39 protein-coding genes (1 of these 39 cut by a window edge) are annotated in these 48,669 nt (G+C 70.4%); 18 read left to right on the top strand and 21 right to left on the bottom strand.

The features are described from left to right. Positions 1-115: 115 nt before the first annotated feature. The 5 genes from F8A92_RS00795 to F8A92_RS00775 form a co-directional block, all read right to left on the bottom strand. Positions 116-3,385 (bottom strand): S41 family peptidase, encoded by a 3,270-nt coding sequence (locus F8A92_RS00795; protein ID WP_153502680.1) that lies wholly within the window; start codon positions 3,383-3,385, stop codon positions 116-118. A gap of 93 nt (positions 3,386-3,478) precedes the next feature. Continuing rightward, positions 3,479-4,087: an ArsR/SmtB family transcription factor gene (locus F8A92_RS00790; protein ID WP_194291305.1), complete on the bottom strand. Its 609-nt coding sequence runs from the start codon at positions 4,085-4,087 to the stop codon at positions 3,479-3,481. Between the two features lie 290 nt (positions 4,088-4,377). Beyond that, on the bottom strand, positions 4,378-5,151 hold the full coding sequence (locus tag F8A92_RS00785) for an SDR family oxidoreductase (protein ID WP_153502678.1): 774 nt from the start codon (positions 5,149-5,151) through the stop codon (positions 4,378-4,380). Positions 5,152-5,376: 225 nt separating this feature from the next. Beyond that, positions 5,377-5,859: a hypothetical protein gene (locus F8A92_RS00780; RefSeq protein ID WP_153502677.1), complete on the bottom strand. Its 483-nt coding sequence runs from the start codon at positions 5,857-5,859 to the stop codon at positions 5,377-5,379. Between the two features lie 262 nt (positions 5,860-6,121). After that, positions 6,122-6,433, bottom strand: a complete 312-nt coding sequence (locus F8A92_RS00775) for a hypothetical protein (protein ID WP_153502676.1) — start codon at positions 6,431-6,433, stop codon at positions 6,122-6,124. 223 nt (positions 6,434-6,656) lie between these two features. Between F8A92_RS00775 and F8A92_RS00770 the strand changes: the two genes are divergently transcribed. The 3 genes from F8A92_RS00770 (at position 6,657) to F8A92_RS00760 (ending at position 8,538) form a co-directional block, all read left to right on the top strand. Next, the gene (locus F8A92_RS00770; protein WP_153502675.1) at positions 6,657-7,136 is read left to right on the top strand and encodes a Pycsar system effector family protein; all 480 of its coding nucleotides are present in this window, start codon (positions 6,657-6,659) and stop codon (positions 7,134-7,136) included. Between the two features lie 26 nt (positions 7,137-7,162). Further along, positions 7,163-7,600 carry a hypothetical protein gene (locus F8A92_RS00765; RefSeq protein WP_153502674.1) on the top strand — a complete coding sequence of 146 codons (438 nt, stop codon included), beginning with the start codon at positions 7,163-7,165 and terminating at the stop codon, positions 7,598-7,600. 782 nt (positions 7,601-8,382) lie between these two features. Next, complete coding sequence (locus tag F8A92_RS00760) at positions 8,383-8,538, top strand: RusA family crossover junction endodeoxyribonuclease (RefSeq protein ID WP_153502673.1); 156 nt, start codon at positions 8,383-8,385, stop codon at positions 8,536-8,538. Between the two features lie 503 nt (positions 8,539-9,041). Here the strand turns inward: F8A92_RS00760 and F8A92_RS00755 are convergent. The 4 genes from F8A92_RS00755 to F8A92_RS00740 all read right to left on the bottom strand — a co-directional run bounded on the left by F8A92_RS00755 (position 9,042) and on the right by F8A92_RS00740 (position 13,525). Continuing rightward, on the bottom strand, positions 9,042-10,226 hold the full coding sequence (locus tag F8A92_RS00755; RefSeq protein ID WP_153502672.1) for a pyridoxal phosphate-dependent aminotransferase: 1,185 nt from the start codon (positions 10,224-10,226) through the stop codon (positions 9,042-9,044). A gap of 204 nt (positions 10,227-10,430) precedes the next feature. Then, the gene (locus F8A92_RS00750; RefSeq protein ID WP_153502671.1) at positions 10,431-11,882 is read right to left on the bottom strand and encodes a sensor histidine kinase; all 1,452 of its coding nucleotides are present in this window, start codon (positions 11,880-11,882) and stop codon (positions 10,431-10,433) included. Between the two features lie 18 nt (positions 11,883-11,900). After that, the gene (locus F8A92_RS00745) at positions 11,901-12,632 is read right to left on the bottom strand and encodes a response regulator transcription factor (RefSeq protein WP_153502670.1); all 732 of its coding nucleotides are present in this window, start codon (positions 12,630-12,632) and stop codon (positions 11,901-11,903) included. Positions 12,633-12,709: 77 nt separating this feature from the next. Further along, positions 12,710-13,525 carry an HpcH/HpaI aldolase/citrate lyase family protein gene (locus F8A92_RS00740; RefSeq protein WP_153502669.1) on the bottom strand — a complete coding sequence of 272 codons (816 nt, stop codon included), beginning with the start codon at positions 13,523-13,525 and terminating at the stop codon, positions 12,710-12,712. A gap of 85 nt (positions 13,526-13,610) precedes the next feature. Between F8A92_RS00740 and F8A92_RS00735 the strand changes: the two genes are divergently transcribed. Then, complete coding sequence (locus F8A92_RS00735; RefSeq protein WP_153502668.1) at positions 13,611-14,843, top strand: MFS transporter; 1,233 nt, start codon at positions 13,611-13,613, stop codon at positions 14,841-14,843. Positions 14,844-15,274: 431 nt separating this feature from the next. Here the strand turns inward: F8A92_RS00735 and F8A92_RS00730 are convergent, their stop codons facing one another. The 3 genes from F8A92_RS00730 to F8A92_RS00720 all read right to left on the bottom strand — a co-directional run bounded on the left by F8A92_RS00730 (position 15,275) and on the right by F8A92_RS00720 (position 20,072). Then, positions 15,275-16,750 carry a diacylglycerol kinase family protein gene (locus F8A92_RS00730; RefSeq protein ID WP_194291304.1) on the bottom strand — a complete coding sequence of 492 codons (1,476 nt, stop codon included), beginning with the start codon at positions 16,748-16,750 and terminating at the stop codon, positions 15,275-15,277. Positions 16,751-16,777: 27 nt separating this feature from the next. Continuing rightward, positions 16,778-18,409, bottom strand: coding sequence for a long-chain fatty acid--CoA ligase (locus tag F8A92_RS00725; RefSeq protein WP_153502666.1), 1,632 nt, complete (start codon positions 18,407-18,409; stop codon positions 16,778-16,780). Between the two features lie 85 nt (positions 18,410-18,494). Then, positions 18,495-20,072, bottom strand: coding sequence for a long-chain-fatty-acid--CoA ligase (locus F8A92_RS00720; protein ID WP_228389087.1), 1,578 nt, complete (start codon positions 20,070-20,072; stop codon positions 18,495-18,497). Between the two features lie 115 nt (positions 20,073-20,187). On the opposite strand from F8A92_RS00720, the gene F8A92_RS00715 reads away from it, so the two are divergent. The 3 genes from F8A92_RS00715 to panC are packed head-to-tail and all read left to right on the top strand — an operon-like array spanning position 20,188 to position 22,735. Beyond that, the gene (locus tag F8A92_RS00715; RefSeq protein WP_153502665.1) at positions 20,188-20,997 is read left to right on the top strand and encodes a Rossmann-like and DUF2520 domain-containing protein; all 810 of its coding nucleotides are present in this window, start codon (positions 20,188-20,190) and stop codon (positions 20,995-20,997) included. A gap of 50 nt (positions 20,998-21,047) precedes the next feature. Beyond that, positions 21,048-21,896 (top strand): 3-methyl-2-oxobutanoate hydroxymethyltransferase, encoded by an 849-nt coding sequence (gene panB, locus F8A92_RS00710; protein WP_153502664.1) that lies wholly within the window; start codon positions 21,048-21,050, stop codon positions 21,894-21,896. A gap of 5 nt (positions 21,897-21,901) precedes the next feature. After that, positions 21,902-22,735 (top strand): pantoate--beta-alanine ligase, encoded by an 834-nt coding sequence (gene panC, locus F8A92_RS00705; RefSeq protein WP_267130029.1) that lies wholly within the window; start codon positions 21,902-21,904, stop codon positions 22,733-22,735. Between the two features lie 169 nt (positions 22,736-22,904). On the opposite strand, the gene F8A92_RS00700 is transcribed toward panC, so the two are convergent. Both F8A92_RS00700 and F8A92_RS00695 read right to left on the bottom strand, forming a co-directional pair. Next, on the bottom strand, positions 22,905-24,800 hold the full coding sequence (locus tag F8A92_RS00700; protein ID WP_153502662.1) for an ABC transporter ATP-binding protein: 1,896 nt from the start codon (positions 24,798-24,800) through the stop codon (positions 22,905-22,907). 100 nt (positions 24,801-24,900) lie between these two features. Next, entirely contained in the window at positions 24,901-26,631 is a 1,731-nt protein-coding gene (locus F8A92_RS00695; RefSeq protein ID WP_153502661.1) for an ABC transporter ATP-binding protein, read from the bottom strand. A gap of 378 nt (positions 26,632-27,009) precedes the next feature. Between F8A92_RS00695 and F8A92_RS00690 the strand changes: the two genes are divergently transcribed. From F8A92_RS00690 to F8A92_RS00665, 6 genes are all read left to right on the top strand, one after another. Beyond that, a complete protein-coding gene (locus F8A92_RS00690; RefSeq protein WP_323368406.1) occupies positions 27,010-28,089 on the top strand; it encodes an IS110 family RNA-guided transposase in 1,080 nt (359 codons plus the stop codon). A 14-nt stretch (positions 28,090-28,103) separates the two neighbouring features. Beyond that, a complete protein-coding gene (locus F8A92_RS00685; protein WP_153502659.1) occupies positions 28,104-30,011 on the top strand; it encodes a M3 family metallopeptidase in 1,908 nt (635 codons plus the stop codon). A gap of 200 nt (positions 30,012-30,211) precedes the next feature. Then, a complete protein-coding gene (locus F8A92_RS00680) occupies positions 30,212-31,711 on the top strand; it encodes a class I adenylate-forming enzyme family protein (RefSeq protein WP_194291303.1) in 1,500 nt (499 codons plus the stop codon). 69 nt (positions 31,712-31,780) lie between these two features. After that, complete coding sequence (locus F8A92_RS00675) at positions 31,781-32,359, top strand: class I SAM-dependent methyltransferase (RefSeq protein WP_153502657.1); 579 nt, start codon at positions 31,781-31,783, stop codon at positions 32,357-32,359. A 204-nt stretch (positions 32,360-32,563) separates the two neighbouring features. Next, positions 32,564-33,394, top strand: coding sequence for a class II glutamine amidotransferase (locus tag F8A92_RS00670; protein WP_194291302.1), 831 nt, complete (start codon positions 32,564-32,566; stop codon positions 33,392-33,394). A gap of 53 nt (positions 33,395-33,447) precedes the next feature. Beyond that, entirely contained in the window at positions 33,448-34,017 is a 570-nt protein-coding gene (locus tag F8A92_RS00665) for an NADPH-dependent FMN reductase (RefSeq protein WP_153502655.1), read from the top strand. Here the strand turns inward: F8A92_RS00665 and hrpB are convergent. Together hrpB and F8A92_RS00655 are read right to left on the bottom strand one after the other, a co-directional pair. Beyond that, the gene (gene hrpB / locus F8A92_RS00660) at positions 33,998-36,607 is read right to left on the bottom strand and encodes an ATP-dependent helicase HrpB (protein WP_153502654.1); all 2,610 of its coding nucleotides are present in this window, start codon (positions 36,605-36,607) and stop codon (positions 33,998-34,000) included. The two genes, F8A92_RS00665 and hrpB, sit on opposite strands and share 20 nt — an antisense overlap. A 200-nt stretch (positions 36,608-36,807) precedes the next feature. Continuing rightward, positions 36,808-37,590: a Pr6Pr family membrane protein gene (locus F8A92_RS00655; RefSeq protein WP_153502653.1), complete on the bottom strand. Its 783-nt coding sequence runs from the start codon at positions 37,588-37,590 to the stop codon at positions 36,808-36,810. Between the two features lie 445 nt (positions 37,591-38,035). Between F8A92_RS00655 and F8A92_RS00650 the strand changes: the two genes are divergently transcribed. Further along, a complete protein-coding gene (locus tag F8A92_RS00650) occupies positions 38,036-39,007 on the top strand; it encodes an NADPH:quinone oxidoreductase family protein (protein WP_153502652.1) in 972 nt (323 codons plus the stop codon). A gap of 13 nt (positions 39,008-39,020) precedes the next feature. Beyond that, entirely contained in the window at positions 39,021-39,992 is a 972-nt protein-coding gene (locus F8A92_RS00645; protein ID WP_153502651.1) for an aldo/keto reductase, read from the top strand. Here F8A92_RS00645 and F8A92_RS00640 read toward each other — a convergent pair. From F8A92_RS00640 to F8A92_RS00630, 3 genes are all read right to left on the bottom strand, one after another. Next, a complete protein-coding gene (locus F8A92_RS00640; RefSeq protein WP_228389086.1) occupies positions 39,989-41,602 on the bottom strand; it encodes a chloride channel protein in 1,614 nt (537 codons plus the stop codon). The two genes, F8A92_RS00645 and F8A92_RS00640, sit on opposite strands and share 4 nt — an antisense overlap. A 5-nt stretch (positions 41,603-41,607) precedes the next feature. After that, on the bottom strand, positions 41,608-42,057 hold the full coding sequence (locus F8A92_RS00635; RefSeq protein WP_153502650.1) for a MarR family winged helix-turn-helix transcriptional regulator: 450 nt from the start codon (positions 42,055-42,057) through the stop codon (positions 41,608-41,610). Positions 42,058-42,215: 158 nt separating this feature from the next. Continuing rightward, positions 42,216-42,893 carry a FadR/GntR family transcriptional regulator gene (locus tag F8A92_RS00630; protein ID WP_153502649.1) on the bottom strand — a complete coding sequence of 226 codons (678 nt, stop codon included), beginning with the start codon at positions 42,891-42,893 and terminating at the stop codon, positions 42,216-42,218. 166 nt (positions 42,894-43,059) lie between these two features. Between F8A92_RS00630 and F8A92_RS00625 the strand changes: the two genes are divergently transcribed. From F8A92_RS00625 to mhpA, 3 genes are all read left to right on the top strand, one after another. After that, positions 43,060-43,908, top strand: a complete 849-nt coding sequence (locus tag F8A92_RS00625; protein WP_153502648.1) for a fumarylacetoacetate hydrolase family protein — start codon at positions 43,060-43,062, stop codon at positions 43,906-43,908. Positions 43,909-43,923: 15 nt separating this feature from the next. Then, a complete protein-coding gene (locus F8A92_RS00620; RefSeq protein WP_153502647.1) occupies positions 43,924-44,847 on the top strand; it encodes a VOC family protein in 924 nt (307 codons plus the stop codon). 106 nt (positions 44,848-44,953) lie between these two features. Beyond that, positions 44,954-46,555 carry a bifunctional 3-(3-hydroxy-phenyl)propionate/3-hydroxycinnamic acid hydroxylase MhpA gene (gene mhpA, locus F8A92_RS00615; protein WP_153502646.1) on the top strand — a complete coding sequence of 534 codons (1,602 nt, stop codon included), beginning with the start codon at positions 44,954-44,956 and terminating at the stop codon, positions 46,553-46,555. A gap of 92 nt (positions 46,556-46,647) precedes the next feature. Here mhpA and F8A92_RS00610 read toward each other — a convergent pair whose 3' ends face one another. Further along, positions 46,648-47,172, bottom strand: coding sequence for a DinB family protein (locus F8A92_RS00610; protein ID WP_153502645.1), 525 nt, complete (start codon positions 47,170-47,172; stop codon positions 46,648-46,650). Positions 47,173-47,780: 608 nt separating this feature from the next. Continuing rightward, positions 47,781-48,669 carry the 3' portion of a CaiB/BaiF CoA transferase family protein gene (locus F8A92_RS00605; protein ID WP_153502644.1) on the bottom strand. The gene runs 224 nt beyond the window's last position, so only the last 889 of its 1,113 coding nucleotides appear in the window; the start codon falls outside the window, past its right edge — the gene reads right to left on this strand; the stop codon is at positions 47,781-47,783.

Below are 48,669 nucleotides of genomic sequence, written 5' to 3'. Positions count from 1 at the left end.
ACCAGCCGAAGTCCTCAACGAGGTACTCTCAACGCCGCCAAAAACAACAGGCGTTGCGACGACCGCGTGAATCCGCCGCCGGTTCCGGTACCGAAGTACGCCGCCGGTGCGCGGGTCAGCTCGGGAGGGCCGGCGGCTGCTTGGCCGGGGTCCGCGCAAGCTGCTCGAGGATCAGCGCGAGCGCGCGGTCGAGCTGGACGTCGTTGCCGGCGGCGCGGTCCTGCGGCGTCACCTCGACCTCGATGTCCGGATCGACACCGTAGTTCTCCACGCTCCAGCCGAAGCGCTCGAACCAGAACGCGTACCGCGGCTGCGTGACGCTGGTGCCGTCGACGAGCTGGTAGCGCCCGTCGATCCCGACCACGCCGCCCCAGGTGCGGGTCCCGACGACCGGGCCCAGCCCGAGCTCGCGGATCGCGGCCGTGACGATGTCGCCGTCCGACCCGGCATGCATGTCGGTCACGGCCACCATCGGGCCGCGCCGCGCGTCCATCGGGTAGGTGTAGGGCTGGTAGCCGCGGCTGACGTCCCAGCCGACGACGGTGCGGGCGAGCTTCTCGATCACCAGCTGCGACGTGTGCCCGCCCCGGTTGCCGCGAACGTCGACGATCACGCCCTCGCGGCCGATCTCGGTGCGCAGGTCGCGATGCAGCTGGGCCCAGCCGCCGGAGACCATGTCCGGGACGTGCAGGTAGCCGACCCGGCCGTCGGTGCGCTCGTGCACGTACCGGCGGCGATCGTTGACCCAGGCCTGGTAGCGCAGGCTGAACTCCTCCGCCAGCGGCGTGACGACGACCCGCCGCGGCTGCGACCCGCGCGCCGCCGGCCGGACGACGATCTCGGTCGGCTTGCCCGCCGTCCCCACGAGCAGCTGCGCCGGCGGCACGGTCTGGCTCACCGGGCGGCCGGCCACGGCGAGGATCGCGTCGCCGGGCCGGACGCCCACGCCCGGGCCGAGCAACGGCGAGCGGGCCGCGCGGGCCGAGGACTCGCCGGGCACGATGTCCTCGACGACCCACCGGCCGTCGGTCCAGGCGAGCCGGGCGCCGAGCATGCCCTGCCGGCGAACACTGTCGCCGCGCGGCGGTACCGGGTCGACGTACGCGTGCGAGGAGCCGAGGTCCCCCTGCAGCTCCCACAGCAGGTCGACGAGGTCGTCGTGCGAGCCGAGCCGGTCGAGCAGCGGCAGGTACCGGTCGTACGAGCCCTGCCAGTCGACGCCGTTCATGTCGGCGCGCCAGAAGTTGTCGCGCATCAGCCGCCATGCCTCGGCGTACATCTGCCGCCACTGCGCGACCGGGTCGATCGTGACGGTGGCCCGCGTCAGGTCGACCTCGATCCGCTCGGGCGCGTCGTCCTCGACCTTGCGTGCCGCGGGAACGACCGCGAGCACGCCGTCGGTGAAGGTGACGAGCCGGGAGCCGTCACCGGTGACCTCGACGCTGTCGACCGCGTCGACGATGACGTCGGTCTTGGCGGTGCCGAAGTCCAGGTGGGTCACGTGGGCGCGCGGCGCCTCACCGGTGAGGTCCTCGCCGAGCTCGCCGCGGGCCGGGTGGGTGACCCACACGCAGCCGCCCTGCACCGCGCGCAGCGACGACAGCCGGCCCGCGTCGACCGGGAACGCGACGATCCGCTGCTCGAGGCCGTCGACGTCCACCGTCGTCACCGGCGTCGGGTGCTCGTCCTTCTTCTCCTTGGCCGTGTCGTCGGGATTCTCCGGCCCGGGCACGCCCTCCTCGCCGTCCAGCGGCCGACCGTCGACGGAGGCGTCGAACGGCGACGGCGTGTCTGCGGCGAGCGGCACCAGGTAGGGGCGGCAGCCACCGGGGAAGGAGAGGTCGAAGACGTAGGAGTCGTAGACGGGGTCGAACGAGCGGTAGGACAGGAACGCCAGATGCTTGCCGTCGGTGGTGAACGTCGGGCTGAAGTCGTTGAACCGGGCCGAGGTCACGTCGAACGGCTTCGCGCCGGTCTTGGCCACGTTCGCCATCCGGATGCGGGCCATGGACTCGCGCTCGGGCAGCGACCAGGCCAGCCACGCCGAGTCCGGCGAGAACGCGAAGTCGCCCAGATCGCCGTTCTGCGAGCGATCCAGCTCCTTCGGCGAGACGGCCCTCCCGAGCGACTTGGGGACGTCGACCGTCAGCAGCCGACCGTCGTGGCTGGCGATCGCGAGCTTCGACCCGTCGGGTGCCGCGACCAGCTCGAGCACCCGCCCGAGCCGGCCTGCGCGCACCAGCACCTTCGGGGTCGCGGCGATGTCGGCCATGTCGAGGATCTCGATCGCGTCGTCCCCGTGCTCATCGGTCACCCAGGCGACCCGTCGCGTGTCGCCGAGCAGCACCGGCTCGCGGCGCCGTACGGCGGCGCCGTCGGCCAGCACCCGGGCGGCCCCCTGCCGGTGCGGCAGGTAGTGCACCGAGCCACGCGCGCCGACGACGGACGCGCGGCCGGTGCGGTCCGGCCCGATGAAGTCGATCGTCGAGGCGAGATCGTGGATCGTCGGGCTGAGCGCGGCGCGCGAGCCGGCCAGCTGCACCGCGACCTCGCGCGGTCGCTCGTCGGGATCGAGGCGATCGAGCGCGTACAGCGACCCGCCGGCGACGTACACGACGCGTTCACCGTCGGTGCCGGCGTGCCGGGCGAAGAACTCCCCGTCGCTGTGCCGCACGAGGTCGGCTTCCACGACCTTCCCGCGCCGCACCGGTGCGGAGTAGAGCTGTGCCGCCCCGCCTTCGTGGTCGGACAGGAAGCCGACGCGCTGCTTGCCACCGGCGTCCCGCACCAGCAACGGGCTGACCAGGCTCGAGCCGAGCTGGCGGAACAACCGGATGAACCGGCCCGGGGCGCCGTTCGCCACCGAGGCGTCGAACCACAGCTGCGCGGCCGCTCCGCCCCGGTAGCCCTTCCAGTAGGCCGGCTCGACCGTCGTCGTGGTCGACAGCAACGCGCCCCTGCCCGCCAGCGCCAGATCGGCGACCCAGCCGTACGGCAGCCGCCGCGCCGGGGTGCCGTCGATCGGTACGGCGTACGCGAAGGACCGCGAGCGCTCGGCTTCCCCGAGCGTGCTGACCGCGAGGATCTCGGTCTCGCTCAGCCAGCCGCGCACGAACGTGCGGTCCTGGCCCCAGTAGGTCAGCCGTCGGGTCGGTCCGCCGTCGACGTCCTTGACGTAGATCTCGGCCGCGCCCTCGCGCACCGACGTCCACGCCACCTGCAGGCCGCTCGGCGAGAGCCGCGGCGACCGCGGGCGGCCGGCGTCGGAGGTGAGGCGGTGCGCACGTCCCCCGTCGAGGCCACAGAGCCAGAGGTCGTCCTCGGCGACGAACACCACGCGTTCGCCGGCGACGGTGGGATAGCGCAGATACGAATCAGTGCTCACGCCGGACGACTCTAGACGGCCGCGGTCGTCGGTTCTGCGGGACAGCCAGTGACGCTAACGGTCCAATAGCGTCACTGGCTGCCCCGCAGGTGGTTACTTCTTCTTGGACTTCTTGGTCTTCTTGTCCTTCTTGTCCTTCTTCTTCGGCTTCGCGTCGTCGGACTTCACGGGCTTCTTGCCCGCCTTCGGCTCGGCGACCGGTGTGCGCTCACTGCGGGCTGTGGAGGTCGTGGCGGCGGCCGGCGTGGACGTCGTGGCGGCGGCCGGCGTGGACGCCGCGACGGTGGTGGCTGCACGGCTCTGGGCGGCGGAAGCGGTGGTCCGCGAGGATCGCTTGCTCGTGCTGCGCGCGGTCCCGGAAGGCGCGCGGCGGACGGGGTTCGTCACGGCGGGCGGCTCGGCCGCTGCGGAGCCGGGCAGCACCGCGGCTACCGTCTCGCGCAGCTGCGGGGCGAAGCGGTAGTACACGAACGTGGAGGTCTTGTACGTGGTCAGCACGCCCGCCTCGCGAAGAACCCGCAGGTGGTGGCTGATGGTCGGCTGCGAGAGCGAGAACCGATCGACGATCTCGCCCGCGCTGACCTGGCCCTCGGGCGCGGCCGCCACGAGCGACACGATCTGCAGCCGGACCGGGTTGGCCAGCGCCTTGAAGACGACGACGTCCTTCGCCGCCTGCGCGGCGCCTCGTACACCTTGGGTCATGCCTGCCATTCCAGCACACGGCGGACGGCGGTCGCAGAAGGATCAGCGATACCAAGCAGATCCATCAATATTGACGCTCACCGCCGCGACCCGCCGTCCGGGCCTCCCGGAAAACGTCACCTAGGAAGCCCGCTATCCATCCCGGATGAATAGCGAGCCGCCAGGACGACGATTTCCGGAGCCGCGGCGCGAGCACCGGTGCCGGCCGCGCACCGGACGCGGACAAACGGAGACCGCGGGCAGGCGGGGGCGGTGCGGAAGGGGGCGGTGCGGGCGGGGCGAAGCAGGCGCTACAGGGTTCCGTGCGCGCCGCCGTCACAGCGGATCGCGCTGCCGGTGACGTAGGAGGCCTGCTCGCTGCAGAGGAACGCCCCGACCGCGCCGAACTCGTCCGGGTCGCCGTAGCGACCGGCGGGGATCGACTTCACGCCCGCCGCCGAGATCTCCTCGATCGACTTGCCCGTCGACTTGGCGGTGTTCGCGTCGAGGGACTTCATCCGGTCGGTGGCGATCCGGCCCGGCAGGAGCATGTTGACCGTCACCCCGTCGCCGGAGATCTCGTTGGCGAGCGCCTTGAGGTAACCGCCGAGGGCCATCCGGCCCACGCTGGAGAGGGCGAGGTTGGTGATCGGCGCGATGACGCCGCTGGAGGCGATGGACAGGATCCGGCCCCAGCCCTGCTGGCGCATGTGCGGCAGGCACACGTCGACGAGCGCGTGCTGGACCACCATCAGCGACTCGAAGGCGGCGTGCAGGTCCTCGCCGGTCACCGTCGTAGCGGTCCCCGGACGGGGACCGGGACCGTTGAGCACCAGGATGTCGATGTCCCCGACGGCTTCGCGCGCCTTCTCCAGCAGGTCCATGGCGCCTTCGACGGTGGAGATGTCGGCCTCGATGGCAACGCCCTCGGGGTACGCCGACGCCTGCTGCTCGGCCAGCTCGAGGCGGCGGCCGCTGAAGACGACCTTCACGCCCTCGGCGGCGAGGGCGCGTGCGGTCGCCGCGCCGAGGCCGGCCGTCGAGGCGCAGACGAGCGCCGACTTTCCAGCAATACCGAGGTCCATGGCTGCTCCTTCGTCGTCGGGTCTACTCCCGACCCTAACGGGCACCCGCCGCGGCGGCATGTCGGAGTCGAGCGCGCCCAGGTTCAACACTGAAGGATCATCAGTTCGAGCACTAAGCGATACACGATATTCAAATTAGCGGCCTTCCTGCCGCCAACTTGCGGGATTTCTGCGGTGAGGTCTAGTTTGTATTGATCGCGTGCCGTATATATATGGGTTGTAATACTAACGGCCAATTGCGCGAAGCCGTCGCCTGCGCTTCTCCGACTTCAGTAGTGCGCCGTCCATTGCCGCGTAGAACTCTTTCAGGTTATCCGACAATGGCTTCGTGTCGACAAAATCCGACACAGGCGTCGCGGTACCATAATTAAAGACTTCGTAATGGAACGAGTCTTCGCTTTCTACGAGCTTTTCCCACGCCTTAAAGAGCGCCTTCGGGCTTAGTAGCCGCATCCGAGCGGTAACTATTTCCAGTGGAGGCAGGGAATCGGGCCGGGAGTACTTGGGCGGGTATTGCGGATCGTCCGCGCCCTTCAAGTAGGTGTCGATCGACTGAGCGTGCGCCATGGCGTCTAGGTAAGCAGCCAACCGCTGATCCCGGATCCAGACTTCGCTCTCCCGTCGTGCCGTGGTCAACGAGCCGATCCAGGGAACCATCACGGCAGTCGCCAAGCCACCGGCCGCGATGACAAATGAGAGCACGTCCATGGCCACAGCCTGCCAGAGCTGTCGTTTAAGCCTGCACGCGGGAATTGTCGGCACACCCCACAATGGTGACGTGAGGCGAATCATTAGGGAGCCAGATGACACTGAAGGAAGATGTTGAGCGCGGGATCGACGCGTACTAGCGCCGGAATGGAAAACGGTCAATGGGCGCGTGGTACCTGAGACGGAGGACATTGCGCTCTCCGACGGAGCAGTCCTCTTGGATGCTGCGTACCTGTATGCCGATATGGCGAGGTCAACCGAACTAGCGCAGAAACACAAGAACTGGGCCGTAGCCAAAGTCATTCGATGCTACTTGAACGCCGCGAGTCGCCTCATTAGGCATCGCGGTGGCAAGATCCGCGGTTTCGATGGTGACCGCGTAATGGGCATCTTCATTGGTGAGGGCAAAGAGACAAATGCTGCGTTGGCTGCATTGGAGATCAGTTGGGCAGTAGGGGAGATCATTCAACCCCGGCTTCAGGCGAAGTGGAGCGACTTCAAATGGAAGATGGGCCACGGGGTAGGAATCGATACCGGCGAGGCGATGCTTGTGCGGGGTGGCGTACACGGACATAACGACATCATCAGCATCGGCAAGGCCTCGAATATTGCTGCAGTGAGGTGCGCGACGCCGGACCGATCAATATTTCAAGCGGGGCTTATAACTCGCTCGGCCCGATCGCCAAGAAGGGCGATGATCGTGAGGACATCTGGTTAAAGCGCCCACCTCTTGAGCTCGGAGGCCGCCAGATCGTTTCGTACACCACGCGCTACCGGAGGAGCATTTGAGTGACGCAGTGAACAACGCCTGGCAGATTCACAGCGCGCTTCAAACGTGGACCTCGAACGTCGACTCCAAGGCCAGCTTTGTGCTCGGCATCGAAACGATCGTTGCCACGGCAGTGATCACGACGACGACTGACGATGGGCCTCTGGCAACGTTTCATGGGTGGCGCATGCAGGGCCTGTTCGTTGCCTCGATCGTTCTGCTGTTCGTAGCAGCGGTGCTGTGTGTCCTTGTAGTGGCTCCCAAGCTGCGGGTGAAGTCGATGGACTCAGAGAAGTCGGACAACTTCGTATACTTCGGACACGTACGGCACTGGAAACAAGAGGAGTTGGAGTCAGCCCTGGAGCAGCGAGCCTTCCTGCCCGTGTTGTCCCGCCAGTTGGTTGAGATGAGCAAGATTGCCTGGATAAAGCACCGACACCTGGCATTTTCGATCTGGATCGGGCTAGTTGGCGCTGTGCTCGGTGGGCTCGCAGTGATCATCAACTAAAAGTTGTCGCACACCTAGGGGGACGCATGGCAGATAACGAGGCAATATCCGTACACATCGTCTTTGATGAAACAAGGCAGCTTAGAGAGGTCGCCGCGATCTTCGAGGGCCTATCGTCGATTATCGACATGGCTGCCGCCGAGGCACGCCCGCCAAGTGTAGAGGTCACGCGGATCCGCAAAGAGAGCCCGTTGGAAGTCACCATGTGGATCACGGGCGTGGGCGGGAGTTTGACCTATCTCGCGAACCGGCTATTGGGGGTTGCCAACAACTGGCAGGATTCCAAGGTCAAGCGCGCTGCGGCGAACGCTGAGGTCGCGGCTCAAGAGGCGCGCAAGATACTCTTGGAGAACCTGTCGGACGGTTTCCATCGCGGACGGCAGGAGGCGACAGCAGCGTTTGCGCTTAGTCACATTCAAGATATGCAAGTGCAGGCGCAAAGAAGCCGCGAAACCGAGGCGTAGCAGAAGAGGTCAAGGAGGCTGGCTTCGAACTCATGTATGCCATTACCCTGTGACACGAACCGGACACGATGCGCCTTTTCGCGGCTTGAAACGTGGTTCCCCGCGTGTCGCTTCCGGGGGCTAGTCATCGCCGAGCACGTTCCTCAGGTACGGCCGTACACCTTCAATGACCGCGTCGTCGCAGCTCTGAAGCGCCATGGGCGATGGCTGGGTAGTCGTTGATCGTCATGAACGGCAGGTTGTCGGCCAACTTCTCGTTCTCGGCCGGCTCTCCATCTATGTCCGCGTACAGGTCGAATACCAGCCACGGCGTACCAGGCGCAGTCGCCGATCGTGTCACCGTAGGTGTTGCCCGGCGTGGTGACGGCCTGGATGTCGGGACCGCCGTGCAGATCACGCGTGAGCCACTCACGCCACTGGCGCACTGTTCGGTCGCCTATGTAGTAGGTGTCCTGCTCGCCTCTCGGGGTTGGGGACGTGTTCGAAGCCCATTAATTCGAACCTGCACCGCTTTCAGAAGCTGCTCAAGCAGTTCGATGATGCGTTCCTGATTGGCTAGCTGCCGCTCGGCGGCGTCCTTCGTGTCGCGGACGTTGCCGATGATGCTCTTCGCCTTGAAGGGGCCGCGCCTACCGTTCATCGCCGTGCCCCGCCTCCAGGATTTCCGTTGGCCCCACAGTCATGCGCTACCGCCAGTGCTGCGACGACGTGCGCGCTGCCCTGCGGATGTATGAGCTACTTACCGAACTGCGCATCACGTTCTTGCTGCCGATGCCCAGGCCATGGTGGGCGCACCGCACAGCTCGAAGCCCGACGTCGACAACCTGGCCAAAGCCTTCATGGATGCGTCCAAGACCGAAGACAGCCACGTTTACAGCTTGCAGGCCGGAAAGTACTGGGCTGAGGCTGGCTCGATCGAGCTGGAGGCGCAGCGATGAGTGCGGGCAAATGCAGAGCCGAGGAACGTCTCCGTTACTGGCGGGCGTGGAACAACCTCGTCGCGGGCGGCCACGAGCCGCTCATGCAGGACCAGGTTGAAGACATAACGGAGGAGGAGTTCGACTCCATCGCAGACTCGTCTTTCGGGCCTCGTCTCAGGCTCAACCTCGCGTTTGCACAGCTCACATCTGAATTGGCCAGAGTGGGAGCCATACAAGTCGCTCTTGAGGTGGTCCTCATGACTGAGCAACTACGCCAGCACTCCCCTGAAACCCTCGCTGGCTACGTACTCGACGGCCGCAGCCTTGCCGCGTGGCACAGCTGTCTGATCACTGACCAGCACACGGCGACGACCTGGGCGGCCTGGACACGCCTCGCAGCCGCTACGGCAGCACCAGCGCAGAGTGCGCCTACTGGCGCGATCCCTGAAAGTGGTCGGCGGCTATCCGCGACCCGCGCCCGCGCGAGCACTGACGGCCAGGGATCGGCGCCCGGTCAGCGGCTACCCGCGGTCGCGCACGTAGTCGCGCAGCCGATCGAACGCCTCGTCGATCTCGGCGTCCGTCCCGGAGAACGAGAACCGGACGAACCGGTCTCCGTCGAGTGCCCGGTCACCGGTCCCGACGGGCGCGAAGTCGATGCCGGGCGTGATCGCGACCCCGGTCGCGTCGAGGACGTCGCGGCACCAGCCGAGCGAGTCGTCGGTGAGGTGGCCGATGTCGACGTACGCGTAGAACGCGCCGTCGGGCGCGATCGCGTCGGTGACGCCGATGTCGGGCAGCCGCGAGATCAGCAGCTCGCGGTTGCGCGCGTATCGCGCGACGTGCTGGCGCAGCTCGATCTGCGCGCTCTCGGTGAACGCACCGAGCGCGGCGGCCTGCGACACCGCCGGCGGGCACAGGTTGAGGTTGCCCAACAGGAGCTCGACGGGCCGCGCGAGGTGCTCGGGCAGCAGCAGCCAGCCGAGCCGCCAGCCGGTCATCGAGAAGTACTTCGAGAACGACCCGACGACGACCGCCTCGCGACCGTGCTTCCAGGCAGTCTGCGCCACGGTGTCGCCGTAGGTGATGCCGTGGTAGATCTCGTCGCTGATCAGCAGGCAGTCGTTGGCCTCGCACCAGTCCACGACGGCGGCCAGGTCGGCGTCCGGGATGACGGTGCCGGTGGGGTTGGCCGGGCTGGCCAGCACCAGACCGGCCGGCTTCTGCGGCAGCGCCTCGAGCATCTCGACGGTCGGCTGGTAGCGCGTCTGCGGCCCGCAGTCGAGCTCCACGACCTCGCAGCCGAGGGTGTGCAGGGTGTTGCGGTAGGCCGGGTAGCCCGGCCTGGTGACGACCACGCGGTCGCCCGGGTCGAACGCGGCCAGGAACACCGCCGTGAAGCCGGCCGACGACCCGGTGGTGAGCACGATCTGATCCGGGCCGACGTGGACGCCGTACCACTGCTCGTAGTGCGCGGCGATCTGCTCGCGCAGGTCGCGGTTGCCCACCGCCTCGGTGTAGCCGAGAACGCCGTCACCGATCGCCCGGGTCGCCGCCTCCCGGGCATCGACGGGAGCCCCGGTCGAGGGCTGGCCGACGCAGAGCAGGATCACGTCGTTGTGCGTCTGCTGCCGTACGGCGACTGCCTTGAGGATCTCCATCACGTGGAACGGCGGGGTCTCGCTGCGGCGGCTCAGGCGACTCATGCCTCCATCCTGCCCGCCCGCACCGACCGCGCCCCGCGCGAGGTGCGGGACGACGCCGTCCACGCTCGCCGCTCGAGCGCCGCCGACGCCGGGGGACGCCGCCGACGCCGGGGGACGCCGCCGACGCCGCCGACGCCGCTCGAGCGCCGCCGACGGCGGGGGACGCTGCGGACGGCGGAGGACTCGGGGCCAGGGCGAGGGCTGTCAGGGCCGCGGACCCGGATCCAGCGGGAGGGTGACGGTGAACAAGGTGTGGCCGGGGCAGCTTTCGACGGTCACAGTGCCGCCGTGCGAGCCGGCGACCGCGGAGACGATGGCCAGTCCTAGACCGGTCGAGCCCTTCTCCCGCGAGCGCGAGGAGTCGCCGCGGGCGAACCGGTCGAACACCGACGGCAGCATCTTCTCCGGTATGCCGGGACCGTTGTCCAGCACGCTGATCACGGCCGAGCGGCCGTCCTCCGAGCGGCTGAGGGACGTCGTGACGACGGTGCCCGGCGGGGTGTGGGTGCGGGCGTTGGCGAGCAGGTTGGCGAGCACCTGGTGCAGCCGGGCCCGGTCACCGATCACGACGACCTCGTCGTCGGGCAGCTCGAGATTCCACCGGTAGTCCGGTCCGGCCGCGTGCGCGTCGCTGACCGTGTCGACGATCAGGTCGGCCAGGTCGACCGGCTTGCGCTCGAGGGGGCGGCCGGCGTCCAGCCGCGCCAGCAGCAGGAGGTCCTCGACGAGGGAGGTCATCCGCACCGACTCCGACTCGACCCGGCTCAGGGCGTGCGCCACGTCGCCGGGGACGGCGTCGCGCGAGCGCCGCGCGAGCTCGGCGTACCCCCGGATCGCGGCCAGCGGCGTCCGCAGCTCGTGCGAGGCGTCGGCGACGAACGACCGGACGCGCTGCTCGGACTGCTGGCGGGCGTCGAGGGCGCTCTCGACGTGGCTGAGCATCTGGTTCAGCGCCTGCCCGACCTGGCCGACCTCGGTCCGCGGATCGGCGTCGCGCGGCGACACCCGCTCGGCGAGCTGCACGTCTCCCTCGTGCAGCGGGAGGTCGCTCACCCGCTGGGCGGTGTCCGCGACGCGGCGCAGCGGGGCGAGCATGCGACCGATGAGCCCGGCGGAGGCGGCGGCGGCGACGACCAGCACGATGCCTGCGACGGCCAGCTCGATGAGCACCAGCCGCTGGACGGTCTCGTACGCGCCGTGCAGGGGCAGGCCGGTGATGAACAGTCCGTCGTCGGTCTCGACCGCGACCAGCCGGTACTTGCCGAAGTGGTTCAGATCGACCGACGTCGGGCCGGACGGCGTCGTGATCTGTGCGAGCTGCAGCGCGACGCCGACGGTGCACAGGTTGGGGGCGCCGTCCTGATCGAGCCATCCGCAGTCGGTCAGCACGCCGTCGATGCTCAGCGCGGCGATCGTCCCGACCTCCTGGCCGGGCTGCACGAGGCCGCTCGGCGAGCTCTCGGGGTGGCCGCCGCCGTCCGGGCTGTGATCGCCGTTGTCGTAGCGCAGCGCGCGCTCGGACGCCGCGTTCAGCTGCTCGTCGACCCGGTCGACGAGGAATCCGCGCAGGATCAGCGGGAGCGCGATGCCGATCGCCAGACAGGCCGCTGCGAGCAGCCCGGTGACCGACAGGACGAGCCGCTTGCGCAGGCTCATCACGCGACGCTGCACGGGCTACTCGGCGGGTTTGAGGACGTAGCCGGCGCCGCGCATGGTGTGGATCATCGGGGCCCGCCCGGCGTCGATCTTCTTGCGCAGGTAGGAGATGTAGAGCTCGACGACGTTGGCCTGGCCGCCGAAGTCGTAGTTCCACACCCGATCGAGTATCTGCGCCTTGCTGAGCACCCGCTTGCGGTTGCGCATCATGAACCGCAGCAGCTCGAACTCGGTCGCGGTCAGGTTGATCTCGTCACCGCCGCGACGTACCTCGCGGGAGTCCTCGTCGAGCGTGAGGTCGCCGACGACGAGCAGCGTCTCGTGCTCCTCGGCGGCCATCGCGCCGCGGCGCAGCAGGGAGCGGACCCGCGCGACGACCTCCTCGAGGCTGAACGGCTTGGTCACGTAGTCGTCGCCACCGGCGGTGAGCCCGATGATCCGGTCCTCCACCGAGTCCTTTGCGGTCAGGAACAGCACCGGGATCTTCGAGTCGTCGGCGCGCAGCCGGCGCAGCACCTCCAGGCCGTCGAAGTCCGGCAGCATCATGTCGAGGACGACGGCGTCCGGCCGGAAGTCGCGCGCGGTGCGCACCGCACTCGTGCCGTCGAGCGCGGTCCGCACGTCCCAGCCCTCGTAACGCAGCGCCATGGAGATCAGCTCGGCGAGGGTGCTCTCATCGTCGACGACGAGGATCCGGGGTGCCTGTCCGTCGGGACGGCGCAGCTCGGCGCGATCGGCGGTGTTGCTCATGGCAGTCATGGTCCCAGACTCGCGCACGCGCCTGGGGAGCCGCTGAGCGAATCCTGTGAGACCGCTGTGCCGAAGCGTCAGGCGCGGGCGAGGATGTCGCGTGCCTTGAGCAGCACCGGGCGGTCGACCATCTCGCCGTCCACCTGCACCGCCGCGCCCTCGAGCGCCCCCGCGCCGTCCACGATGCGGCGCGCCCAGGCGACCTCCTCCTCGGACGGCGCGATCGCCTCGTGCACGACCGCCACCTGGCGAGGATGGATGCACAGCTTCCCGCGGAATCCCAGATCGAAGGCGCGCCGGGTGCGGCGCGCCATGAGGTCGTCGTTGCGGAAATCACCCAGCACACCGTCCATCGGGCCGGGCAGCCCGGCCGCGCGAGAAGCCAGGGTGATGGCGCTGCGCGCGAACAGCAGCTCGTCCTCGTCGTCCGACCGCGGCTCGATCCCGGCGTCCAGCGCGAAGTCCAGGTTGCCGAAGCTGAGCCTGGTGACCCCCGGTACCTGAGCGAGCGCCGCGACGTCGCGGACGCCGAGGGCGCTCTCGACAAGCAGCAGCAGCGGCGTGCCGGCCAGCCGCTCGGCCACCGCGCGCACCGCCTCGGCGTCCTCCGCCTTCGGCAGCATCACCCCGGTGACACCGGGTGCGCCGGCGACGGCCGCCAGGTCGGCGTTGTGCCACGGCGTACCCACCGCGTTGATCCGGACAACCCCGGGAGCCTGCGCCAGGCCCTCGACGGCGAGCGCGCGGGCGGCGTCCTTCGCCTCCGGCGCGACGGCGTCCTCGAGATCGGCGATGAACCCGTCGGCCCCCGAGGCCGCGGCCTTGGCGAACAGCTCGGGCTTGCCGCCGGGCACGAAAAGCAGCGTCCGCGCATCGGCAATCGTGGTCGTCATGGCGCCTCCCGGTCGACGGCGGCAGGCTCGCGCCGCCTGCTCAACAGTCTGACAGTTCGTTAGGCCCGTTAACTATGGTGGGTCGGTGAGCGGAACGGGCTATCGGCACGGCGAAGCGGGCTTCCGTCGCGCGTCGGCGGCCCTGTTCGCCGGCTCGTTCGCGTCGTTCGGTCTGCTGTACACGACCCAACCGCTGCTGCCGGGGTTCTCCCGCGAGTTCGGTATCTCGCCCAGCACGGCGGCGCTCTCCATCAGCTTCACGACGCTGGCGCTCGGCGTCGCCCTGCTGTTCGCCGGCCAGCTCAGCGAGATCGTCGGGCGGACCCGGATGATGCGCTGGTCGCTCGTCCTCGGCGCCGTCGCCGCCGCCTCCGGCGCGCTGGTCACCGCCTGGCCGTGGATGCTGGCGCTGCGCGCCGTTACCGGCCTGCTGCTGGCCGGCTTCCCGGCCGTCGCGATGGCTTACCTCCGGGAGGAGATCCACCCTGACTCGCACGCGCGGGCGACCGGGCTGTACGTCGGGGGCACCGCGCTGGGCGGGATGGCGGGCCGCCTCGTGGCCGGCGGCCTCGCGCAGGCGGCCGACTGGCGGTGGGCGATGGCCGGGTCCGCGGCGTACGGCCTACTGTGCGCCGTCGCCGTCATCGCGCTGCTGCCCGAGTCCCGCAACTTCCACGCCGCTCCCCGCGGGCTGAAGGTCTCGGTGCACGCGTTCGTCGACGTACTGCGCGACCGCACCCTGCTCGGCCTGTACGCCATCGGGGCGATCAGCATGGGCTCGTACGTCGCGGTCTTCAACCTCACCGGGTATCGCCTGGAAGAGGCGCCGTACCTGCTCCCGGTCGGCATCGCCGGTCTCGTCTACCTCGTCAACCCGCTCGGCGCCGCCTCCTCCACGTTCGCCGGGCGGGCCGCCGAGCGGTTCGGCCGCCGGGCGGTGGTGCCGCTCGCGTTCCTGGTCACCATCGGCGGCGTGCTGCTCACCCTCGCCGCGCCGCTGTGGATGTTCATCGCCGGGCTCGGGACCATCACCATCGGCTTCTTCGCCGTGCACGGCGTCGCCAGCGGCTGGACGTCGGCGCGCGCCTTCCTCGGCCACCGCTCGATCGGGTCGGCGGCGTCGATGTACCTGTTCGCCTACTACATCGGCTCGTCGGTGTTCGGCGCGCTGGCCGGCACCGCGTGGCGGCACGGCGGCTGGCCGACCCTGACCGTCGCGGTCCTCTGCTGCCTCACCGTCGGGCTCGCGATCTCGCTGCTGCTGCGCCGTACACCCGCCCTGAAGGCGGCCGAGACTCCCGCGAGGACCTCGATCTAGCGGCGGCGTCGAGACGTCGGGGGTCCGGCGAACTGTCGACTACCGGCGTCTCGACATCGCTCGTTCCTCGCTCGCTCGACGACCATCGGTGGTGCTTGGCGACCGTTGGGAGCTACGCGGCGGACGGCGACGGCCGCCCCGACGACGTCCACGAGACGGCGCGACCCAGCACGTCTACGGTCGTCGAGCGAGCGGAGCCGCAAGGCGAAGCGACGTCGAGACGCCGTACGGCGCACTGTGGACTCACCCCGCCGTGGTCCGGCGAACTGTCGACTACCGGCGTCTCGACATCGCTCGTTCCTCGCTCGCTCGACGACCATCGGTGGTGGTCGACCCGGGGCGCTCGACGACCATCGGTGGTGCTCGGCGACCATAGGCGGTGGTCGACCCGGGGCGCTCGACCCCGGGCGCTCGACGAGCGTTGGGATGCGTCAGATGGTGGGGTTCTTGGGCTGGTAGACGGTGAGCGCGCCGCGCCGGACGCCGAACGCCAGCGACTTCTGCGGGTCGTCGACCTCGCCGTCGCGCGAGACGAGGATCTCCGACTCGAGCACCTCGACGTTCATCGACGACACCACGCGCCGCTGGTAGAGCGCGGAGTGCTCGAGCCTGCCGGTCAGCGTCGCCCACAGCAGCCGCGGGCCGATCGCCCGCTTGTCGCTGACCAGGATCCGCACGTCGAGGACGCCGGTATCCATACGGGGACGCAGGGCGGGCGCGAAGTCGAGCGGCAGGTACTCGCCGTTGCCGACGAAGAACAGCATCGCCGTGACCGGCTCGCCGTTGATCCGCAGGTGCGCCTTGGGTTGCGACTTCAGCAGCCGGCGAGCCGCGATCACCGCGGCCAGCCGCTTGCCGTATCGGGGCTGCAGCTTCTCGCGCTCGGTGACGAACTCCGGGTACGTCCCGACGCTCGCGGTGTTCAAGAAGATCTTCTCGCCCATCGTCGCCACGTCGATCCGGGTCCCGAAACCGCCGGTGACCGCCTCGATCGCGTCGGCGACCTGCGGCACGCGCACGTCCTTGGCGAAATGGTTGAAGGTGCCGCCCGGGAACACGGCGAGCGGCAGGTCGTGCTTCATCGCGATCTGCGCGATCGCCACGACGGTGCCGTCGCCGCCGGAGACCCCCAGTGCCTTCGCGCCACGCGCGACGGCGTCCTCGGCGACCTCGAGGAGGTCCGCGTGCGGCTCCAGCGTGATGAGCTCGGCCTTCGGCAGGCCGGCCTTGATCTCGTCGGTGATCGGGGCCTTGTCCACGCCGGACTTCTCGTTGACGATCACGACCAGGCCGGCGCCCTCGGGAAGGGCGCCGATCTCGACCTGCTCGGGCATCTCCTCGTCGGTGACGACCGGCAGCACCGGCGGGAACACCTTCGCGCCGAGCGCCGCGACCCCCGCCCCGACGGCGAAGCCGGTGAGGACGTCGCTCGGATAGTGCGCGCCGGTCGCGACGCGCGAGGTGCCGACGCCGAGCGCGAGGACGCCGAGCGCGGCGCCCAGCGGGGCGTTCTCGAAGGCGACCGCGGTCGCGAACGCGGCGGCGCTGGCCGAGTGCCCCGACGGGAACGACGACGACGTCGGCATCCGCTTGGCCTGCCGGCGCAGCGGCACCAGGTTGCCGTCCGGGCGGTTGCGCCAGTGCAGCCGCTTGAGGCCCTGGTTGGTGACCAGGCTCGAGACCGCCACTGTGCCCAACCCGCGGGCGGCGGCGCGCTTCGAGCGACGTCCGCCGAACACGCGCATCGCCGTCGCCAGGCTCATCCAGAGCACCGAGTAGTCGGCGGCTCGCGACAGCGCCGGCATCGTGCGATCGAGCACCGGGCTGTGCGCGGCCGCGAGCGCTCCGTACACGCGCTCGTCGAGCGCCGCGACGGCGCGCAGCGCGCCGGGGCCCTTCAGCACCATCCTGGCCTGCTTCACCCGGCCCATGCCTCAGCGCCCGGCCGCGTCGGGAAGCTGGTATCCGGCGTACGCGTCGCGCAGGTCCTTCTTGGAGAACTTGCCGACGCTGGTCTTGGGCACCTCGTCGATGAATTCGACCGCGTCCGGCATCCACCACTTGGCGATCTGCGGGGCCAGGAACTCGAGGATCTCCTGCTTCTTCTGCTCGCTCGGCTCGACGCCGTCCTTCAGGACGACGCACGCCAGCGGGCGCTCGGTCCACTTCGGGTGCGGGACGCCGACGATGGCGGCCTCCCGCACGTCCGGGTGCGCCATCAGGATGTTCTCGACGTCCACCGAGGAGATCCACTCACCGCCGGACTTCACCAGATCCTTCGTCCGGTCGACGATCCGGATGACGCCCTCGGGCGTGATGGCCGCGATGTCGCCGGTGCGCATCCAGCCGTCCTCGGTCGACAGCGGCGTCTCGCCCTTGAAGTACTCGCGGGCGATCCAGTTGCCGCGCACCTGCAGCTCTCCGGTGCTCTCGCCGTCCCACGGCTGCGCCTCGCCGGTCTCCAGGCTGGCCACCCGCGCCTGCACGCCGCCGACGATCGTGCCCGCCTGGGCGGCGACGTCCAGCAGCTCGTCGGGGCTCTTGCCGAGGTCGCGGCGCTGCGGCTTGGCGATGGACGCGACGGGGCTGGTCTCGGTCATCCCCCAGCCCTGCAGCATCGGCACGCCGACCCGGTCCCGGAACTCCTTGATCAGCGCGCGCGGCACGGCCGAGCCGCCGGACGTGATCGCGCGCACCGCGCTGAAGTCGTACTGGTCCAGCAGCGGCAGCATCCCCTGCCAGATGGTGGGCACGCCCATGCCGATGGTGATCCGGTCGTCCTGGAAGATCCGGGCCAGCGCGGCCGGGGACATGTCCGAGCCCGGGAACACCAGCTCGGCGCCGCACATCGGCGCGGCGTAGGGCATCCCCCACGCGTTCGCGTGGAACATCGGGACGACGACCAGGGCGCGGTCGGTGTTGGCGACCGCGATCGTCATGCTCGAGGTCATGCCCATCGCGTGCAGCCACGTCGAACGGTGCGAGTACAGCACGCCCTTGGGGTTGCCGGTGGTGCCGGAGGTGTAGCACATGCCGGACGCCGTGTTCTCGTCCTCGACGAAGAACTGGGCAGGGGCGCGGTCGGCGATGAGCTGCTCGTAGTCCAGGAACCGCTCGCCGTCGACGACCTCCGGTCCCGAGCCGTCGTCGATGACGATGACCTTCTTGACCGTCGGCGACTGGTCGAGGATCGGCAGGAACAGCGGCAGCAACGAGCGGTCGACGAAGACCGCCTCGTCCTCCGCGTGGTTGACGATGTAGACGAGCTGCTCGGGGAACAGCCGGATGTTCAGGTTGTGCATCACCCGGCCGGTGCACGGAATCGCGTAGTACAGCTCGAGGTGCTGGTGGTGGTTCCAGCAGAAGGTCCCGACGCGGGCGTCGTCCGACAGGCCGAGCTCGTCGAGGGCGGTGCCGAGCCGGCGGACCCGCTTCGCCCAGTCGCCGTAGGTGTACTCGTGCGGAGCCGGACCGCGGGTGATCACCTTGTGGTCGGGGAACATCGACTCGCACCGCTCGAAGATGTCGACGATCGTCAACGGCGCGACCTGCATGAGTCCTTGCATGGCTCTCCTTGTGCTGGCATCCACGACCGCCGAGCCGCTCGGTCGTCACCGCGACCGGTCGGTTCCAGCAGTCGGGGGACGGTAACTAGCCCCGAGCGTACTGGGCCCGCAAAGTGGGCTTGGTGACCTTGCCCGAAGCGTTACGCGGCAGCGCGTCGACGAAGTGCACCGCCTTGGGCTGCTTGTACTTCGCCAGCTTCCCGGAGACGTACTCGAGCAGCTGCTGCTCGGTCAGCTCTGCGCCGACGACCGGCGCGACCACCACGACCGGCACCTCACCCCACTTCTCGTGCGGCTGCCCGATGACGGCCGCCTCGAGGACCCCGGGGTGCGACTGGACGGCGGCCTCGACCTCCGCGCAGTAGATGTTCTCCCCGCCGGAGATCAGCATGTCCTTGAGCCGGTCGACGACGTAGACGAAGCCCTCCTCGTCGACCCGCACGAGGTCCCCGGAGTGGAACCAGCCGCCCGCGAACGCGTCGGCCGTGGCCTCGGGCCGGTTCCAGTAGCCGAGCATCATGTTCGGCCCGCGGTATACGATCTCGCCGACGTCGCCCTGCGGTACGTCGTTCATCGCCGGGTCGACCACGCGGGCCTCGACGCCCGCGATGGGCTTGCCCACCGAGCCGATCTTGCGGATCGCGTCCTTGGCCTCCAGCGAGCAGGTCACCGGCGACATCTCGGTCTGCCCGAACACGGCCACGTTCTCCACGCCCGGGAAGGTGCGGTCCATCGCCTCGAGGATGGCCTTGGTCGTCGGGGCGGCGCCCCACGAGATGCGCCGCAGCGTGGTGATCGGCGGGTCCAGCGGCGGCAGCGCGCACACCGCCTGCCACTGGGTCGGGACCAGGAAGCACTGCGTCACGCCCTCGTCGCGGATCATCTCCAGGGTGGCCTGCGGGTCGAAGGCGCCGAGCCGCTGGATGACCGTGTGGCCGCCGACCCGGAAGTTCGGCAGCAGCCCGCCGATGCCGGCGATGTGGAACAGCGGTACGCCGCAGAGGTTGACCTCGTCCGGCCCGGAGATCTTGAAGGCGATGATGACGTTGTGCACCTGCGCCAGCAGGTTCGCGTAGCTCAGCATCGCGCCCTTGGGCAGGCCGGTGGTGCCCGAGGTGTACATGATCGCGCAGAGCTCCTGCTCCTCGACGTGCACGTACTCGTGCTCGTCGCCGCCGGTGGCCAGGAACTCGCCGAACGGCTGCGCGCCGCTGTCGCTGTCGCCGACCACGAGGTGCACCTTCAGGCCCGCGCGGGCGGCGTCCTCGAGGTGGTCGAACGCCGCGTCGATCACCAGCGCGCTCGCCCCGGAGTCGGTGAGCAGGAAGGTCAGCTCCGGCGGTGCGAGGCGGAAGTTCATCGGCACCGCGACCGCGCCGAGCCGCCAGGCCGCCCAGATCGTGATGACGTGCTCCAGGTGGTTCATGCAGACCGTCGCGACCCGGTCACCGCGGCCGAGGCCCGACGCGCGCAGCGCGTTGGCCAGCCGGGTGACCTGCCGGTCGAACTCGCCGTAGGTGAGCGTGTCGTCGCCGCACTTGAACGCCAGCTTGTCGGGGTCCGTGCGCGCCATCCGGGTGAGGTGCGCGCTGAAGGCCCAGGAGCGGGCCTGCTGGATATCGGGCGTCTCCGGGATCGAACCGGGGTAGAGGGGCTGGGTCACGGCAGGCTCCTGGGTCGTGGCGGTATCCGCACGAGCCTACCCAGAGTTGACATCACTGTCATGTCCGTCGTGTCCGGCGGTCGCGCCCGACGGCGCGCTCTGAAACACTCGGGGCGTGAAGGTGACAGTCCTCGGCCGGGGCCGGGTGGGCACGGCGCTCGCCGAGGCGCTCGGCGCCGCCGGAGTCGAGGCGCGGCTGCTGCCCGGCCGCAGCCTGCCCGACGTCTCCGGGCTCGTCGCGCTGTGCGTGCCGGACGACGCGATCGAGACGACCGCGACGCGGCTCGCCGCCTCCCTCGATGCCGCGGGTCCCCCTGCGGGCAGCGCCGTCGTGCACTGCTCGGGCGCGCTCGGGCTCGAGCCGCTGCGCCCGCTGGCGGACGCCGGCTGCGCGGTCGGCGCCTGGCATCCCCTGCAGGCCTTCGCGACCACCCGGACCGGCATCCGTGACGGCATCACCTGGGCGATCACCGCCGGGGAGCCGCTGCAGACGGCGCTGCACGGGCTCAGCGAGCGGCTGGGCGGCCACCCGATCGACCTCGCCGAGCCGGATCGCGCGCGCTATCACGCGGCCGCCGTGCTCGCCGCGAACTACTCCGTCACGCTGATCGCGCACGCCACCGAGCTGCTCGCCGGCTGCGGCGTAGAGCGCCGGCCGGCGCTCGACGCGCTGCTGCCGCTGATGTACAGCACGCTGGACGGGCTCGCGGCCCACGGGCTGCCGGACGGGCTCACCGGACCGGCCGTCCGCGGCGACGTCGGCACCCTGCGGCGGCACCTGGCGGCGTTGGACGACAGCGACCAGGCCACCCTGTACCGGGCGTGCGGCCTGGCCACGCTCGGGCTGGTCGCCGAGCGCGGCGTGCCCGCCGACGTCGTCCAGCAGATGCGGATCCTGCTCACACCCCCACGACAGGATCGTTAGCAACGCTTACGATCGGTCCCCAACCGGCCCCCACCGACCCGGAGGAATGCATGGTCCGCCGAAACTCGATCGCCGATCTCGCGGCGATGAAGGCCGAAGGACGGCCGATCGCCATGATCACCGCCTACGACTACACCGCCGCGGCGCTGGTGGAGCGCAGCGGGATCGACCTCATCCTCGTGGGTGACTCGCTGGGCATGGTGATGCAGGGCCGCGACTCGACGCTGCCGGTCACCGTCGACGACATCATCTACCACACCAAGATGGTGATGCGCGGCTGCTCGCGGCCGCTGGTCATCTCCGACCTGCCGTTCATGTCGTACGCCCAGCCCTCCGACGCGCTGCGCAACGCGGCCCGGCTGATGACCGAGGCCGGCTGCCAGTCGGTGAAGCTGGAAGGCGGCGCTGCGCGGGCCGCCACCATCGAGGCCCTGGTCGCCGAGGGCGTGCCGGTGATGGGCCACCTCGGCTTCACCCCGCAGTCGGTCAACACCATCGGCATGAAGGTGCAGGCGCGCGAGTCGGACGCCGCGGCCCGGCTGCTACGCGACGCGCTCGCGCTGCAGGAGGCCGGCGCGTGGGCCGTCGTCCTCGAGCTGATCCCCGCTCCCCTGGCGGCGGCGATCACCGAGCGGCTCAGCGTGCCCACGATCGGGATCGGCGCCGGCGCCGGATGCTCCGGACAGGTGCAGGTCTGGCACGACCTGCTCGGCCTCTACGAGGACTTCGTGCCGCGGCACACCCGCCGCTACCGCACGCTCGGCGACGAGATCGTCGGCGGCCTCGAGGAGTACGCCGACGACGTCCGCAACGGGCGATTCCCGACCGCGGCCAACAGCGCGAAGATGGACGCCGACGTCCTGCAGCGCGCCCTGGGCTCGCTGGAGGGCGAGCGGTGAAGGTCGTGACCACGCGGGCCGAGCTGCGCGCCGCCCGCGCCGAGCACGGCACGCTGGGCCTGGTGCCCACGATGGGCTTCCTGCACGACGGCCACCTGTCCCTGGTGCGGCGCGCGAAGGAGGACTGCGGCTCGGCGATCGCCTCGATCTTCGTCAACCCGCTGCAGTTCGGGCCGAAGGAGGACCTCGCGACGTACCCGCGCGACCTCGACCGCGACCTCTCGCTGCTGGAGGCGACCGGCTGCGACCTGGTGTGGACGCCGGGTGACGAGGACGTCTACCCGCCCGGGTTCGACACCTACGTGGACGTGCACGGCATCACCGACGTCCTCGAGGGCGGCCGCCGTCCGGGGCACTTCCGCGGCGTCAGCACGGTGCTGTCGGTGATCTTCAACGTCGTCCAGCCCACCCGCGCGTACTTCGGGCAGAAGGACGCGCAGCAGGTCGTCGTCGTCCGCAAGCTGGTCCGCGACCTCGGGATGCCGCTGGAGGTCGTCGCCGCCGCGACGGTCCGCGAGCCCGACGGGCTGGCGATGTCCAGCCGCAACACCTACCTCGACCCGACCGAGCGCGAGCGCGCGGTCGTGCTGCGCCGCGCGCTGGACGCCGTCGAGAAGGCGTGGCAGGACGGCGAGATCCACGGCGCCGCGCTGCGCTCGGCGATGAGCGCGGTGCTCGCGGCCGAGCCGCTGGCCGAGCCGGACTACGTCAGCATCGCGCACCCCGACACCCTCGAGGAGCTCGACCACGTCGACCCCTCGGTCGGCGCGCTCGCCTCGATGGCCGTGCGGCTCGGCAAGCCGCGGCTGCTCGACAACGTCGTCCTGCTGCCGCGCTGAGCGGTCGAATCAGACGCCGTCCAGTCGGAGCGCCCGCCATCTCGACGTCGTCGGTCGCTGCGCGACACTCCTCGCTCGACGACCGTGATCGTCGACGACCGTGAGGATCGACGACCGCGAGGGCCGACGACCGTGAGGAGCGCGCTACGTCTCGGGGAGGACGGGCCCCTCAGCGCTCGGGCTCGAGCGCGGCGGTGAACTGCGAGTTGTACAGCCGCCAGTAGGCGCCCTCGCGCTCGAGCAGCGACTCGTGGGTGCCCTGCTCGACGATCTGGCCGTCCTCCATCACCAGGATCAGGTCGGCGTCGCGGATCGTCGAGAGGCGGTGCGCGATCACGAACGACGTCCGGTCGCTGCGCAGCGCCGACATGGCGTGCTGTACGAGCAGCTCGGTGCGGGTGTCGACCGAGGACGTGGCCTCGTCGAGGATCAGCAGCGACGGCTCGGCGATGAACGCCCGCGCGATGGTGATGAGCTGCTTCTCGCCGGCGGAGATGTTCGAGGCCTCCTCGTCGATGACGGTCTCGTAGCCGTCCGGCAGCGAGTGCACGAACCGGTCGACGTACGTCGCACGCGCCGCGGCGAGGATCTCCTCGTCGGTCGCGTCGGGCTTGCCGTAGGCGATGTTGGCGCGGATCGTGCCGCCGAACAGCCAGGAGTCCTGCAGCACCATCCCGATCCGGTCGCGCAGCTGGTCGCGGGGCATCGTGGCGATGTCGACGCCGTCGAGGGTGATGCGGCCGGCGTCCAGCTCGTAGAACCGCATGATCAGGTTGACCAGGGTCGTCTTCCCGGCGCCGGTGGGGCCGACGATGGCGACCGTCTGGCCCGGATCGGCGACCAGCGACAGGTCGCTGATCAGCGGCTTGTCGGGGCTGTAGGCGAATGACACGTGCTCGAACTCGACCCGGCCCGGGCCCGGCTCCCCCGGGTACGCCGGCGGCTCGGGCGACTCCTCCGCGGCGTCCAGCAGCGCGAAGACCCGCTCGGCGCTGGCCACCCCGGACTGCAGCAGGTTGGCCATCGACGCGACCTGGGTGAGCGGCTGGGTGAACCGCTGGGAGTACTGGATGAACGCCTGCACGTCGCCGAGGGTCATCGCGCCGGAGGTGATCCGGATGCCGCCGATGACCGCGATCGCGACGTAGTTCAGGTTCCCGATGAAGAACATGACCGGCATGATCATGCCGCTGATGAACTGGGCGCCGAACGCGGCCTCGTACAGCTTCTGGTTGGTCGCGTCGAAGGCCGCCGAGACCTCCTTCTGGCGGCCGAACACCTTCACCAGCTCGTGACCGGTGAAGGCCTCCTCGATCTGCGCGTTGAGCTGGCCGGTGTGCTTCCACTGCGCGACGAACTTCTTCTGCGAGCGCTTGCCGATGAACGCGGTGACCAGCCCGGACAACGGGATGGTGATCAGCGCGATGATCGCCAGCAGGGGCGAGATCACGAACATCATCACGACGACGCCGATGACCGTCAGCAGCGCGGTGAGCAGCTGGGCGAGGGTCTGCGTGAGCGTCTGCGCGATGTTGTCGATGTCGTTGGTGACCCGGCTGAGGATCTCGCCGCGCGGCTGCCGGTCGAAGTACGACAGCGGCAGCCGGTGCAGCTTGTCCTCGACGGCCCGGCGCATCCGGCGGATCGTGACCTGCACGGCGTCGTTGAGCAGGTAGCCGGTCAGCCATTGGAACAGCGAGGACACGACGTACAGCGCGAGCACCGCCAGCAGCGTGTTGCGCAGGCTCGCGAACGCGATGCCCTGCCCGGGCACGAACGGCATCGCCGACAGGACGTCGGCGAGGCGGGCGTTGCCGGACGCGCGGATCCCGTCGATGACCTCCTGGCGGGAGACCCCGGGCGGGACGTTCTTGCCGATCGAGCCGCCGAAGATGATGTCCATCGCGTGGCCGAGGATCTTCGGGGCGATCACCGACAGCACGACGCTCACCACGGCGAGCGCGACGACGGTGCTCACCTTCGCGCGCTCCGGCGCGAGCCAGCCCATCAGCCGCCGGGTCGAGGGCCAGAAGTTCAGCGACTTCTCCACCGGCTGGCCCATCATGGCGTGCGGCGGGCCGCCCTGGCGGCGGCCGGCCTGCGGAAGCCGGGCCGGTGCCGCCTCCTCGACGCCCGCCCCGCGGTCGCCGGCTCCTTCGGGCTGCTCATCCGGCCACCTCCGCCGTGGCCTGGGACTCGACGATCTCGGCGTACGTCGGGCAGCTGTCGAGCAGCTCGTGGTGGCGGCCGCGGCCGACGACGGCGCCGTCCTCGAGGACGAGGATCTGGTCGGCGTCGATGATGGAGGACACCCGCTGCGCGACGACGATGACGACCGCGTCGCCGGTGACCGGCCGCAGGGCCGCGCGCAGGCGCGCGTCGGTGCCGAGGTCGAGCGCGGAGAACGAGTCGTCGAAGAGGTAGATGGCCGGCTTGCTGACCAGCGCGCGGGCGATGGACAGCCGCTGCCGCTGGCCGCCGGAGACGTTGGTGCCGCCCTGCGCGATCGGCGCGTCGAGGCCGCCGAGACGCAGCACGAAGTCCTCGGCCTGCGCGATCCGCAGCGCCTCCCACAGGTCGTCGTCGGTGGCGGCCGGGTTGCCGTAGCGCAGGTTCGACGCGACCGTTCCGCTGAACAGGTACGGCCGCTGGGGCACCAGGCCGATGCCCCGCCACAGCACCTCCGGGTCGAGGTCGCGGACGTCGGTGCCGTGGATCCGCACGGCGCCGCCGGTGACGTCGACCAGGCGCGGGATGAGGTTCAACAGCGTCGTCTTGCCGGCGCCGGTGGAGCCGATGATGGCCGTCGTGCGGCCCGGCTCCGCCGTGAAGCTGATGTCGCGCAGCACCGGCTCCGCGGCGCCGGGGAACTTGAACCGGACGCGCTCGAGGCGGACCGTGGTGTCTCCGGGGACCTCCCGGACCGGGTTCTCGGGTGGGACGACGGACGAGCGCGTGTCGAGCACCTCCATGATGCGTTCGGCGCTGACCGCGGCCCGCGGGATCATCATCATCATGAAGGTCGCCATCATCACCGACATCAGGATCTGCATCAGGTAGGCGAGGAAGGCCGTCAGGGAGCCGACCTGCAGCTCGCCGGACTCGACGCGCTGGGCGCCGAACCACAGGACGGCGGCGCCGGAGACGTTCAGCACGAACATCACCAGCGGGAAGATCGTCATCATGTAGCGCCCGGCGGACGTCGCGACCGCGGCGAGCCGGCCGTTGGCATCGTCGAACCGCTCGACCTCGTGGTCCTCGCGGACGAACGCCCGGATGACGCGGATGCCGGTGATCTGCTCACGCAGGACGCCGTTGACCTCGTCGACCAGGGCCTGGTTCTGGCGGAACAGCGGGATCATCCGGCGGATGATCAGCATGATCGACACGGCCAGCGCCGGGACGCTGACCAGCATGAGCCAGGACAGCCCGACGTCCTGCCGCAGCGCCATGATGACCCCGCCGGTCGCCATGATCGGCGCCGTGATCATCATGCCGAAGGTCATCACCACCAGCAGCTGCACCTGCTGGACGTCGTTCGTCGTGCGGGTGATCAGCGACGGGGCGCCGAACTGCCCGACCTCGCGGGCCGAGAACTCACCGACCCGGTTGAACACCGAGGACCGCACGTCGCGCCCGAACCCCATCGCCGTCCGCGCTGCGAGGTAGGTCGCGGCGATGCTGCAGGTGATCTGCAGCGCGGTGACCACGAGCATCCAGCCGCCGGTCGACCAGATGTAGCCGCTGTCGCCGGTGGCGATGCCCTTGTCGATGATGTCGGCGTTCAGGCTGGGCAGGTAGAGATTCGCCATCGTCCCGACCAGCTGGAGGGCGATGATCCCGGCGATCAGCCTCTTGTATCCGGCCAGATGTGTGCGCAACAACCGCAGCAGCATGGTGTCCCCTCTTGACCAGGGAAGCGTAGGCCCGAGGGGCAACAGATTTTCGCTCGTTCGCCGTGGGCGTAGGGGATCGGGCCGATTCCTGGGCGGGTGTGCGGCCGTTCGCCGTGGGCGTAGCGGAGGATCGGGGCTTGGGTCCGCGGCCCTCGATAGCCTCGTGTCAGTGTCAGGGTGAAGTGCCGCTTACGCGGTGGTTGGATCCTGAGCATCCGTTGTCTGGCTCATAGCCTCGGTGCCGACCTTCGGGTCTGGCGAGCATGCGTTTTGCCGGCAGCGGGTGTGAAGGACCGGCCGGCGTGACTTTATAGGAGCGTGGCGACGCCCCCACTGAGATGTGTCCGCCGACCGGCCCAACCGTCCGATCACTGTCCAGTGAAGGAGGCAACCACCATGGTTGTAGTTGGCGCGGATGTGCACAAGCGGACGCACACTTTTGTCGCGGTCGACGAGGTCGGCAAAGAGCTCGGGCACAAGACCTTCCCGGCCACGACCCCTGGTCACCAGGACGCGGTGAGGTGGGCTCGGGCGCGCTTCGGCGAGGAGCTGTTGTGGGCCATCGAGGACTGCCGTCACCTGTCCGCGCGTCTTGAACGTGATCTGCTTACGGCGGGCCAGTCGGTGGTGCGAGTGCCGCCGAAGATGATGGCCGAGCAGCGCCGCGTCGCTCGCACCCGCGGGAAGTCCGACCCGATCGACGCGCTCGCTGTCGCGCGGGCGGCACAACGTGAACCGGATCTGCCGGTCGCGACCCATGACGAGACCTCTCGGGAGCTCAAGCTCCTGGTCGACAGGCGCGATGACCTGGTCAAACACCGCACTTCGACGATCTGCCGTCTGCTGTGGCACGTCCACGAGATCGACCCCGAGTTCGCACCGCCGAAGGCATCGCTGGACCGCGCCGTGCGCCAGCAGCAGCTGGCCGACGCGCTGGCACGCCTGCCCGGGATCGTGGCGGAGCTTGCTCGTGACGAGCTCGCTGACGTGATTGAGCTGACGAGGCGAATCAACGCGCTCGAGCGGCGCATCACCGGCCTTGTCGAGCACGCGGCACCCACCCTGCTCGCGATGCCCGGCGTGGGTGCGTTGACCGCGGCCAAGATCGTCGGTGAGACCGCCGGGGTAGCCCGGTTCAAGTCTGAGGCCGCCTTCGCCCGTCACGCCGGGATCGCGCCGATCCCGGTCTGGTCGGGCAACACTGCCGGCCGGGTCCGGCTCACCCGATCCGGCAACAGACAGCTCAATGCCGCGGTCCACCGCATCGCTGTCACCCAGATCCGGCTCGACGGGCTCGGAAAGACCTACTACGAGAAGAAGAAGGCCGAGGGCATGTCCACCCCCGAAGCTCTGCGCTGTCTGAAACGGCGCCTCGCTCGCGTTGTCTTCAACCACCTGGTCACTGACCAGATCACCCACAAAGCAGCATCCGCACCTGGACTCGCGGCCGCTGCTTGACATAGGAGAAACCCATGACTTTGCAGCTGCCACCCAACGAGACCGCCCACTCCTGGATCGCCGAGCAGGGCACGGCCGCGCTCGCGGCCGGTCGCGAGATCGTCCAGCGCATCAAGGCCGATCCGACCGCCGGCGCCCTCGACGTCCTCGACAGGTGGAACGAGCTGGCCATCGCGGTCGGCGAGGTGAGCGCGATCGCGGGCAGCTTCTCCGAGCTGCACCCCTCCGAGGCGGCGCGGGACGCAGCCGACCTGGTGAGCCAGGACATCGCCAAGCTGTACACCGAGATCGGGCTCGATCGCGAGCTGTACGACGTGTTCGCCGGGCTGAGCGAGGACGGGCTCGACGAGCAGGCGCTGCGGCTGCTGCAGAAGGTCCGCCAGGACTTCACCCGCTCCGGCGTCGACAAGGACGACGCGACCCGCGCGCGGATCACCGAGATCAACGAGCGCATGGTCGTGCTCAGCCAGGACTTCGGCAAGCACCTGCGCGACGACGTCCGCGGCATCGACGTCGCCCCGGCGTCCCTGCAGGGGCTGCCGCAGGACTGGATCGACGCGCACCCGGCCAGCGACGCCGGCACCGTGCACATCACCACGGACTACCCGGACATGATCCCGTTCAGCACGTTCAGCACGGACGCCGCCGCGCGCCGCGCGCTGCGCCTGGAGTTCCTCAACCGGGGCTGGCCGGCCAACGACGCGATCCTGCAGGAGCTGTTCGCGCTGCGGCGCGAGTACGCGACCCTCCTGGGCTATGACTCGTGGGCCGACTACAACGCCGAGACCAAGATGATCGGCGACGGCGCCGCGATCGCCGCGTTCATCGACAAGATCGCGGCCGCCGCCGAGGAGTCGGGCCTGCGCGACCGCGAGGTGGTGCTGCGGCGCCTGCAGCAGGACCGCCCCGAAGCCACGACGATCGACGCCGCCGACCTGGGCTACTACGCCGAGCTCGTCCGCAAGGAGCAGCTGGACGTCGACGCCCAGAAGGTCCGCACCTACTTCGACTTCACCAAGGTCCGCGCCGGCCTGCTCGACGTCACCGGCAAGCTCTTCGGCCTGCGCTACGAGCCGGTGGACGCCGGCTTGTGGCACGAGGACGTCACGTCGTACGACGTGTACCTCATCGACGGCGGCGAACACCTCGGTCGGATCCACCTCGACCTGCACCCGCGCGAGGGCAAGTTCAAGCACGCCGCGCAGTTCAGCCTGGTCAACGGCATCGCGGGCCGCCAGCTGCCCGAGGGGGTGCTGGCGTGCAACTTCAGCCGAGGGCTCATGGAGCACTCCGACGTCGTCACGCTGTTCCACGAGTTCGGCCACCTCGTGCACCACATCGTCGCCGGCCGGCAGCGGTGGGCCCGGTTCTCCGGCGTCGCCACCGAGTGGGACTTCGTGGAGGCACCCTCGCAGATGCTCGAGGAGTGGGCGTGGGACGCCGACATCCTGCAGACCTTCGCCACCGACGCCGCCGGCGAGCCGATCCCGCGGGAGCTCGTCGACGCGATGCGCAAGGCCGACGACTTCGGCAAGGGCTACCAGGCCCGTACCCAGATGTTCTACGCCGCCGTGTCGTACTGGTTCCACACCCGGCAGTACGACGACCTGACGGCGCGGCTGGTCGAGCTGCAGGCGCAGTACAGCCTGTTCCCGTACATCGACGGCACCCACTTCCACGCGTCGTTCGGCCACCTCGACGGGTACTCCAGCGGCTACTACACGTACATGTGGTCGCTGGTGATCGCCAAGGACATGTTCAGCGCGTTCGACCGCGACGACCTCTACGCGCGGGACGCCGCCACCCGCTACCGCGACCGGGTGCTCGCGCCCGGCGGCACCAAGGACGCCGCCGACCTCGTCGAGGACTTCCTCGGCCGCCCGTACTCCTTCGACGCGTTCGCGGCCTGGCTCGCCGAGTAGCCCTGCCCTGATGCGGTGGCTTCTCCCCCGCTAACGGGCGATTACCGGGGTAGAAGCCACCGCATTCGGGACCTCGCGGGCGCGGGGAGGGGCGCGTCGGTGGGGTGGGGGCGCCTAGGCAGACCGTCGCCGGGAGTCCTAGGGTTGGTGCAGCAGTTCGGCGTACGGCAGCAGGGTGGTCAAAGGTGTTCGAGGCGGCGGTGTCTCCCTTCCAGCTCCTCGAGTGGTGGTCGCACCTGCCGGAGCGCCCCTTCGCGAGCTACGAGAACCCCGCCGGCCGGGTTCTGAAGGTCACCTACGCCCAGCAGGTCGAGCGGTCGCTGCGCGCCGCCGCGGTGCTGCGCCAGCTCGGCGTCCACCGCGGCAACCGGGTGCACGTCCACCTGCCCAACTGCCCGGAGTTCCTCGACCTTTGGCTGGGCGCCAACGCGATCGGCGCGGTCCTGGTGCCCACGAACCCGCTGTCGAGCGTGGACGAGCTGCGGCACTTCCTCACCGACTCGGGTGCCTCGGCGAGCATCGCCGACGACGACCTCATCGACGCGGTGAAGGAGGCGATCGCGCCGGGCATCCGGGTGCTCAGCCGCAGCGAGCTCACGACGAAGGCGGCCGCGGTCACGCCGACCCACTCGGCTCCCGCGCTCGGCACCGACCTCGCCGCGATCCTGTACACCTCGGGCACGACCAGCAGGCCCAAGGGCGTGCTGGTGACCAACGCCAACTACCTGGCGGTCGGCACCGCCTGCGCACAGCATTACAGCGTCGGACCCGACGACCGCTGGCTCATCGTGCTGCCGTTCTTCCACGCCAATGCGCAGTACTACCCGACGATGTCCGCGCTGCGGGTCGGCGCGTCGATCGCCGTCATGCCGTCCTTCAGCGCCACGAAGTACGGCGCCCAGGTGCGGCGGCACCGCGCGACGCTCGCGTCGCTGTTCGCGGCGCCGATCCGGATGATCCTCGCGCAGCCCGAGAGCCGCCACGACAAGTACTCGACGCTGCGGACCACGATGTTCGCGCAGGCGGTCACCAACGATCAGGCGGCCAAGTTCGAGAGGCGCTTTCGCACCCGGCTCATCCACGGCTACGGCATGACCGAGACGGTCATCCCGCCGACGCTCAACCCGGTCGGGCCGGAGCGCCGCCCGGACTCCATGGGCAAGCTGCTGCCGGGCGTGCAGGTGCGGATCGTCGGCGAGGACGGCTCCGAGGTGCCGGACGGCGAAGCGGGCGACCTGCACGTGGCCGGCGAGCTCGGCGTCACCATCGCCGCCGGCTACTGGCACAACCCCGAGGCCACCGAGGAGACGTTCGGCGGCGGCTGGCTGCGCACCGGTGACGTCGTACGCCGCGACGCCGACGGCTTCTTCTACTTCGTCGACCGCTCGAAGGACATGATCAAGCGGGCCGGCGAGAACGTCGCCGCCGGCGAGGTCGAGCGGGTCGTCAACGAGCACCCGAGCGTCTTCGAGTGCGCGGCGATCGGGGTGGCCGACGAGATGCGCGACGAGAGCATCGTCGTGTACGTCGTGATCGCCGAGGGCCACGCCTTCGACGGCGAGGCGCTGGACGCGTGGTGCCGCGAGCGGCTGGCGAAGTTCAAGGTGCCCAGCCGGTTCGTCCAGGTCGCCGAGCTGCCCCGCACGTCGGTCGGCAAGATCCGCAAGACCGTCCTGCGCGAGCTCGCCGCGCGCAGCTAGACCGCGTGCGGTGACGTCGTTCGGCGATCGATTCCCGGCCCGAGCACGGGCTGGCACGAAGGAGACGACATGGACGCTTCCGACTGGGATCGCCGCTACGCAGAGGCACGGCAGTGGTCCGTCGAACCGAACCAGACGGCGGCACGGCTGATCTCCGCCCTCCCGGCCGGCCGGGCGCTGGACGTCGCCGCGGGCGAGGGCCGGATGGCGCTGTGGCTGGCCGCGCAGGGATGGCGGGTGGAGGCGCTCGACTTCTCCGCCGTCGGCCTGCAACGCGGCCAGCAGCACGCGGCAGCGGACGCCCGCGTCTCCTGGCGCGTGGCCGACGTCCGCACCGCCGACCTCGGCGAGCGGGATTTCGATCTGGTGCTGGTCCTGTACCTGCACCTGCCGCGGGCCGACATGCGTGACGTGCTCGCCCGGTGCGCCGCGGCGGTCCGACCCGGTGGCCACCTGCTGGTCCTCGGTCACGACCGTGAGAACCTGTCGCGCGGCGTCGGCGGCCCGCAGGAGGACGCCGTCCTGTACGACACCGCGCTGCTCGGCGAGGCGGTCGACGGCTGGCAGGTCGCGCAGCTCGAGCAGATCGAACGCTCGACGGACAGCGGTACCGCGATCGACACGCTGCTTTTCGCCCGCCGCCCCTGACCGGGGCGCAGGCGTCCCCGGTCGTGGACTGCTGCGCACCACCGGAACCACGACCGCTCTCGCCGGCCGCCGGGAAGGTGATCACCCGTCCGGCATCCACACGCGCACTGGACGCTCCTGAGCAGCGAGCCGGTGGCTGGCACTCGCGGCACTACATTGGACGGGGTCGCCCGTTCCGTCGATATGTGGAAAGAAGTCCTGACGATGTGCCGCCTGCTGGGCTATGTCACCGGCGTACCCGCGCCGATCTCCGCGAGCCTCGGGGAGGGGCTGTTCGGGCAGTTCACCTCGCTGTGCACCATTCACTGTGACGGCTGGGGCATGGCGTGGCGCCGCCCGGACGGGATCGGGATCCGCACCTCGCCGGAGTCGGCCCTGGTCGATCCGGCGTACGCCGAGCTCGCCCACCAGCCGCTGTCGGACGCCGGGATGGTGCACCTGCGCTGGGCGACGGACGGCCTGGCGGTGTCGCCGGAGAACACCCACCCGTTCACCGACGGGCGTCTGGCCCTCGCGCACAACGGGAGCATCGCCCCGATCGCCGAGCTGGAGAGCCTGTTGACCGCCGAGTCGCTGGCCGCGGTACGCGGCACCACGGACTCCGAGCGGTACTTCCGCTACCTCGTCCAGGAGATCGGCGCGGCGGCTGACGAGCCTGAGCCCGAAGCAGTCCGGCGGACGATCTCCGCGCTGCACCACCGGTTTCCGACGTCCAGCCTCAACGCGCTGCTGCTCTCACCGAGCCACCTCTACGCCGTACACGTCAACAGCGCCGCGACCGGGCCGATCCGTTCGGTGCGGGCGATGTACGACTCGGCCGATGACATCCCGCTCGGTCACGCCGACTCCAGCGGCTACTTCGCGATGGCGTACCGGGTCCGCGACGAGGCCGTGCACGTGATCTCGAGCGGCGTCTCCCCTGCCGGGTGGCAGCCGGTTCCGCTGGACAGCGTGCTGGCGATCGACCTCGGCACCCGGGAGGTCGCGGTGCACGCGATCTCCACTGTGACGACAGCGGCGGGTCCTCGGGCGTGAGCGCCGACGCATAGGCTCGCAGCACCCGCCCCACCGTCATGGAGAGTGCCCCCGTGAGCAAGCCCGTCCTTCAGATCATCGTCTGCAGCACCCGCCCGGGTCGCGTGGGCAAGCCGGTCGCGGACTGGTTCGCGGACGCCGCTCGCGTGCACGGCGCGTTCGAGGTCCAGGTGGCCGACCTGGCGGAGATCGATCTGCCGTTCCTCGACGAGCCCAACCACCCCCGGCTGCAGAAGTACACCCATGAGCACACCAAGCGATGGTCGGCGCGGATCGCCGGCTCGGACGCCTACGTCTTCGTGACGCCCGAGTACAACTACGGCTTCAACGCGCCGACCAAGAACGCCCTCGACTACCTCTTCCACGAGTGGCAGAGCAAGCCGGTCGGCTTCGTGTCGTACGGCGGTGTCTCCGGCGGCCTGCGCGCGGTGCAGATGCTCAAGCAGGTGGCCACGACGCTGCAGATGTTCCCGATGTCGGCGGCGGTCGCGATCCCGATGGTCGCCGGGATGCTCAGCGAGGACCGCCGGACGTTCCACCCGACCGACGTCGTGCGGGACTCGGCGCGCGCACTGCTCGACGAGCTCGCCCGGACCGCACCCGTCATGGCCGGTCTCCGCTAGCTCGGCCGCGGCCGGTCCGCGGCCTGGCGGCGTACTGCGGGTCGAGCGGGTCCTCCGGCCACGCATGCTTCGGATAGCGCCCGCGCATGTCGGCGCGAACCTGCGCGTACGGCCCCGCCCAGAAGCTCGCCAGGTCGTCGGTGATGGCGACCGGGCGGCGCGCCGGCGACAGGAGCTGGAACTGCACCCGGAGCCGTCCCTCCCCGATGGTCGGGGACGCGGTCAGCCCGAGGACCTCCTGCAGGCGTACGGCGCACACCACCGCTCCGTCCGGCGCGTCGAAGGGCGGGTACTCGAGGCGCACGCGAGCGCCGCTCGGCAGCCGCAGCCGCTCGGGCACGAGCTCGTCGAGCCGCGTCGCCTCCGGCCAGGGCAGCAGCCGCCGCAGCGGATCGTGCAGGTCGATCGCACCGAGCCGCCCCGACTCCGCCGCTCGCGCCAGCTCCGGCGCGAGCCACTCGCCGAGCCGGCCGAGCAGCGCCTCGTCGGACACGTCGGGCCACGGATCGCCCAGATGATGCCGAAGCAGCGCCAGCCGTCGCCGCAGCGTGTCGGCCTGCGGCGACCAGCCGATGACCTCCAGCCCCTCGCGCCGGACGACGTCCTCGACCGCCCCTAGACCGAGCGACGAGGCCGGCACGGGGGTCGAGGAGAGCTCGATCGCGCCGAGTGCCCGCACCCGGCGCGCCGTCAGCCGCCCGGCGTTGAGCGCGCCGCGCACCTCCTCGACGACCAGCGACTCGCCGGCCAGCAGCGCACCGTCCAGGTCGATCGGGGCGGCCGTGCGGATCACCGCACCGGTGCCGCCCGCGGGCCGGCCCGACGCGCGGGTCACGTCGGCGATCGCGAGCCACTCGTGCCCGTCGAGGTCGGCCGGCGCGGCCGCGCGGGTGCCCGAGGCAAGCAGGTAGCTGGCCCCGGTCCGGCGCGCGATGCGCTCCGGATACGCGAGCGCGACCACCAGGCCGGCCGGTCGACCGGAGTCCGCGCGCGCACCATCACGCTGGGGCAGGAGCCGTTCGAGGCGCGCCACCTCGCGGCCCCAGCGCGCCGCGTCTCCGCGGGGGCGCTCCGGGTCGCTGCCGCGACCTCCCGCATGGCCGCCGGGGTGCGCTGTGCCCCGACCGGAGCGGCCGCTCTTGTCTCCGGCGCGGGACCGCAGATCTGTGACCGCCTTGAGCAGGTCGGGCTCGGCCCGGCCCAGATCGAGCTCGGCGCCCGCCACGATCTCCGCGGCGCGACGCCGTCCCACCAGCGGCGCGCCGTCCAGCAGCGCCCGCGCCCAGCGGGGCGCGACCGGGAGCGCCGCCAGCCGCCGGCCGTGCACGGTCACCCGACCGGCGTCGTCGACGGCGCCGAGCGCGCGCAACGTCTCCTCGCCGTCCCGCACGGCGGCCGTGGGCAAGGCGGTCGGCAGGCGGAGCGTCTCGCCGCGCGGCGCTCCCCAGCACGCCAGGGACAGCAGTGCACCGGTGAGGTCGGCGTTCGCGACCTCGGGGGTGATGTCAGGACGCAGCGTCGAGTACGTCGCCTCGTCGTAGCAGCGCCAGATGACACCGGCGTCCTGGCGTGCGGCGCGGCCGGCCCGCTGGTCCGCCGACGGTCGGGCGCAGCGGACGGTCACCAGGCCCGACATGCCCCGCGCCGCGTCCCGCCGGGGCTCGCGCGAGAGTCCGGCGTCCACGACGATCCGCACACCGTCCACGGTCAACGACGACTCCGCGAGGGACGTCGACACGACCACCCGCCGCCGGTCCCCCTCGCGGCGGGCGGCCACCGCCCGGTCCTGCTCCCGCGGGCCGACCTGGCCGTGCAGCTGGAGAACCTCGGCGTCCACGCTGCCGGCCAGCGCGCCGGCCACCGCGCGCACCTCGCGGACGCCCGGCAGGAACACCAGCGCGTCGCCCGGATGCTCGCCGATCGCTCGCCGTACGACGTCGGCGACGTGCGTGAGGAACGCCGCTGTGACGCCGCGGGCATCGAGTGCCGGGGACGGCGGAGGCGCCCAGCGTTCGGCCAGCGGGTGCCGTTCCGCGCTGACGCCCACCAGCGGCGCCGGTGCCGCAGCCGTCCCGATCAGCGCGGCGAAGCCCGCCGCGTCGAGGGTCGCGGACATCGCCACGAGCACCAGGTCCTCGCGCAGCTCACGAACCTCGGCGAGCAGACCGACGAGCAGATCGGTATCCAGACCGCGCTCGTGCACCTCGTCGAGCACCACCGCGCCGACGCCGTCCAACCCCGGATCATCGAGCAATCGACGCAGCAGCACCCCGGGGGTCACCATCTCGATGCGCGCACCCGGCGCGAGCAGGTGCTCGCCGCGGACCGTGTACCCGACCAGCTGACCGGTCGCCGTACCGGTCAACGCGGCGAGCCGGTGCGCAGCCGCGCGGGCCGCCACCCGACGCGGCTGGGTCACGACGACCCGTCCAGCCACCTCGCCGGCGATCACCGGTGGGGCGAGCGTCGTCTTGCCGGTGCCGGGCGGCGCCTCCACCACGGCGACCCGCGCCTCGCGGACGGCGGCCGCGAGGTCGGCCGTCGCCGCCGCGAACGGCAGTCCGCTGCCTATCCGCGAGATGTCGAACATCGCTTCATTCTCCTCGGACCGCGCCGGCGTCCCCGCACCGCGCCGACGTCCCCGCACCGCGGCGGCGTCCCCGCACCGCGCCGACGCCCTCGGCGCGAAGCGGGGTTCGTCGCTCAAAGCGGGGAAGCTTCCCCGCTTTCGCCCGCGAAGCCCGCTTCCGCCTGCGCCGCGGATCGGCGCTCAGCGGCTCTGGGCGCGGGTCAGGTCTCGACAGCTCCGGCCGTGACGGGTTCGGTCGCGGCCGCCGCGGAGTCACCACGCCACGGCCGGCCGGTACGGAGTGCCCAGATCAGGAGGCCGACGAGCAGGAAGAAGCCGGTGAATGCGCACACCAGCGGCCAGTAGTCCGGTTGCCGGGGGTCGAGGAAGCCGTAGATCGGCGCGCCGGGGACGCCCGGTCGGTCGTTCAGCGTGTACAGCGGGATGTAGAGCACCGGGATGACCATCCAGAGCGCGACCGCGCCGCCGCCGAGCGGTACGCCGCGGCGCCGGACGAACAGCCAGTCGCCCAGCACCAGCGCCGGGATGACCGCGTGTGCGAGGAGGCTGGAGAGCTGAGAGAGGTCCGCGTCGAGCAGCGTGTTGAACACGATCGCGACGATGACGCCGTACATCGCGCACGCCCCGCGAGCGACCACACCGGCGTGACCGGCGTCGCCCCGGACACCGACGGCGTGACCGGCGTCCCCCCGGACACCGACGGTGCGACCGGCACCGCCCCGGACACCGACGGTGCGACCGGCAGCGCCCCGGACATCGACGGTGTGCCCGGCATCCCCGCGGACGCCGACACCGACGTGGCCGATGTCCCCGCGGGCTCGGGCCACGACCAGGGCGGTGAACACCACCGCCGTACCCAGCATGAAGATGTTGGAGAAGAACAGCAGGTCGGCCGGCCACCGCTTCATGCTCAACGCCCATCCCCACCACGCGAGCGCGGCGATCAAGAGGTGCCAGATGGCGATCGGCAGGCGGGAGGTCATCGCCAGAGCGTAGTGCCTCCCGGCGTCCCGCCTCACGAAAGACCCACCGACGCCGCGCCCGTCCACCGACAAGGTGGACGTCGGACTCCCGAGCGGACCTATGCACCGCAGGCGGACCGACGCACCGCAGGCGGACCGACGCACCGCAGGCGGACTTATGCACGGCAGGCGGACTTATGCACCGCGAGCGGACCGATCGGTCCGCCCGAAGTACCCAACCCCGTCCGCGTAACCCAAGTCCGTCCGCGTAACCCAACCCCGTCCGCAGTACCCAAGCCCGTCCGCGTAGCCCACGCCCCCGACGACGCCGACGCACCGCAGCCTGCCCGGACGACGCGGGTCCGCCCGCGGAACCCCACTCCGGCCGAAGGACACCGATCCGCCCGAGAACGGGACCCCGCCCACCCGGGCCGAGGCAGCACCCGGGGGTGTATAGGGTCGGTGCATGAGAGCCGTTCACATCGCATCCCTCGACGGCCCCGAGGCCGTCTCCGTCGTCGACGTCGACAAGCCGACCCGGGGGCCCGACCAGGTGCTGATCGAGGTGCACGCCGCCGGCGTCGCCTTCCCCGAGGTGCTCCAGTCGCGCGGCAAGTACCAGATCAAGCCCGACCTGCCGTTCATTCCCGGCGCCGAGGTCGGTGGCGTCGTCGTCGAGGCGCCGGACGGCGCCCACGTGCAGCCCGGCGACCGCGTCGCCGCGCTGTCGATGCTCGGCGGCTATGCCGAGTACGCCGTATGCGACCCGGGCCTGGTCTTCAAGATCCCGGACAACGTGACGTTCGAGCAGGCCGCGGCGCTGCCGTTCAACTACATGACCGCGCACTTCGCGCTGCTGCCGCGCGGCCGGATGGCCGCCGGCGAGACGGTGCTGGTGCACGGCGCCGCCGGCGGTGTCGGCACGGCGTCCATCCAGGTCGCCAAGGCGTTCGGCGCGGGCAAGGTCATCGCGGTGACCTCGACCGACGAGAAGGGGAAGGTCGCGGTCGAGGCCGGCGCCGACCAGTACGTGCTGGTCGACGGGTTCAAGGACGCGGTCATGGAGGCGACCGGCGGCGAGGGCGTGGACATCGTGGTCGACACCGTCGGCGGCGACCGGTTCACCGACTCGCTGCGCTGCCTGCGCAACGACGGGCGTCTGCTGGTGGTCGGTTTCACCGAGGGCTCGATCCCCGAGGTGAAGGTCAACCGGCTGCTGCTGAACAACATCGACGCGGTCGGCGTCGGCTGGGGCGCCTACGCCAGCAAGCGTCCCGGCTACTTCGCCGGCCAATGGGAGGAGCTCGAGCCGAAGGTCGCCAGCGGCGAGCTGGTCCCGCCGATCGGCGGCGCCTTCCCGCTGGACGACGTCGTCGAGGCGCTGCTGACCATCGACCAGCGGCGCGCAACCGGAAAGATCGTCCTCACCGTTCGCTGACCCAAGGAGACCCATGGAATACGTACGTATCGGCGACAGCGGGCTCGTCGTCTCGGAGATCGCTCTCGGCTGCATGACCTACGGCGCGCCCGATCAGGGCACGCACCCGTGGTCGCTGCCGGAGGATCAGTCCAGGCCGCTCATCAAGCAGGCCGTCGACGCCGGCATCACTTTCTTCGACACCGCCAACGTCTACTCGAACGGCTCCTCGGAGGAGATCGTCGGTCGCGCGCTGCGTGACTTCACCAGCCGCGACGACGTCGTCATCGCGACCAAGGTCTTCAACCGGATGCGCCCCGGGCCGTACGGCGGGGGCCTGTCGCGCAAGGCCATCATGGCCGAGTGCGAGGCGTCCCTGCGCAGGCTCGGCACCGACTTCATCGATCTGTACCAGATCCACCGCTGGGACTACAGCACGCCGATCGACGAGACGATGGAGGCGCTGCACGACCTGGTCCGCAGCGGCAAGGTCCGCTACCTGGGCGCGTCCTCGATGCATGCGTGGCAGTTCGCCAAGGCGCAGCATCTCGCCGAGATGAACGGGTGGACGCCGTTCATCGCCATGCAGGACCACTACAACCTGCTGGCGCGCGAGGAGGAGCGCGAGATGCACCCGATGTGCCTGGACATGGGCGTCGGCGTCATCCCGTGGAGCCCGCTGGCCCGCGGCCGGCTGACCCGCCCGTGGGACACCGCGACGGGCCGCACCGAGACCGACGAGTTCGGCAAGACGCTGTACCGGGACGACGACGTCAACATCGTCGACGCGGTGCGCGCGGTCGCCGACGAGCGTGGCGTGCCGATGGCCCAGATCGCGCTGGCGTGGGTGCGCAGCAAGCCGGTCGTGGACGCGCCGATCGTCGGCGCCTCCAAGGCCTCGCAGCTGGACGACGCGGTGGCCGCGCTGTCGATCGACCTCACCGACGACGAGATCGCGCGCCTCGAGGGCCCGTACACGCCGCGGCAGAACGCCGGCTTCCGCTAGTCCTCGCCGGTCGCCCGGCCGGCGAAGAACCGCAGCGGCCGCTCGCGCGCGGTGGCCTCGTTCAGGTCGTGCCGCCGCGCGCTGAGCAGGTCCGGCAGCCGCACCAGCCCGACGACGGCGTCCTGCGCATCGAGGACGGGGGCGTGGTCGATGCGGCTCTCGGCCATCACGTACGCCGCGTGCCGCAGTGTGTCGTGCGCGCGCAGCACAGGTCCGGCGTCCTCGCCGCGGGCGATCGCCAGGCTGTCGGGATCGGTCCGCGCGACGTCCGCGCAGAAGAACGTCTCCAGCGGGTCGGTCGAGTAGTCGCGGGTCAGGTGCAGGCCGCGTCGCGCGATCTTCTCCGTGAGCACCGACCGGCGCAGCACCAGCACCGAGACCGCGAAAGCGGTCACCGAGGCGATCAGCACCGGGAGCGCCGCGCTCCACGCCTGGGTCAGCTCCAGGGTGAACACCACGCCGGTCAGCGGAGAGCGCATCACGCCGCCGACGACCGCGGCGAGCCCGAGCAGCGCCCAGAATCCCGGGAACACGTGCGGCAGGAGCAGCCCGACCGCGGCGCCCAGCGCGCCGCCGATCATGAAGATCGGCGCGAGGACGCCGCCGGAGGTGCCCGAGCCCAGCGACAGCGACCAGATCAGCGTCTTGACCACGAGGATGCCGATGATCAGGCTCGTCGTCGCGTGCCCGGTGAGCAGCGCGTCGATGACGTCGTACCCGACGCCGAGCGCGCGCGGCTCCATCAGGCCGCCGAGCCCGATGACCAGGCCACCGATCGCCGGCCACCACATCCAGTGGAAGGGCAGCCGGGCGAACAGGTCCTCCGCGCGGTACACCAGCTGGGTGGCGACCAGCGCGACCACCGCTCCGCAGACGCCGAGGACGACGGCGAGCAGGTCGGCGCCGGCGGACGCCGTGACGCCGTGCGTGTCGACCGGGAAGATGGGGCCGCCACCGAGCAACGGTGCGCGCACGATCGCCGCGACGGCGACGGCGGCGGACACCGGCACGAGGCTGCGCGGGCGCCACTCGAACAGCAGCAGCTCGACGGCGAGCAGCACCGCGGCCAGCGGGGAGTTGAAGGTGGCCGCCATGCCGGCCGCGGCGCCGGACACCAGGAGCGTCTTGCGCTCGTCGGCCGTCAGGTGCAGGTGCTGGGCGAGGATCGACCCGATCGCGCCGCCGGTCATGATGATCGGGCCCTCGGCGCCGAACGGCCCGCCGGTCCCGATGCTGACCGCGGACGACACCGGCTTGAGGATGGCCACCTTGGGCTCGACCACGCTGCCGCGGGTGAGGATCGACTCGATCGCCTCCGGCATGCCGTGACCGCGGATCTTCTCCGAGCCGAACCGCGCCATCAGCCCGATGACGAGTCCGCCGGCGACGGGCATCAGCAGCACCAGCCACCACGGGTGCGCGACGCTGCCCGGCGCGATGAGGTCGGTCGACACCCGGCCGTAGAAGCACAGATTCGTCACCAGCCCGATGAGCCGCAGCAGCGCCCACGCGGCGACCGCGCCGAGCGCCCCCACGGGGATCGCGAGCAGCGCGATCAGCACCATCCGCCGGTCCACGTTGAAGTCTCCGAGGTGGGTGTTGCGGGTCATCGCGCTCACCGCTCGGCGGGCTGGGCGGCAGCGTCGAGCGCGGCGTGCAGGCCGTCGAGCCCTCGAAGCAGCCCCGCCCGGGCGCTCGGATCGAGCTCCCCCAACGCATCGCGGAAGATCCGGGCGCGACGCTCGACGACCGCGTCGATGACGGCGGCACCGGAGTCGGTGAGCGAGAGCAGGACGACGCTTCGGTTGTCGGGGCTGTGCCGGCGGTCGAGATATCCCGCGGCGACCATGCGGTCGGCCAGTCGCGTGACGGACGAGCCGGCCACGCCGAGCTGGTGCGCCAGGCTCCCGCACGGTGCGGAACCGGCGTCGGCGACTGCGAACAGCAACCGCATCTGGGGCATCGACACGTCGCTGATCTCCTGCACGGTCGTCATCGCGACGGCGAGCAGGTCACGGGTGAGCCGCTGCAGGGCGGCGACGTCGCGATTCGCAACATTTGTCATTAGGCAAGTGTTGCATACTGCAACCGCCCGCTAAGGACCGACTGCCAGGCTCGCGTGACGCGGTGGGGAATGCCCCGCTCACACGTGATGAGGTGGGTAATGCCCCGCTCTCGCGCATTTAGCGGGGTACAACCCACCGCCACATGACACCGAGGTCGTCAGCCGCGTCTGCGCGCGGCGATCTGGTGGTCGACCATGAGCTCGGCGGCCCGGGTCGCGTCGCGATCGGCGATGGCCTCCACGATGTCGCGGTGCAGGCGAACCCGATCCCCGGTGTGCGCCGGCGGCTGGGCGTCGGCGACTCCCACGGTGTGCTTCTCGATGAGGTCGAGCAGGCCCTCGTAGATCGACGAGATCATCTGGTTCGGCGAGATCGCGGCGATGGCAGCGTGCAGCCGCCAGATCACCTTGGTGACGGCCAGTCCGCCGTCCTCCTCGTCGACGCGCTCCATCTCCTCGGCGAGCGCGCGCAGCCTCTCGATGTCGCTCGGCCGGGCGTGGTCGATCGCGTCCTCGACCAGCAGCGGGTCCAGGGCGTCGCGCAGCCGGATGGCCTGCTCGACGGCGCCCGCATCGATGTCCAGCGCCAGGACGACGTTGGCCAGCCGGACCATGCCCTGCTGGTCGGCGGCGAAGACGCCTCCGCCGGGCCCGGGCTTGACCCGGACGACGCCGCGGGTCTGAGCCAGGCGCAGGGCCTCGTTGAACGTCCCGACGCTCACCCCCGCCCGCGCCCGCAGCTCCTCCTTGGTGCCCATCCGTCCGCCGGACGGCACGTCGGACGAGATCACGCCGATGAGGTCGGCGGCGAGCTCGGCTCGGGAACGGGTCTGCACGGCGAAGGCCTCCGGGTCTGCGGTGGTTCGGATCGATAGTGCCAGGTCGGTATGGGACAACTACCGGGTTGTCGAAAATCCGCCCTACGGACTATTGACTTTAGGTTGCCGACGCCACACCATCATACCTAATCATTATGATCAATTGTGACGGATGGATCACACAGTGAAGATCGCAAACCTCAGCGGCCGCCTCGTCATCGTCGAGGGCCAGACGGCGTATGACGTGGCGAAGGCCAGCGACGGCCGCTTCGGCCCGGAGCCGCAGTCGGCGTACGCCGACTGGGCGGCGTTCGCCTCGTGGGCCGCCGGCGCGGACCTCGGCGAGGGCCAGCCGTTCGCCGCCGAGGACCTCGGCGCCCCCGTCCCCGAGCCGGGCCAGATCTTCGCGATCGGCCTGAACTACCGCGATCACGCGGCCGAGGCCGGCCTCGCCGTGCCGGACGGCGTACCGCCCACGTTCACCAAGTTCAAGAACTGCCTGAGCGGTCCGGTCAGCACCGTCACCCTTCCGGCCGGCGGCCAGGTCGACTGGGAGGTCGAGCTGGTCGTCGTCATCGGCAAGGCGGCCCGCAACGTCGCGGCCGCGGACGCATGGGAGCACGTCGCCGGGCTCACCGCCGGGCAGGATCTCTCCGAGCGGGTCACCCAGAGCGCCGGACCGGCCCCGCAGTTCAGCCTCGGCAAGTCCTTCGAGGGCTTCGGCCCCACCGGGCCGTACGTCGTGACCCCGGACGAGCTCGCCGACCGCGACGCGATCGCGCTGTCGTGCGCGATCGACGGTGAGACCATGCAGGACGGCAACACCAGCAACCTGGTGTTCTCGGTGCCGGTGCTCATCGAGAAGCTCTCGGCCGTGCTGCCGCTGGACGCCGGCGACATCATCTTCACGGGAACGCCGGCCGGCGTCGGACTGGGCCGCACCCCCAAGCGCTTCCTCGCGGACGGCGAGGTCCTCACCAGCAAGATCGACGGCATCGGCGAGCTCCGGCAGACCTTCGTCGCCCAGAAGTAGTTCCTAGGAGATCCCATGGCTCTGCATCAGCTCGCGAAGATCACCATCGGCGTCCCGAACGTCGCCGACACGGTCGACTACTACACCGACTTCGGGCTCGGGCACCTCGGCGAGGGTCGCTTCACCACCCGCGAGGGCGGCGAGCAGCTCAACATCACGCACTCCCGGGTCCGCCGCCTCGAGGAGATCCTGCTGGCCTGCGACGACCAGGACGACATCGCGCGCGTCCGCTCGAACCTGACGAGGCTCGGGTTCGAGTCGCAGCTCGACGGAGGCCGGCTGACCGCGATCGAGCCGACCACCGCCATCCGCACGGTGCTCGAGGTGCGGCCGCGGCTGATCCAGAAACCGGTCGAGCCGACCGTCTACAACTGGCCGGGCAACCCGGCGCGGGCGAACACCCGCGCCGACGGCAACGTGCGCTCGGGGGCCGTCCAGCCGCTGAAGCTCGGGCACACCGTCGTCGGGACCACCAACCTCGACCAGACGTACGCGTTCTTCGTCGACGGGTTCGGGTTCAAGGTCTCCGACGTCGCCAAGGGCGTCGGCGCCTTCCTGCGCTGCTCGACCGACCACCACAACCTGCTGGTGCAGGCCGCCCCCGTGGTGTTCATGCACCACTCGTCGTGGCAGGTCGAGGACGTCGACCAGGTCGGCCGCGGCGCCATGGCGATGCTGGAGGACAACCCGGAGCGCCACGTGTGGGGCCTCGGGCGGCACTACGCCGGCAGCAACTTCTTCTGGTACCTGAAGGATCCGGCCGGGAACTTCTCGGAGTACTACTCCGACATGGACTGCATCATCGACGACGCGCTCTGGAAGCCCGAGGAGGTCGAGGGTGCCCGCGGCCTGTTCCAGTGGGGTTCGCCGCCGCCGCCGTCCTTCCTGCGGCCCGAGGACCTGGCCGCGATGATGACCGGCCAGCACAGCGACAAGTAGCACCTGGGCGGCGTACGCCTCGTCCGGCGTACGCCGCCCTTTCCATCCGATCACCGATCCGCCACCGGCACGTGGCGATCTCGTTATACCCGGAAACGGACAAGCCATGAGCAACACGGATTTCGATGTCATCGTCGTCGGCGCCGGCCCGGTCGGCCTGATCACGGCGCGCGAGCTCGGCCGTCTCGGCCACTCGGTCGCCGTCCTGGAGCGGTTCCCCAACCCCTACCCGCTGCCCCGCGCGGTGGCCTTCGACTTCGAGATCGGCCGCTACTTCGCCAAGACGGGCCTCGGCGAGAAGATGCGGTCGATCAGCGAGCCGGTCACCGACTTCTACGAGTGGAAGAACGCGGACTACGAGCCGCTGGTGAAGATCGACTGGGGTGCGCCCGGGCCGTCGGGCTGGCCGGTCACGAGCATGTTCTCGCAGCCGGAGCTCGAGGAGGTGCTGCGCGAGGCGATGCCGGACGTGGCCGGCGTACAGCTGCTCCCGGGTCACGAGGTCGTCGACACCTACGAGTACGACGACCACATCGAGGTGAAGTCGCGCTGCGGTACCGGCGAGACCGTCGAGGAGAAGGTGTGCTCGACGAAGTACGTGGTCGGCTGCGACGGCGCCAACAGCTTCGTGCGTCAAGCGATGGAGGTCGAGAACAACGACCTGGGCTTCTTCTTCGACTGGCTGATCTGCGACCTGATCCCGCTGGACGACTCCCAGTGGTCGCCGATCAACTGGCAGTACTGCGATCCCCGCCGTCCCACCACCCTCGTGTCGGGCGGCCCCGGACGCCGGCGCTGGGAGTTCATGCTGCTGCCCGGCGAGACCGCGGAGACGATGAACCACGAGCAGGTCGCCTGGGACCTGCTGAAGGTGTGGGGCCGGACGCCGGAGAACTCCGTCCTGGAGCGGCACGCGGTGTACCGCTTCCAGGCGCGGTGGGCCAAGGAGTGGCGCAAGGGCCGGCTGCTGCTCGCCGGCGACGCGGCGCACCTGATGCCGCCGTTCGCCGGCCAGGGTATGTGCTCGGGGATCCGCGATGCGATGAACCTGACCTGGAAGCTCGATCTGGTGCTGCGCGGGCGCGCCGACGACGCGCTGCTCGACACCTACGGCCCGGAGCGGATCACCCATCTGCAGAACGCGATCGAGTGGTCGATCGCGCTCGGCAACGTCATCTGCATCCTCGACGAGGACAAGGCGCGCGAGCGTGACGAGCGGATGATCGCCGGGGGCGCCGACCCGATGATGGTCATGCCGCCGCCGGCGCCGCCGATCCTGGGCCCCGGCGTGACGGACCGGACGCGCGGCGCGCAGCAGCTGGTCGCGATGACCTCGCCGCAGTTCCTGCTGGACGTCGACGGCGAGGAGCGCTTCCAGGACGAGCTGCTCGGAAGCGGTTGGTCGGTCCTCGCCCGCAACGGCGCGCTCGGGTCGCTGTCGGAGCAGGCCCGCGCGGTCCTGCGCGCCCTCGACGCGAAGACGGTCAGCCTCGACGGATCGGACGCCGCGGAAGCGACGCTGCAGGGCCGTCTCGCCGGGCCGTTCGCCGAGTACTTCGACGGCGCCGGGATCGACCTGCTCGTCGTCCGCCCCGATTTCTACGTCTACGGCGCGGTGTCCGCGACCGAGGCCGACGCACTGATCACCGGCCTGGGCGACGCCCCCGCGCTGGCCGGCCGCGAGGTGGCGGGGTCGTCGTCCAGCTGACCCCGGGTCACTGCCTCAAGTTGCCTACTTGTGCACGCCAGACGCTGCACAGGTAGGCATCTTGTCGGGCCGGGGGTCCGCGCGTTGCGGGGTCAGGCGCCGACGTCGTGCAGGTGGTGCTCGATGTCGTGCAGGAAGTACACCGCGAACGACTCGGTGGTGAAGGACGCGCCGTTGCTGCGCTTGCTGGTCCGCTGCCACTGGTCGTCGCGCACCGCGTCGAAGGCGTCCGCCGTCTGGGTCGCCTGCGCGGCGTACTCGCTGGCCACGGTCGCCGGCTGCTGGTGGAAGTAGTCCTGCTCGACGGCGGCGGCGTCCTGATCCCAGTTGTCGAACGTCGGGTTGTCCTCGTCCAGCATGAGGGCCAGCCGCTCGCGGAAGATCCGGCACACGTCGCGCACGTGCGCGGCGTACTCCACCGGCGACCACGTCGTCGGGTCCGGGCGGCGCTGCGCATCGAGGTGGGCGAGCCGCTCCTGCCAGCGGGGAATCGAGGCGCGCAGCCGGTCGCCGGTCGTGCGCACGTCGTGCGGCTCGTAGCCGCACTCCTTGCAGCCGTCGCCAATGACGACGGTCCAGTCCTTGTCATCGGGAGTGATCTCGGCGGGTTCAGTCATGAACCCCACGGTAGGTCGATATCCCAGACGCGTCGAGGCGCACCCTTCACGCTCGTCGAGCGCGCCGGAGCACTAGCGAAGGCGACGTCGAGGCGCACCCTTCACGGTCGTCGAGCGAGCCGGAGCGCTAGCGAAGGCGACGTCGAGACGTCGTACGGCGAACTTCCGGCTCACCGCGTCTCGACGTCGCTCGTTCCTCGCTCGCTCGACGACCGTGGGGAGGGCTCGACGAGCGTAGGGAGCAATCGACGACCGCAGGGACCGGTCGCCGACCGGCAGGGACCGGTTGCCGAGCCAACCGTCGCCCAGCAACGGTCGTCGAGCGAGCCGGAGCGCTAGCGAAGGCGACGTCGAGACGTCGTACGGCGAACTTCCGGCTCACCGCGTCTCGACGTCGCTCGTTCCTCGCTCGCTCGACGACCGTGGGGAGGGCTCGACGACCGTGGGGAGTCGACGACCGTGGGGAGGGCTCGACGACCGTGGGGGCTCGACGACCGTGGGGGCTCGACAACCGTGGGGGAGGTCCGGCGACCGTGGGGAAGGCTCGACGACCGGGGGGAAGGTCCGGCGACCGTGGGGAAGGTCCGACGAGCGGGGGCGACTGCGGGCTAGAGCTCGCCGAGGACCTCGTCGGTGTCCTGGCCGAGCAGCGGCGCGTGGCGGCGCAGCTCGGCACCCGCGCCGTCGAAGTATGCGCCGGTGTCGGTGACGTGGTAGCCGCCGACGACCGGGTGCTGCTCCACCGGGAGCGCCTGGACCAGGCCCTCCAGCGTCGCGACGCGCGCGGCGGGGATGGAGCGTTCGGCACAGAAAGCCATCCACTCCTCGGTGCTGCGGGTGGCCATCACCCGGCGTACGTCGCGGTACAGCGAGTCTGAGTTCTCCAGCGCGTCCCGTGGGGTGGCGTACCGCGACCGGTCCGCCAGCTCCGGCCAGTCCACCGACGCGAACAGCGCGTCGTAGTGCTTGGGCTGGTAGGGCAGCACGTGGATCATCCCGTCGGACGTCGGATGCACGCGCCGCTCGGTCGTCATGATGCGCGAGTATCCCGGCTCGCCCATCGGCGGTTCCGTGATGCCCTTCGAGCCGTGCTCGACCAGCAGGAACGAGCTCGCGGTGCGCTGCATCGCGACCTCGATGTGGCAACCCTTGCCGGTGCGCTCTCGCTGGAACAGCGCCGCCGAGATCGCCTGCGCCATCGCCATTCCGGACACCTTGTCGGCGAAGATGGTCGGCAGCAGGTAGCCCTCGCCGTACACCTTGCGGGAGATGTCGGCGACGCCGCTGGCGGCCTGGATCACGTCGTCGTACGCCGCGGCGTCGCGCTCGGGCGAGGCGAGCGGGAAGCCTTGCGCCTGGCAATAGACGAGGTCCTCCTTGACCTCGCGCAGCTGCTCGTAGGCGACGCCGAGCCGTTCCAGCGCGGCCGGGCGCATCGAGGCGACGACGACGTCGCAGGTCGCGGCGAGCTTGCGGACGCTCTCGCGGCCATGGTCG

Origin of the sequence: Cumulibacter manganitolerans, from assembly GCF_009602465.1 — a bacterium.
In the GTDB taxonomy this organism is placed as follows: domain Bacteria; phylum Actinomycetota; class Actinomycetes; order Mycobacteriales; family Antricoccaceae; genus Cumulibacter; species Cumulibacter manganitolerans.
This window is presented reverse-complemented; position numbering and strand designations above follow the sequence as displayed.

Excerpts from the sequence above, each read along its gene's own strand:
- F8A92_RS00725 (WP_153502666.1), bottom strand. The coding sequence starts at position 18,409 with ATGCAAGGACTCATGCAGGTCGCGCCGTTGACGATCGTCGACATCTTC.
- F8A92_RS00620 (WP_153502647.1), top strand. The coding sequence starts at position 43,924 with ATGGCTCTGCATCAGCTCGCGAAGATCACCATCGGCGTCCCGAACGTC.
- F8A92_RS00645 (WP_153502651.1), top strand. The coding sequence starts at position 39,021 with ATGGAATACGTACGTATCGGCGACAGCGGGCTCGTCGTCTCGGAGATC.
- F8A92_RS00730 (WP_194291304.1), bottom strand. The coding sequence starts at position 16,750 with ATGGTGCTGAAGGGCCCCGGCGCGCTGCGCGCCGTCGCGGCGCTCGAC.
- F8A92_RS00655 (WP_153502653.1), bottom strand. The coding sequence starts at position 37,590 with ATGACCTCCCGCCTGCCGATCGCCATCTGGCACCTCTTGATCGCCGCG.
- F8A92_RS00760 (WP_153502673.1), top strand. The coding sequence starts at position 8,383 with ATGGTGGGCGCACCGCACAGCTCGAAGCCCGACGTCGACAACCTGGCC.
- F8A92_RS00675 (WP_153502657.1), top strand. The coding sequence starts at position 31,781 with ATGGACGCTTCCGACTGGGATCGCCGCTACGCAGAGGCACGGCAGTGG.
- F8A92_RS00695 (WP_153502661.1), bottom strand. The coding sequence starts at position 26,631 with ATGCTGCTGCGGTTGTTGCGCACACATCTGGCCGGATACAAGAGGCTG.
- F8A92_RS00790 (WP_194291305.1), bottom strand. The coding sequence starts at position 4,087 with ATGACCCAAGGTGTACGAGGCGCCGCGCAGGCGGCGAAGGACGTCGTC.
- F8A92_RS00670 (WP_194291302.1), top strand. The coding sequence starts at position 32,564 with ATGTGCCGCCTGCTGGGCTATGTCACCGGCGTACCCGCGCCGATCTCC.
- F8A92_RS00685 (WP_153502659.1), top strand. The coding sequence starts at position 28,104 with ATGACTTTGCAGCTGCCACCCAACGAGACCGCCCACTCCTGGATCGCC.
- F8A92_RS00610 (WP_153502645.1), bottom strand. The coding sequence starts at position 47,172 with ATGACTGAACCCGCCGAGATCACTCCCGATGACAAGGACTGGACCGTC.
- F8A92_RS00635 (WP_153502650.1), bottom strand. The coding sequence starts at position 42,057 with ATGACAAATGTTGCGAATCGCGACGTCGCCGCCCTGCAGCGGCTCACC.
- F8A92_RS00640 (WP_228389086.1), bottom strand. The coding sequence starts at position 41,602 with ATGACCCGCAACACCCACCTCGGAGACTTCAACGTGGACCGGCGGATG.
- F8A92_RS00755 (WP_153502672.1), bottom strand. The coding sequence starts at position 10,226 with ATGAGTCGCCTGAGCCGCCGCAGCGAGACCCCGCCGTTCCACGTGATG.
- mhpA (WP_153502646.1), top strand. The coding sequence starts at position 44,954 with ATGAGCAACACGGATTTCGATGTCATCGTCGTCGGCGCCGGCCCGGTC.
- F8A92_RS00700 (WP_153502662.1), bottom strand. The coding sequence starts at position 24,800 with ATGATGGGCCAGCCGGTGGAGAAGTCGCTGAACTTCTGGCCCTCGACC.
- F8A92_RS00775 (WP_153502676.1), bottom strand. The coding sequence starts at position 6,433 with ATGTCCGTGTACGCCACCCCGCACAAGCATCGCCTCGCCGGTATCGAT.
- F8A92_RS00785 (WP_153502678.1), bottom strand. The coding sequence starts at position 5,151 with ATGGACCTCGGTATTGCTGGAAAGTCGGCGCTCGTCTGCGCCTCGACG.
- F8A92_RS00750 (WP_153502671.1), bottom strand. The coding sequence starts at position 11,882 with ATGAGCCTGCGCAAGCGGCTCGTCCTGTCGGTCACCGGGCTGCTCGCA.
- F8A92_RS00745 (WP_153502670.1), bottom strand. The coding sequence starts at position 12,632 with ATGAGCAACACCGCCGATCGCGCCGAGCTGCGCCGTCCCGACGGACAG.
- F8A92_RS00765 (WP_153502674.1), top strand. The coding sequence starts at position 7,163 with ATGGCAGATAACGAGGCAATATCCGTACACATCGTCTTTGATGAAACA.
- F8A92_RS00780 (WP_153502677.1), bottom strand. The coding sequence starts at position 5,859 with ATGGACGTGCTCTCATTTGTCATCGCGGCCGGTGGCTTGGCGACTGCC.
- F8A92_RS00740 (WP_153502669.1), bottom strand. The coding sequence starts at position 13,525 with ATGACGACCACGATTGCCGATGCGCGGACGCTGCTTTTCGTGCCCGGC.
- panB (WP_153502664.1), top strand. The coding sequence starts at position 21,048 with ATGGTCCGCCGAAACTCGATCGCCGATCTCGCGGCGATGAAGGCCGAA.
- hrpB (WP_153502654.1), bottom strand. The coding sequence starts at position 36,607 with ATGTTCGACATCTCGCGGATAGGCAGCGGACTGCCGTTCGCGGCGGCG.
- F8A92_RS00650 (WP_153502652.1), top strand. The coding sequence starts at position 38,036 with ATGAGAGCCGTTCACATCGCATCCCTCGACGGCCCCGAGGCCGTCTCC.